Source organism: Rheinheimera sp. D18, from assembly GCF_004345025.1.
Taxonomy (GTDB): domain Bacteria; phylum Pseudomonadota; class Gammaproteobacteria; order Enterobacterales; family Alteromonadaceae; genus Alishewanella; species Alishewanella metallidurans.
On sequence record NZ_CP037745.1, the window covers coordinates 1325240 to 1382910 of the forward strand.

Consider the following 57671-nt stretch of genomic DNA (forward strand, 5'->3'; position numbering starts at 1 on the left):
AATGGCTAATTCTTTAAACTGACTCATAGCGTTACCTTATTGCTTTGGGCAATTAGCGGGTTGGGTTGCCAGCTCTGGGTGTTGCTGAATAAATAGCGTGGCTTTTCGCACCGCATTTATTACTGCTCGTGGTGTAATAGTGGCACCTGTGAACTGGTCAAAATCACCACCGTCTTTACGCACTGCCCATTTACTGGCGTTATTATCGGTTACGGTTTTATCGTTAAAACTAAAAATCCACGGCGAGCGGCGCGCTTCTATTTTGTCGCCAAGCCCGGGGGTTTCTTGATGATTTAATATTCGCGTGCCTAGTATAGTACCCTCTGGTGTAACGGCGACGATAAGATCGATATTGCCGCTATAACCATCAGGTGCTGTGGTTTCAATAAGATAAGCGGCGAGCTGGCCATCTTTGCGCCAACGATATAACGCTTGCGGGCTCGAGCGGCCTAGTAAGGCTTGATCGGTTACTTGAATGCAGTCTTGCAATAAGGCTTGATTAGCTTCTACGCTGGGCAGAACTTCGGATAAAATGGCTATTTTACTGGCTTGACGTTGTTGTTCAATCCGCGGCTCGGTTTGAATATGTACTAGGCTAAGAATAGCAACACATAATACCGCGACAACGCCAAGCGCCAGTGCATTTTTGCTGATTGCTCTAATCATTTAGTCTGGCTCCGAGCGCGATGGCCATAGGTTCTTGGTCTGGTGTAGTGATCAATTAGCGGCACCGCCATATTAGCGAGCAAAATAGCAAAGGCATAGGCATCGGGGTAGCCACCGAAATTACGAATTAAAAATACCAGTAAGCCAATTAATGCGCCATAGACTAAGCGGCCTGTCGCTGTGGTTGCCGCAGATACCGGGTCGGTAGCAATAAAAAATGCTGCCAACATAGTGCCACCGCTAAATAGGTGAAATAATGGGCCAGCTAAGGTGTCGGGTGCGGCTAAAGCCGCAATAGCTGATAAGACAAACAGGCTAGCGAGTACGGCAACGGGAATACGCCAGCTAATAACCTGCTGTTTAATTAACACTAAACCGCCGGCTAAATAAGCCAAGTTAACCCATAGCCAACCACTGCCAGCAAAGGCAAAAAATACCGGGCTTTGCCAGCTTTCATCTAGCGTTAGGCCTCGGCTTAAATCGGTGCGTAAGGTATCAAGAGGCGTCGCCATAGTGATGCCATCTACGCTAGTTTGTAGTTGCGCTAGGCTAAAACCGCTGCAACTAAACTGAGTAAATACACTGCATATCGCGTCTAATGGCGTTAGCGTAACACTGTGTAATGAAAGCGGCGGTAGCCATTGTGTCATCTGCACCGGAAATGAGATAAGTAGCAACACATAGGCAGCCATCGCAGGGTTAAATAAATTATTACCCAACCCACCGTAGAGTTGTTTTACCATAATAATGGCAAAGGCTGTACCAATAACAATAATCCACCATGGCGCGTAAGGCGGAATGGCAATAGCAAGTAAAACGGCCGTCAGCATAGCGCTATTGTCTTTAAGCCTAGGCAATACAGGTTTATTGCGTAGCCGTAACACAAAAGCTTCGCTAAACCATGCCGTGATAATCGCTAGCAGTAATTGTATTAACACCCCATAACCAAATAATGCCGCTTGCACGGCGATACCGGGTAGACAGGCCATGATAACCATAAGCATAATTTGCGACGTGCTTTTTTGGTTATGTTGGTGCGGCGAACTAGCTATTTTAAAACTCATAAGGTGTCATCGTCCGCTTGTTTACGCGCTTTAACCCGAGCAATAGCCGCGGCAATAGCGGCCTTGCGTGGATCTGGCTCTGTATTTTGACTACTTACTTCAGTAGAAGGTGATACCGGAGCCTCTTGTGTCACTGTGCGCTCGGCTGTCACGGAATTTTGTTGTTTGGCTTTAGCCCGAGCAATAGCTGCGGCAATGGCAGCTTTGCGCGGGTCAAGCTCAGCCGTACTGTTGTCGGTTGCACTGGTTTGTTGCTGCTTGTTTTTTGCTCTGGCGATAGCAGCGGCAATAGCGGCTTTGCGCGCATCAGCAGGCTCTGCTTGGGTTTCTGGCGTTGTTTTTTCTACCTCGGGTGCGGCTGTTTCTGCTAGGGCTTTTTGTTGTTGATACTCACGCGCCTGTTGCTTTTTTTGCTCCCGCTCAGCATGTAGCTGTGCGGAGCTAGTGTCGCTATTGTCGGCTACGGCTGCCTGCGCTTGTTTGGCTTTAATGCGAGCTAATGCTTCGGCTACGGTATTATTGGCACCACTTGCCAGCTGTTGCTGTTGGCGTGTGGCCGCCAGTTGCTGATTTCGTGCTAAGCGTTCTTGTTTCTCATGTTCAAGCCTTGCGTTACGAGCTTCAAAACGTGCTTTGGCTTGTTCTGCTTTTACCGCTTCGCGTTGTTGTTCGCGAATATCGGCTTTGGCAACGCGATAATACTGCACTAGCGGAATTTCGCTGGGACAAACATAAGCACAAGCACCACACTCAATACAGTCGGCAAGGTTATATTCGTTTAACTTGTCGCTATCTTTGGCTTTGCTGTACCACAGCAACTGTTGGGGTAACAAGCTGGCAGGGCAGGCATCGGCGCAAGCGCTGCAACGTATACAGTCCATTTCAACTGTCGCCGCCGGCAGCTCTTCAGCGGTTGGCGCGAGAATACAGTTCGTGGTTTTTACTACAGGTACATTTAAATCTGACAGGGTAAAGCCCATCATGGGGCCACCCATAATTACGCGTTGCATTGGTTCGGGTTGAAAGCCGCATAATTGCAATAGGCTAGATACCGGAGTACCTAATAAGGCGATCACGTTTTGTGGTTGGTTAAGTGTATTGCCGGTAACGGTAACCACGCGTGATATTAGCGGGTGATCGTCCAGTACGGCTTTAGCAATAGCAAAGGCGGTACCTACGTTATGCATAACGATACCAATATCGAGCGGCCGTCGGCCATTTGGTACTTCTTTATTAGTAAGTAGCTGAATAAGTTGTTTTTCACCGCCAGAGGGATACTTAACTGGTACAGCCCGGACATAGTAGTTTTCACGCTGGCTGCAAGCGGCCATCATTGCAGCACAAGCAATAGCCTTATCGTCTTCAATACCAATGAGCACGGCTTTGGGGTTAAGCAGATGGCAAAGAATATCAATACCTTTGACGATAGTGGTTGCCGCCTCCTGCATTAATAAATCATCAGCAGTAATATAAGGCTCGCACTCTACAGCGTTAATAATCAGATAATCAATCGGTTGTGACGCACCAGATTTTAAGTGCGTAGGAAAGCCTGCGCCACCCATGCCAGCGATGCCGCTATTTTGGATCCGTGTTAATAATTGCGCTTTGTCACAACTGGCAAAGTTTAATGGTTCGCGCTCACGCCATTGGTCTAAACCATCTGGCGCTAAGATGAGTGTAAGCTCGGGCAGTGCTGATGGATGCGCGCCGGTATGCGGAGCTATCTGTACCACTGTGCCTGACGTTGGTGCATGCACTGGCACTACCATCGAGTTGTCTGCACTGGTTAGCTGCTGGCCTTTTAATACGCGTTCACCTGCACGTACAAGTAACTGTCCGGCCACGCCAATATGCTGACGCAATGGAATATACAAACGATCAGGCAGCGGCATAACCGCAATCGGTTTTTGGTTACTTAGCTGTTTGCGTGTGGGCGGATGAATGCCTCCGTGAAAATCCCAGAGCACACCCGCTTGAATTTGTTTAAATAAACTGGGCATGGTTTTACTCCACGATCTTCACAGGAATAGCTGATAAATCCCACTTCCAACGCTCAGTGGTGTTGGCCAGTGGCACCATATCAATACAATCAACCGGGCAGGGCTCGACACACAGATCACAGCCGGTGCATTCGTCGACAATGACGGTATGCATTAATTTTGACGCACCAACGATGGCATCAACAGGGCAAGCTTGAATACATTTAGTGCAGCCAATACACTCGTCTTCGCGAATATACGCAACGCGTTTGATATTTTCTGTTTGGGCAGCGTTTAATGGTTTAGCTTCAACCCCTAATAAATCGGCAAGTTTGCGAATAGTGGCTTCACCGCCAGGGGGACATTTATTAATGTCGTCACCATTAGCAATGGCTTCAGCATAGGGCTTACAACCAGGATAGCCACACTGGCCACATTGGGTTTGTGGCAAAATATCGTCTATTTGATCAACCAGCGGATCGCTTTCTACTTTAAAACGAACCGCCGCATAGCCCAGCACAGCACCAAAAATTAGCGCTAACACACCTAAAGAAATAAGCGCGGTAACTAACGTCATTACACTTTCACCAAGCCAGTAAAGCCCATAAAGGCCAGCGACATTAAGCCGGCAGTAATCATGGCAATAGCGGCGCCTTTAAACGGCACCGGCACATCAGCGGCGGCTAAGCGCTCACGCATTGCGGCAAATAAAATTAACACTAACGAAAAGCCAACGGCTGCGCCAAAGCCATATACCACTGAATTAATAAAATTATGTCTAGCGTTTACGTTAAGTAGCGCTACGCCTAATACCGCACAGTTAGTGGTAATTAATGGCAAGAAGATACCCAGTAGGCGATATAGGGTAGGGCTGGTTTTGTGCACCACCATTTCAGTAAATTGCACTACCACCGCGATAACTAAAATAAAGGTTAGTGTACGCAGATAAAGCAGGTCTAGAGGCGCAAGCAGATAGTGATCAACCAGATAGCTGCATAACGATGCCAGTGTTAGCACAAAGGTAGTTGCTAATGACATGCCTATAGCCGTTTCTAGTTTGCTAGAAACGCCCATAAAAGGACAGAGACCTAAAAACTTTACTAGCACAAAATTGTTCACCAGTACGGTACTGATCAACAACAGCAGAAATTCAGTCATCGTATCGCTCGGGTAAAAATAAGGGCTGTATTATGCAATTAAGCGGCAATAGACACAACCGGATAAAGCGTAGGGGTATTGCGGCGGTATTGATAATACCGCCGCGGTGTTAGCTTATAATGGCGCCGGTTTTCCAACATAGTAGCCTTGGTTACCGTCAATAAATAACGATTCAAGCATGTGTTTTTCTTCCTGTGTTTCTACGCTTTCGGCAAAAACACCTACGCCGATGCGGTGTGCTAAATCGATCATTAAGCGCATAAAGTATTGATTATTTTTATCTTCGTTTATATGTCGCGTGTAGCTACCATCCATTTTTACGTAATCTGGTTTTAAATCACGGAAAAACTTAAATGAGGTAATGCCGACACCAAACTTTTCCACTGTAACTCGTGAACCGGCGCGGTGTGCCATATCAATAAAGCGTTTACTGGTTTTTAAATTTTGCTGCATACCAAATTCGGTAACTTCAAATACTAATTTAGCGGCAATATGTGCATCTTTTAATAAGCGACGTTCTAACCAAATTATAAATTGATCATCATGTACACAACGAGCGGATAAATTTATACCAAAATATTGATCTTGTAAGTTTTTATTCTTTATCGTGGTAAGCGCTGTTTCAATAATTAATCGATCAACAGCGACAATACGATCTAGTTTTTCTGCCATGGCCAAAAATGAAGCAGTAGGCAAAATTTGACCTTCTTGGGTTTTAAAGCGTACTAATATTTCCGAGTAGGCTTTGGCTGAACGGCTTGAAGGCTGAATAAGTTGTGCCAACAAACTAATACGATTATTAGTTAATACGTCGTCAATAACGTTGCGCCAGTTCTGGTTGCCGTAGCCACCGCTAGCCATTTCAAGCCCAGATGACTCTTTTTGTAAGTGCCATGCGTTAGGTTGTTTCGTTTGTGCCAAGCTGATAGAGGTATCAGCAATGGCGAGTAACTCACCTAAAGCTTTACCCGATTCATAGCAGACTAAACCGGTGTAGGCGACAGAGTCTAACTCTGAGCTTTTTTGATATTCGTTAAAACGGCTTTGCAATTGCAAGGCAAAGTTTTCTGCTTCTTTTGGCGTGATCCTAGGTAATAAAATACCAAAATCAGAGCTGTTTAAGCGATATACACGATGATCTTTATAGCCGCCGCACAATTTTTTAATTAACTCAGCAATTTCTCGTATATAACCATCGCCTTCCTGAAAACCTCGCGTCTGGTTTAGCGTTTGTAGTTCAGTACAGCGCGTAATAGCAAACACACCAAAATCGTTGCTTTCATTATTACGAATAGTATCTTCGTAATACTGTACGAAACGATTACGGTTCGGTAAGCCGGTAACTGAATCTTTATAGGCTTCTTCAGCTATTTGATTAGCATTGGAGGCCATCTCGTTGTATTGGCTGCGAGTATAATTAGCTAACTTTTGTAAAGCCGTATTAATTTCGGAAAATTCAATCGGTATTTTTTGCCAGTTTGGTTCGGCTTTTTGTGGGTCTTGGATAAAGCGATCGATTAAATCATTTACCGCACTAGTGGTGCGCCGATAACTGCGGGTAATGCTACGCTTACTTAACAACACCGGGAACCAGCCTAGTACAAACGGCAATAGCATCAGCATTAACAACATTAACTGGAACTGTTCTAAGCGGGCACTAAAGTCGAGTTGGTAATTAAGCTGAATATTGTGCTCTTGGTTACGCAACATTTGTGGTTTAAATTCACTACCAAATAATTGTAAAAGCCAAGCTCCTAGCGGAGCTTTATTACCGTTTACATTTTGTTCGTGTAATACAGTGCCGTCTAACTGACTAACGCGTAAGCTTTTAAGGTTAAAACTGCGGTCCAGCTGTCGGCTTAATACTTTGCCATCGCCGGTAATATGGTTAGCTAAAATTTGTTCAATAGCCGTTTTGGCATTGTCTTCGGATGTATTCAGTTGTTGCTGGGTATACATAGTCAATATAACCATGGCAGCACCTGCCAACACAACGGCTGACAGTAACTGACTGATAAGCAAAGTACGCAATATTCTCATAAGCTGTGATCACCAGACATAACTGATTTCCTTGTCCAAACCTTTAATATAGGTTTTGGAGCCTGCAATAGAAAGCTAATTAAATCAAAAAAATAGGAATAAATACACTAATTACGATAGAAAGGCATAAATACAGGTAGTAAAGGTGGCTCCCCAGACTGGACTCGAACCAGTGACCTACGGATTAACAGTCCGCCGCTCTAACCAACTGAGCTACTAGGGAATTGAAAAGATATAAAGTTTTGGCTCCCCAGACTGGACTCGAACCAGTGACCTACGGATTAACAGTCCGCCGCTCTAACCAACTGAGCTACTAGGGAAGGGTATAAATAGTGTTTATGCTGTTGGCTCCCCAGACTGGACTCGAACCAGTGACCTACGGATTAACAGTCCGCCGCTCTAACCAACTGAGCTACTAGGGAACAGCATTCAACGGGGCGCAATACTAATGCCAGCTATACCCCCTGTCAACACTTTGAATCACTGATTTTCACTAACTTGAGCTACTTGCATAATGTTTGAACAAAGCGCTGTTTGTAGCAGCAACTTTTTCTGAAAAAAATTAAATTTTTTATATAGCACTAAAAAAACTGAGCTATGCCTAGTGTCTATGCGCACTGCACAGAGTTACCCACAGAATCTGTGGATAACTCTGTGAGTTGTCAGCGTGTTAGTTGGGGAAACACCGGTGTCTATTGGCTTGGCTGCAGGTCAAGCAACTTGCGACGAATATTTTATTTGTTTTATAACAATGAGTTACGTTGGCGTGTCTGCTGTGGCTATGCTTTGCGAGCCGAATTGGCTTTCCTCGGTGGATTTGTGAACTGTTTTACTACAAATGGGGTATTTAGATAAATACCATCATTGAGTAGAAAATCAGGATGAAACGGCATAGCTTGCACTCAGGCTTTTCTTTACAATGGCGCTACGTCGGATCCAATTTGTAATTATGACCAGAAAAAAAAGCACCTATTCATTAACTAAAGACGATATTCAAGCCACGCTTGTCGCTATGACATTGCCAATGTTAGTAGGCATGATTACGTTAATGACGTTTTCTTTGGTCGATACGTTTTTTATTAGCATGCTCGGTACGGTTCAACTTGCCGCTATCAGTTTTACCTTTCCGGTATCTTTTGCCCTAATTAGCTTATCTATAGGCTTAAGCATTGGAACCTCTGCAGTTATTGCTAAAGCTCTGGGTGCAGGGCGTTTAGATGATGCCCGAAATGACGGTCAAGTTGCGTTAGCGTTGTCGTCAGCGTTAGTTGCAATATTGGCGGTGTTGGGGTTTTGTTTTAGTGCACCGCTATTTTCCTTGCTGGGTGCTGATGCCGACACCCTCGTTTATATTCATCAATATATGGACATCTGGTTTTGTGGCGCGGTGTTATTAGTGCTACCCATGGTAGGAAATGCAGTGCTTCGTGCTGCCGGCGATACGAAAACGCCGAGCATTATTATGGTGTGTTCAGGTTTAGTGAATGCGGTGTTAGACCCGATACTTATTTTTGGTTTGGGGCCAATACCGGCGATGGGTATGCAAGGCGCGGCTATTGCAACCCTTGCTTCTTGGGTGTTGGGCGCGGTGCTTATTCTGCATTTATTAATCAAACGCCAACTGATTAGTACCCATTGGATTAACGCTGTTGAACTGCTTACTATTTGTCGTAAAATTTTGCGTATTGGTTTACCCGCTGCTGGTGCCAATATGTTAACGCCGTTAGCGATGGCTATTTTAACGGCCATGATGGCAAGCTATGGTGCGCAAGCGGTTGCTGCTTTTGGTGTTGGTGCAAGGCTAGAAAGCATCGCTTGCATAGTCGTGCTGGCATTATCGATGACCTTACCGCCTTTTATTAGCCAGAATTACGGCGCAGGCATTATGCAGCGGGTGCAACAAGCGTATCGTTTGTGTGGCCGTTTTGTGCTGTTTTGGCAGTTTGGCATCTATCTAGTGTTAGCCGTACTGGCGTATCCGCTAGCACGAGTATTTAGTGACGAGCCAGAAGTGGTACGTATTGTGTGTTTATTTATTTGGCTGGTACCGTTAGGGTATGGTTTACAGGGCATCACTATTTTAACGAATTCATCGTTTAATGCGCTACATAAGCCCGGTAGTGCGTTGGCACTGAGTTTAGTGCGCTTATTTATATTTTATGTGCCGATGGCATGGTTGGGCGGAAATTTATTTGGTATTACCGGCTTATTTATTGGCTGCGTTATCGCCAATCTGTGTACTGCAGTGCTAGCGTGGCGCTGGTTTAATTATGCGGTAACGCGCACGGTATCTGAGGTTACAGCATGACACGTCACTTTGAATTAGTTTCTCAATATCAACCGGCGGGCGATCAGCCTCAAGCCATAGATAAGTTAGTTGATGGTTTAGTCTCAGGTCTAGCGCATCAAACCTTGCTGGGTGTTACCGGTTCAGGCAAAACCTTTACTATGGCCAATGTGATTACGCGGGTTGATCGGCCAACGTTAATCATGGCGCATAATAAAACTTTAGCGGCGCAACTATACGGCGAAATGAAAGAGTTTTTTCCGCATAATTCGGTCGAGTATTTTGTTTCGTATTACGATTATTATCAGCCAGAAGCGTATGTGCCCTCTACCGATACCTTTATTGAAAAAGATGCGTCGATTAATGAGCATATAGAACAAATGCGTTTGTCAGCAACTAAAGCACTGATGGAGCGCCGTGACGTTATTATTATTGCCTCGGTTTCTGCGATCTATGGTTTGGGTGATCCAGAATCGTACATGAAAATGTTGCTGCATTTAAAAGTGGGTGACATTGTTGACCAGCGTTTTATTTTGCGCCGTTTGGCAGAACTGCAATATAGCCGCAATGATATTGAGTTTCAGCGCGCAACCTATCGTGTTCGTGGTGATGTTATTGACGTGTTTCCAGCTGAATCTGACGATATTGCGGTGCGAATCGAATTGTTTGATGAAGAAATTGAGCGGCTGAGTATTTTCGACCCGCTAACTGGCGCCGTAGAAAAAGTAGTAACCCGTTTTACCGTATATCCGAAAACGCACTATGTGACACCACGCGAGAAAATTTTGGCGGCGGTAGATGAAATAAAAATAGAATTAAAGCAGCGCCGTGAAGAGTTAATTACCAACAATAAACTGGTAGAAGAGCAACGCCTAAGCCAGCGTACCTTGTTTGATATTGAAATGATGGTAGAGCTGGGGTATTGCTCAGGTATCGAAAACTATTCACGCTATTTATCTGGCCGAGCCAATGGCGAGCCGCCACCAACCTTACTAGATTATTTTCCCGCTGACGGCTTGATGTTTATTGATGAGTCGCACGTTACGGTGTCGCAAATAGGCGCTATGTATAAAGGCGACCGCTCACGCAAAGAAAACTTGGTTAACTATGGTTTTCGCTTGCCGTCTGCGTTGGATAATCGGCCATTAAAATTTGATGAATTTGAAGCCATAGCGCCACAACGCATTTATGTATCGGCAACACCTGCCGTATACGAGCTTGAGCAGTCTGCTGGCGAGGTTGTTGAACAAGTAGTAAGACCAACCGGCTTGCTTGACCCAATCATTGAAATTAGGCCGGTAGCCAGTCAGGTAGACGATTTACTGTCTGAAGCTTTTATTCGTGCTGAGCGAAAAGAACGGGTTCTGGTAACCACGCTAACGAAAAAAATGGCCGAAAACTTAAGTGAATATCTGCATGATCATGGTGTTAAGGTGCGTTATTTACACTCAGATATCGACACTGTCGAGCGGATGGAGATTATCCGCGATTTACGCTTAGGCGTATTTGATGTTTTAGTGGGCATTAACCTATTGCGTGAAGGCTTAGATATTCCTGAAGTGTCATTAGTGGCTATTTTAGATGCGGACAAAGAAGGCTTTTTACGCTCAGAGCGCTCGCTGATCCAAACTATTGGCCGTGCCGCGCGTAACTTATCAGGCCGCGCTATTTTGTATGCAGATCGTATTACCGGTTCAATGCAACGGGCTATTGATGAAACCGATCGCCGCCGCGTAAAGCAGCAGCAATTCAACCTAGATCATGGTATTTCGCCAACCGCGATTAAAAAGAAAATATCTGATGTAATGGATTTGGGGCAAGACACTAACCAAGCGTTACCTATGGTGGCGGAGAAGCTGCGCTTAGTTAAAGGTAAAACACCGTACCAAGTTGAGGCTGAAATTAAGCAGCTTGAACAAAAAATGCTGCAACATGCGCGTGATCTTGAATTTGAGCAAGCGGCTGCGCTGCGAGACAAGGTGCATATGCTTAAACAAGCGTTATTAGAATTATAAATGCCTTGTAGAGTTAGCTAAATAGCCCGAATTCATTGATCGTTCAGACATAGCTGCTAACATGCGCCCGATCTGGCATACCTGCTCGATCACGTGCATTTATTTAGTAAGGGACAATTATGAGACGTACAATACTTGCAACCTTGGTTACGGTTTTTTCGGCTTCGACATTTGCTAGTACTTTTCAACATCAGACAGACGCTAACTTTGGCTGGCTTGATATAAATGGCGCCGAGCTGCAACAGTGGAATTTAGCGCATCAATTTTATCTTGCCCCAGTTAATTTAAATGGCAAAGCGCCTTTCGCCGAAGCCGGCTTTTTAAGCCGCATTGCTAGCGTTAACGGCACATATAGCTACACAGATATAGATTTAGGTGCTACTAGCCAAAGTAGCAGCAATTGGTCTATTGGTGGCGAATACAAAGATATAAGCCACAACTTTTATGCGAGCGCGCAATTATTAGAACTGAATGGCAGTAAAGACCGCGCCATCTTAGCCAGCGCTGGTTTGTTTATTAGCTCTGATTGGCTGGTTAAACTCGATGCACGTAATATCAGGCCAGACAGTGTTGGTAGCTATACTGAATATGGTATTAGCACGAAAAAACTGATGGCGTTAGATAATGGTAACTTTATTAATATTGAAGCCAGTTTTATGGACGTGCGCGGCGATAACGACTCGGAATACAGCGTAGCGGCAGATTACTATTTTGGCCGTAATATTGCGTTAGGTTTAGCCTATGATTGGACCTCAGATGACGTGGTTAACGCCAACAGCGATAGCATAACCGTGCGGGGTAGTTGGTATTTGCAGCCGAATATTGCACTGCGTGCTGCGGTTAGCTTTGACTATCTTGGCTCTGGTGAAGAGCAATATCAGTTAGGTGCTAGCTACCGTTTCTAGCACGATAGCAGCAGTTCGCTTCAACTTACCCGCCAACTTGGCGGGTTTTTCCTTTCTGAATTAAATTAACAGGTTTATACTTAGCCGGCACATACCCCTATGTTGCTGTTATTGCGCAAAATATCGCCAATAAGCTAGGCTATACCTGTTAATTTGATTGTTAGGAACCCTTACTATGCCAGCTAAGAACCTGCTGTGTTCTGCTTTTATACTCTCTGTTGTATTTTTTCTTAACGCGTGTGAGCACGCTACAGAGCAGGTAACAGAGCCTTTAATTCGGCCGGTTAAACTGTTTACCGTCAATGCCGGTGGTGCAGGGGTGATCCGGCAGTTTCCGGCGGTAGTCGAGCCTAGCGAAAATGTAAGATTAACCTTTAGGGTTGGCGGTAAGTTAACTAAGGTATTGGTGCGACCTGGGCATAGTGTTGTGGCTGGGCAACTTTTAGCCAAGCTGGACGACACTGACTTAGCCCTAAAAGTAGAGCAAGCTAATGCGCGTTTTGAGCTGGCCAAAACCCAATACGAGCGGGCAGAGCAATTGTTAGCGCAAAAACTGGTATCACAATCGGTATTTGATGAAGCTAAAGCCCAGTTTCAGGTAGCATCAGCAGATTTAAAAACCAGCACAACCGCGTTAAGTTATACCGAGCTACATGCGCCTTTTGCCGGCATTATTTCTCATCAGTTAATTGAAAATCATGAAAACGTGGCCGCGCAACAACCTATTTTAGAGCTGCAGTTACGTGGCAGTATCGATATTGTAATCCAAGTGCCAGAAGATGTTATTTCTAGCGTAAAAAAAGAGGTCGATTATAAGCCCGATGTGATTTTTGACACGCATCCAAAATATCGTTATCAAGCAAAAATTAAAGAATGGAATACTCGCCCAGACGCAGCAACGAATAGCTATAAAGTGGTGTTTAGTATGCCGAACCCAGAAGAGTTTAATGTGTTTTCTGGCATGACGGCTAACGTTATTGTGCAGATGGATAAAGTTAGCCGTCACGACAATTATATTAGTTATATTCCCGCCAGTGCGGTGTTTAGCCCTGCAGCGCAAAGTGTGGATGAGCAACAGAATTATGTTTGGGTGTATAACCCAGAATCACAGCAAGTTAACCAACGTTTAATTACTATTGGCGAACTAACGAGTGCCGGTTTAGCCGTAACCTCAGGTGTGAAAGTGGGCGAGCAGATTGTTAGTGCTGGCGTGCAGCAGCTTAGTGAAAAACAGCAAGTAAGGCCGTGGGTGCGTGAGCGGGGGCTGTAATCATGGATTTTGCCGCTTACTTTATTAAAAACCGTACCTCATCATGGCTGTTTGCCTTAATTTTATTATTTGGCGGCGCTATTGCTTATAGTGGTTTAGGCCGTTTAGAAGATCCGCAGTTTACGCTAAAACAAGCCATGATCATTACGCAGTATCCAGGTGCTTCACCGCAACAAGTGGAAGAAGAAGTTAGCTATTTGCTGGAAAATGCCATTCAACAACTGCCTTATGTCGATCATGTTACCTCGGTGTCTAGTGCTGGTATGTCGCAAATTATGGTTGATATGAAAGACACTTATCGAGCTAAAGAGCTAAAGCAAATTTGGGACGAACTACGGCATAAAGTCAGTGACTTACAAGGCCAACTGCCACCTGGTGTTGGTGCGCCCAGTGTCCGCGACGATTTTGGCGATGTCTATGGTATTTTATATGCGGTTACCGGTGATGGTTTTACTGATGATGAGCTGCGTGACTACGTTGATTTTCTGCGTCGTGAATTAGTTACCTTGTCGGTGGTAGGTAAAATAGTGGTTGGTGGTGCACAGCAGGAACAGGTAATTGTTGAAATTTCTCGCTCACGCTTAGCCGCAATTGGTATTTCACCCGCGCAGTTGGCTAACCTGTTTCAAAGCCAAAATGTGGTGTCAAATGCAGGTTCAATTAAAGTTGATGCCGAACGTATTAGAATTCACCCTACTGGCGAGTTTCAGCATGTATCTGAACTTGAAAGCCTAATTATAAGTAACCCCGCCGCAAGTGAGCTAATTTACCTTGGCGATATTGCCACCGTGTATCGCGCGCCAACCGAAACACCGATGCAGGTGATCCGCCAAGCCGGTAAAAATGCCCTTACTTTGGGCATTTCGTTTAGCTCTGGCGTAAACGTAGTAAAAGCTGGCGAGCAGGTTGCGCTGCGTTTACAACAGCTAAATTATAATCGGCCAATGGGTATAGAGCTGCACACCATATACAACCAGCCGGATGAAGTATCGCAATCGGTAACCGGGTTTATTATTAACTTGGCCGAAGCTGTGGCTATTGTGGTTATCGTGCTGCTGGTATTTATGGGGCTGCGCAGTGGCTTTTTAATTGGCCTGATCTTGCTACTTACGGTGCTTGGCACCTTTATATTTATGCGGCAAATGCAAATTGAACTGCAGCGCGTGTCGCTTGGGGCATTAATTATTGCTTTAGGTATGCTGGTTGATAATGCCATTGTGATAACCGAGGGCATATTAATTGGTATGCAGCGCCGTTTAAAATTAGCAGACGCGGCATCGTTAATTGTTAAGCAAACTCAGTGGCCACTGCTTGGCGCCACCGTTATTGCGATAACGGCATTTGCGCCTATAGGTTTATCTAGCGACGCTACTGGCGAGTTTGCGGGCAGTTTGTTTTGGGTATTGCTAGTGTCATTGTTACTCAGCTGGGTAACAGCCGTTACCTTAACGCCATTTTTTGCCAGTATGTTATTTAAAGATCGGTTGTCGCCAGCAAATTCTACAGAAAACAATACACAAACTAATGATGCGGACCTATACAAAGGTGTTATTTTTAACGTCTATCGCACGGCTCTGCGCTTAGCGCTGCGTTATCGCGCCCTAACTTATATCCTGACGGTAGCGTTGCTAGTTAGCAGTTTATTGGTCTTTACTAAGGTAAAGCAGGTGTTTTTTCCGCCCTCTAATACGCCTATTTTTCTCGTTGATTTGTGGCAGCCTGCTGGCACAGATATTCAGTATTCCACGGCGCAAGCAGAAGAAATTATGGCCTATTTGCAACAGCAAGAGGGTGTAATTAATATTACCTCAACCTCTGGCCGCGGCGCTGAGCGCTTTATGCTGACTTACCAGCCAGAAAAAATATATGCTGATTACAGTCAGCTCATTGTGCGCATGGCAGATAAAGCCATGTTGCCGGCAATAATGGCTCAGGTGCGCGAGCATATTTATCTGCATTATCCCAATATTGAATCTAAGCTAATGCGCTTGGAAGTAGGGCCATCAACCCCTGCTAAAGTTGAAGCGCGGTTTAGCGGCGCTGATCCTGATGTGTTACGGCAGTTATCTGAGCAAGCACAAGCGATATTACTCGCCGATGCCGGTGCGCATAATGTTCGCGACAACTGGCGTAATAGGCAAAAGCTGATCCGGCCAAGATTTAATGAAGCTATGGCGCGCCGTGCTGGGATCAGTAAACAAGATATTGATGATGTACTGTTAAGCAGTTTAACGGGTAAAACTTTTGGTGTGTATCGTGACGGTACGCATTTATTACCTATTGTTGTGCGCTCTCCGCTTAGCGAACGTGATAATGTTGATGCCTTATATGACTTACAGGTATACAGCAATAAACTTGGCCGCTATATCCCTATTACCCAAGTAGTGAATGGTTTTGATTTACAGTGGGAAGATGCACAAATACAGCGCCGTGATCGTAAGCGCACCATAACAGTAATGGCTGACCACGATATTCTTGGCGACGATACCGCAGCGAACTTGCTAGCGCGAGTAAAAGATAAGATTGAAGCCATACCCTTACCTGCGGGTTATTTTTTACACTGGGGTGGCGAATATGAAAAGCAGCAAAAAGCGCAAAAGGCGCTATTTGGTTCGCTACCTTTAGGTTATCTGGTGATGTTTATTATTACCGTGTTGTTGTTTAATTCATTACGCTCAGCGCTAGTGATCTGGGCCTGTGTGCCGTTAGCGGTTATTGGTGTCAGCTTTGGTTTAAGCTTAATGGGCGCCCCTTTTGGTTTTATGGCGCTATTGGGCTTTCTAAGTTTGTCTGGCATGCTGGTTAAAAACGGCATTGTACTGGTCGAGCAAATTAAGCTTGAATTAGAGCAAGGCAAAGAAGCCTATTTAGCTGTATTTGAAAGTGCGGTTAGTCGGGTACGGCCAGTTGCTATGGCCGCAATAACCACGATTCTTGGCATGGTACCCTTATTGGTAGACGATTTTTTTGCCAGTATGGCGGTGGTTATTATGTTTGGCTTAGGTTTTGCGACAGTACTCACCTTGTTATTCTTACCTGTGCTGTATTGCACAGTATTTAAAATAAAAACGAGAACAGAATAATGATCAGTAAGTTTTTATCTCCAGTATTCGTTAGTACCGTACTGTTAAGTGCGGGTGCTTATGCCGCAGCTGATTGGTTACCCCCATTACCGCAGTGGCAGGGGGCGAGTGAAGCCTTAATTAAAAATAAAAATCATCCTTGGGTTAGCCCAGCCGAGCTTACTGATTTAACTGATAGCCCCAATTATGCCGCTACCTTAGCGTATCTACGCAAACTGGTAGATAGCTCTGATTTACTTGAATTGGAGCAGCTAGGCGAAAGTGCGCAGGGTAGGCCGTTGTATTTGGTAAAGGCCAGCTCTGCACTGCATAAAATAGCGCAAAACCCGCAGCGACCCATGCTATTAGTACAAGCCGGTATTCATAGCGGCGAAATAGACGGTAAAGATGCCGGCTTAATGTTATTGCGTGATATTGCTCATGGCGATAAAGCTAACTTACTTGCTAACACCGATTTTTTATTTATCCCGGTATTCTCGCCAGATGGTCACGAACGTCGTTCGGTTACCAGTCGGATGAACCAGCGCGGTCCAATAACCCAAGGCTGGCGCGCAACTGCGCAAAATCTGAATTTAAACCGTGATTACGCTAAAGCCGACACGCCAGAAATGCGCGTATTAATTGATGTAATAAACCGGTATCAACCGGATTTATATATCGATATTCACGTTACTGATGGCGAAGATTATCAGTACGACATTACCTATGGCTTTAACGAACCCTTTGCTGCGATTAGCCCCAATGGTGCCAGTTGGTTAGCCAAATTATATCGGCCCGCGGTAAATGCTGCACTAACTCATGCTGGGCATATTCCCGGACCGTTAGTATTTGGTGTTGATAGCAAAGATTTCAGTAAAGGCATTAGCGGCTGGACAGCTAGCCCACGTTACTCTAATGGTTATGGTGATGTTAGGCATTTGCCAACGGTGTTGGTAGAAAACCATAGTCTCAAACCTTACCGGCAGCGGGTACTCGGTACCTATGTTTTGCTAGAGCAAACGTTAAAATTACTTAATGAGCAAGGCAAAGCGCTGATTTTAGCCCGACAAGCTGATTTACAAGCGCGGCCTAAACGCATGGTGTTAAGTTATAAAGCCAGTGAACAGCCTGAATTTGTCGATTTTGAAGGTATGGCTTATCAGCTTAAACCTTCAGCCGTTAGTGGCGATACCTATGTGTACTGGACCGGCGAGCCGAAGTTATACGAAAAACTGCCAATATTTTGGGATAAAGTAGCAGATAAAGAAACTGTTATTCCTAAAGCTTATTGGTTGCCACCTGAGCAGCACGAGGTGATCCAGCGTTTAAAAATACATGGTATTGAGTTAAGTGTATTAACCTCGCCACAAAAACTGACTGCACAGCAGTTAACAGTAACGCGTCATAGTTTTACTAATGCACCGATTGAAGGGCATTTTATGCCGCAAAATGTGCAATTTAGTAAGGAAAATGTCAGTCGTAACTTAACTGCGGGTTGGATAAAGGTGAGTACAGATCAGCCGCTGGGTCGGTTGGCAGTAGCGTTACTTGAGCCTAGCGCACCAGACTCGTTCTTTAGTTGGGGCTTCTTCCCAACCCTATTTGAGCGTACTGAATACTTTGAGCCCTATGCGATAGAGCCGCTAATTAACGCCATGCTAGAGCAACAGCCAGATTTAAAGCAGCAGTTTGAACAAGCACTGGCAAATGATGCAGCACTGCGTAGCAGCCCGCGTGAGCGTTATAACTGGTTTTATCGCCAGATGCCGTATTACGACCAAAATTACCTTAAATATCCGGTATTAATAGAGATGTAGGCTTGCGCTTGCATCTCTATCTCCACTTAGCCTAAAGCTATACTTTTAAACCCCAATCGTGCCAAGCCTGTTCAGCTAGGCTGGCCCGAAATTCGGGGGCGGCAATATCAATTAGCCCGCGCGCGCGTTCCGTTAAGCTTTTTGCTCTTAGATTAGCAATACCATATTCAGTCACAATATAGTGGGCATGAGCGCGAGTAGTAACTACACCAGCGCCAGGGCTTAATAACGAACTAATACGCGATACCGTGCCACCTGCAGCGGTAGCAGGCAGGGCGATAATAGCGCGACCACCTTCAGACAGCGATGCGCCACGAACAAAGTCCATTTGCCCGCCGACACCTGAATATACTTTAGTACCTAACGAATCGGCACAGACCTGACCGCTTAAATCGACTTGTAACGCACTATTAATCGCCACAACCTGTGGGTTTTGGCGTATTACTGCTGTGTCGTTGGTGTATTCCACATCAAGAAAGCTAACCAGTGGGTTATCGTCGATAAAGTCATATAACTTCTGGCTACCCATGGCAAAGGTGGTAACAATTTTACCGCGGTGTTTGCGTTTATTTTGGTTGGTAATAACGCCGCTTTCAATCAGTGGCAATACACCGTCAGAAAACATTTCGGTATGAATACCTAATTGCTGGCGATCAGTAAGATAACGCAATGTCGCATCAGGAATCGCGCCAATACCCATTTGTAAGCAATCACCATCGCGAATAAGGCTGGCTACATTGCTGCCTATTTTGTCGGTTATCGCATCTTGTGCTGCGGGTAAGTGCAGCGGAATAGCGGCGGCATGCTCAACATAGCGGTCAATTTGGCTAATATGAATAAACGAATCACCATGGGTGCGCGGCATCATTGGGTTAACCCAAGCAATTACCTTTTTTGCCATTTGTAATGCGGCACGGGTGGCTTCAACTGATACGCCAAGGCTGCAAAAACCATGATTATCCGGTGGCGACACCTGAATTAAGGCAACATCTAATTTTTGTTCGTGGCGACGAAATAGCTTAGGAATTTCTGATAAAAAAATCGGTACATAATCGGCTCGGCCACAGTTAACCGCATTGCGTGTGCTGCGGCCAACAAAAAAACAGCGCTGGCGCAAATGACCTTCAAGCTCTGGCGCACAGAGCATGTCGCTATTTTCAGTATGCAGTTGCAGCAAGGTTAGGTTGCGCTTGCTAAGTGCAACCTTGGCTAGCGCTTGTAATAGGTAGTAGGGGGTAGCCGCCATTGAATGGCACCAGATTGAATCATTATCGGATAAAATTTGTAGAGCTTGTTCTGCACTATCAACTCGCATTGGTGTGATCTCCTAGCGTTTCTAGATTAAGTAACATTTAGCCTAACCGTTTTCTGTGCGCACATTATGACAGGGATCAAAGAGTTACAGCCAGTGTTATAAAACTAAAGGATAATGAATAAGGTGTTAGTAATGCTACCGCTATTAATTTTTTAATCTGCTCGTTAGAGGTATTGTCGAAATGAAAAAGCCCCGCGGCGTGATGCCAGCGGGGCTTTTGCTTAAAGCAAACAGCTTAGTTGTTTTTAGCTGCTTTCTTTTCTTTTTCTTTAGCAATTACCGCTTCAGCTACGTTGTTAGGGCATGCAGCATAGTGAGCAAATTCCATAGAGAACTGACCACGACCTGATGTCATTGTACGCAGGCTGCTGATATAACCAAACATTTCTGATAATGGCACGTCAGCTTTGATCCGTACGCCAGAAACGCCAGCTTCTTGACCAGAGATCATGCCGCGACGACGGTTTAAGTCACCGATAACATCACCAACGTGATCTTCTGGGGTGAACACGTCAACCTTCATGATTGGCTCAAGTAATTGCGGGCCTGCTTTTGGCATACTTTGACGGAATGCACCTTTAGCTGCAATTTCAAACGCGATAGCTGATGAGTCAACGGCGTGGAAACCACCGTCTACCAGTTCAACTTCAACGTCTAATACTGGGAAACCGGCCAGAGGACCCGTAGTCATCATAGACTGGAAGCCTTTCTCAATGGCTGGGAAGAATTCTTTCGGAACACTACCACCAACTACTGAAGACTTAAATTTAAAGCCAGTGTTTTGCTCGCCTGGGCGAATAACGTAGTCAATTTTACCAAATTGACCAGAACCACCAGATTGCTTCTTGTGCGTGTAGCTATCTTCAATTTCACGAGTAATAGTTTCGCGGTAGGCAACCTGAGGTTGACCAACAACTAAATCAACACCGTAGGTACGTTTTAAAATATCTACTTTGATATCTAAGTGTAATTCACCCATACCACGTAAAATGGTTTCACCTGAATCGGTATCAGTTTCAACACGGAAAGTTGGATCTTCTGAAACCATTTTACCAATCGCAATACCCATTTTATCAACTGAGTTTTTGTCTTTTGGCGTTACAGAGATTGAAATTACTGGCTCTGGGAATACCATTGGCTCTAGCGTACATTCATGCTTAGGATCACATAATGTGTGGCCAGTTTGGGTATTATTTTTCATACCTACTAGCGCAATGATGTCACCAGCCTGAGCTGAGGTTAAATCGATACGGTCATTCGCGTACATTTCAACCATACGGCCGATACGTTCAGTTTTACCCGTGAATGAGTTAAGGATGGTATCGCCTTTGTTCAATACGCCAGAGTATACGCGTACGAAGGTTAGGGCGCCAAAACGGTCATCCATGATTTTGAACGCTAATGCGCGGAACGGCTCGTCAGCAGAAACAACGGCGAACTTGCCATTTGGGTTGCCTTCTTCATCAGTCAGAGGCTGTGGGTCAACTTCAGTTGGCGATGGTAAATAGTCAACAACCGCGTCTAATACTAATTGCATACCTTTGTTTTTAAAGGCAGAACCACAGTATGTAGGGAAGAATGCTAAATCACGTGTGCCTTTACGAATACAACGCTTTAAATCTTCAATTGAAGGCTGTTCGCCTTCCATGTACGCCATTAACAGGTCGTCGTCTTGCTCAACAGCCGTTTCTACTAACTGCTCGCGGTACATTTCAACGTCATCAGCCATATCAGCTGGTACGTCAGATACCGTGTAGTTATCTGGGTTACCTGAGTCATCCCAGATGTAAGCTTTACGAGTTACTAGATCAACTACACCACAGAATGTTTCTTCACGACCGATAGGTAAGGTCATGATAAGTGGCGTTGCGCCTAATACTTTTTTAACTTGTTCAGTTACGCGGATAAAATCTGAACCGATACGGTCAAGTTTGTTGATGAAGATTAGACGAGCTACTTCTGCATCGTTCGCATAACGCCAGTTGGTTTCTGACTGAGGTTCAACACCGCCAGAACCACAGAATACACCGATACCGCCATCCAGTACTTTTAATGAACGGTAAACTTCAACCGTAAAGTCAACGTGGCCCGGGGTATCAATAACGTTAAAACGGTAGCCTTTCCAAAAACAGGTTACTGCAGCTGACTGGATAGTAATACCACGCTCAGCTTCTTGTTCCATAAAGTCGGTAGTCGTTGAACCATCGTGCGTATCCCCGGCTTTATGTATTTTACCGGTCAGTTTCAGGATACGTTCCGTAGTGGTGGTTTTGCCGGCATCAACGTGGGCGAAGATACCAATGTTTCTGTATAAGGATAAATCTGCTGACATAGTAATCTCATTAAGCTAGGGTTTGAAAATAGTGCGACAATATACAGGATTTCAAATCGATTTACCCGAAAAAAAACAAGATAAAGCGATGGTTTTTTATTCGTGCTGCAATATTGTCTTGTAAAATTGTCGATCTACGCTGTTAAAGCTATGTAGTTTTACCACTGCTTACTAATGTGTAAGCCAACAGTACTAAGGCCCGCAGTAGGCGTGATCTGAAAACCGTAATAGGGTTTACTAAAATAATAACTGGCAGCAATACCAATTAATGCACCAGCGACAACATCGCCAGTATCATGATGATCATTTTTTACTCGGGTATAACCAACGTAGGTAGCTAGAGCATAAGCGGGCGCACCATACTGCCAACCATACCGGCGTTGTAAAAAGGCCGCACCTTGAAAGGCCATGGCACTGTGACCGGATGGAAAGGCATCGTTATCTGAGCCATCCGGGCGATTTTTATGAATAGTACTTTTTAAGGCATAGGTCGCGGCAATAGTGCTGGCAAAACTATAATAGAATTGCGTTGTACCCTCGTCATCGCCTAGATATTGGCTCATGCCCCAGGCTGCTGCTGGTATGGCAATACGCAGTACATCAGCAGCTTTATCTTCGCTATTAGCCTGCGCGTTTTGCAACGGCATAAGGCTTAGTAGTGCGCTAATGGCCCAGTAATAAATGCGCGGTTTCATGCTTACTCCGTAAATTTTTGCTTAGATAGCGATAATATTTAAAGCCCAAGTTGTTACAACGCGCATTATTAAAACTCAATATACTGCGGCCAACCCAGTAAAGGATTGGTTAAGCCTTGTTTACCTTCCAATGCGTCAAGCCGTTCTGGCGTGGCGTCGGTTAAGGCTAATGCTTGATAGTCTTTCGCAAAGGATAAAGTACGCAACAGCGCGGGAATAAAGTGCTGGCCTAAATCTTGGCGGATAGCCTCGGCGTTAGCCGCTGGCAATTGCGCTAAGGTTGCTTCGGTTTGCAGTTCAATAAAGGTCGGGTTAAACCAATGCTCTTGCAGTGTAATAGTGCGTAGCCGTTGTTTTAAATCTTGGCGTACTTTATCGCTGCCAGTTAGAGCGCGATATAACACCACTTCGGCCAGTACTTCTTCCAAACTAAAATGATCAAACTCATCAAAGTGCGTGCGTACGTAAAACTGTTGTTGTAATAGCTGCATTGACTGGCTGCGGCGATGCTCGGTTAAGGCGGTTTGATAGTGTGCCCAACCGTACCAATCTTCTGCATCTGGTGGGCTAGATATATTTTGCACTAACTGTTCTTCTACATCACCGTACAGCGAGGTTTTACCCGTTTTTTTACTTACCGTTGCCAGCATACTCCAGCCTTTTTGAAACGGCTTTACAATACCTTCTGGTGCAAGCAATAGCCCAAGTGCGCGTTCGGTATCGTTATCGCTTAGCTCTTGTAGCCCCAAGCTTACTATGCCGATGATGTCGCAGGCCGCTTGCTCTAATAAATGCATTTTATATTTATTATAAAATTTATCGGCAAATTTCAGGCTCATTAACACCGCTTTGCTTTTCAGCTGAGTTAGCTGTGCGCTGCTTAAGGTTTCTGCGGCCTGAGCTTTGCTGATCACTTGGGTTAAAAACGGGCCAAAACTGCCATCACGTAGTATTAACTGCATGAAATATACCCTTAATCGAGGAAGCTAAACATGTCGTCTACTTCGCTGTACTCGTTATCAACGGCTTGGTTTTTCTCTTTGGCTTGCATTACTAGCTCAGCAGCAAATTTATTAATAATGCCTTCCCAGCCTGAGTTTTCATTACGAATAAGTGCTTTTATTGCCTGCTCTACGTCAGGGGTTAACTGACGAATTAATGCCAGTAAACTGCGTGGATCATCCATGCTCAGGTTATGCACATCTTCTACTTGTTGCCGTTCGGTGTAGGCTTCAGCTTCTTCTAGATGCTCTTCATCTTCGTGTAGCTTGTCTTCCCAGTAGTTTTCATACTCCAACACTTCGCCACGGTATAGCTCAATAAAGGGAATGCTTAAATAAAATAAACCGGCCGGATCTTCGGCAATACAGTCTAAAATAGCCGCTTGTTTTTCTTCAGTTTCTTGGGTACGAATGAGGTAGGTTAAAAAATCAAAGGTGTGCTGTTTTAAATCTTCAGCATTATTTTTAATTTTCTCTTCCCAATACAGCGGTTGCTGACACACGATATCGCGAATACGCTCTGGACTCATTAGCTCGGAAATAATCGATGGGAACGAAATGTCATGTTCGCTGTTAATCTGGGTTAGCGTAACAATATCAATGCCTTCAATAACCTCTACCAGCTGCGCATCGCTCATCGTATTGGCAATGATTTCAAATCGTTTGCTGGCTTGCTTCGGTTCAATAACGGCTAATTCTTTAATTTCTGCGACAGCGATTTCAATTAAGTTGGTGCTCATTAAACTTACTCTCCCTTAAAGCGTATATCGTCGTATTGGTCGTTATAACCGTCTTCTTCGTCTTCATCGTCGTCGTTCGTGTAATCGTCGTTGTCGTAGTTATGCTCGGCATCAGCGTCATCATCATCGTCGTGCTCTGGCTCTGCAGCACTGCTACGACTAGTCGGTTTCACCTTGTCATTTTCTAATAAAAACAATACCGCGCACGCTTCAATTAATGCCGCTTCTGAGTATGAGCGAACTGCTTTTACGAGCTCTAAATCAGGGTTGCTAAAGGCGACTGAGGTTTTAAACTCATCCCAGCTTGGCACGCTAGCTTTACTGATCCATTGTTGCCATTGAGTTGTGTTAGCCGCTGAAAACTTAACTCGGCCATACAGTGCAATCGGTAAATATTCTGGTAATGACTCCAGTAGTTTTGGCTCGGCCAATAAAATGGTTTTTATCTTTGCCGTAAATTGTTCTAACGCATTTGGCGTTTCAGGATCCATGTACGAATGGATGTTTTCTAGTGCATCAGTTTGCAACGCATGCACGCGTGTCATATTCAATTTTGTCGTCATAGTAGTCTCACGAAAATCGGCTTACGAATAGTATTGATCCCACAACTCCTGCATGGCAGAGGCCGGATCGTTAACGATGACATTGTTAAAATCTTTAATAAATGCCGCTTTTTGCTTTGCATCTGATAACACATTATAGGCAGCGGTTATGCGTTGCAGCTGCTCGTTGGCGTGTTCTTTTTCATCGTCGCTAGCACTATGCAGTTTATCTGGATGGTATTTGTTAGCTAAGCGACGATAGGCTTTTTTAATATCGTCATCGCTGGCATTGGTTTTTACGCCAAGAACGCGAAAGTGGTTAATCATAAGTTATCCTGAAACACGAAGACCTAAATAACAAGACCGGAAACACCAAGAAAAAGCGTGTTTGCCTGCTGTGCTAATGGGTAAATAGCAAACAGCAGGCAATAATAACAGATCGCGTGCGCCAGTTCACCTGATGCCGTAATTGTGCTTACTTTAGATTATGAATAAACCAAATTGGGTCAACGCTGACACGAAATAATAACGGTGCAAATTTATTAAAGTTGTTGGCGTTAGCTGGGCATTGAATGTTGTCGGGGTAATGCTTTTTCCAGGCATCATTTACCAGATACAAGCTATCTTTATATACCGCAACGCCTTCTACTGCGGTTTGTACCATTTTTTCGTAAGCGGGGCAGTTACTGTTACTGCCCGTGGGCGCGTAGTAGCTCATTTGCATGACAAAAGGTGGTTGTTGTTGGCTAATGTCGATGATCCATAATTGGTCGTCATTTCGTGCTACGGCAACTAAATAACCCGGATGGTTTGCTTTGGGGCTGGGTAAGTAATCCAGATCGTTAATCGGGTGGTCTTTATCGTCTGGCACCGGCAGGACAAAGGCACTATCTTGCACTTTTACATAATCATCGTGCAGCCAAAACTCTGTGTTATAAGGTGTTTTGAATATCATTGGTGCATTAGCGGCATTTTGCTCTAAGGCTAAATACAGATTACCACTGTTATCAAAGGCTAAACCTTCAATGCCATCGTTAGGCGCATTGCCTACCAATGCCGCTTTAGGAAACTGCACTGGCCGCACTGCGGTAATTTGCGCTTGTGTTAAGGCTTTATCGGCTTCAATTTTCACTAATAGCGTAGGGTAGTCGGTTGAGTTGGTTTCACCATAACGTGCTTTACATTCTGGGCTTAGGCTCACAAAGCGCGAGTCTTCGGTAACGGTAATTAGTACGGTATCGTCGTGGCGATCCCAAGTTAATGCTTCAAAATCGGGATATTGGCGAAACAGCTCACCAAAGCAGCCGTTTAGTACCTGGTCTGATACTGTAATGGCAATTGGCGGCGCATTAAGCTGTGCGGTTTGTGGGTTAACTTTCAGTAATTTATTGCGCATCGCTTCAATCGCGCTATTGTCACCTAAATGAATAATTTCGTTATGGCGCCAGGTAAATCCTGAACTTTGCGGATCAGTTAAGGTTTCACCTTGTAAATCGGTAAGCCAGATACCGGCGGCGTTACCGAGTTTTACTTCATTGGCGGCGCTGGGCAGTGCAGTGCAAGCTAAGCCCATTAAGGCAACAGTGGTGACAAAAATAGAGCGCTGTATAAACATATAAATACCAAGATAACGATTAGTGTTTTAACTAGTGTGCCAGCGAAATGTGACAAACAAAACTCTTAGGGTAGATTTAACGCTCTGCCACCATCTAATTCAATTATTTTCCCGGTCAGATACCGGCTTTGTAGTAAATAGAGCACAGTGTTGCCTAGTTCGCTGGCGCCTGGCTCTATTTGCAGTAATGACTTGTTCAACGCCTTGGCTTTATAGGCATCATCATCGTGCTGGTTAAACATCAGTAGCGCCGGAGCGATGGCATTTACCTTTACCTTGGGCGCTAACGCACGAGCAAAACTTAAGGTTAAGTTAGTCAGTGCTGCTTTAGATGCCGCATAGGCCATATGTTTTGCGCTACCCACGCTGGCAACAAAATCGGTTAGATGAATAATATCACCCGCGAGGGCACTTTTGGCCAGCAGTGGTGCCAGTGCGCGATTAAGAATATAGGGTGCTTTTGCATGTACGGCGTGCATAGCATCAAATATTGCGCTATCGGCGGCAATATCCAAATCGGGATTGTTTTGGCTTGACGCATCGGCATGCCAGTCAGAGGCATTGTGGATCAGTGCACGTAGTTCGTTAGTCTGGGTAAAAATATGTCTAATAAAATCTGCCAGCGCAACACTATTGGTAACATCAAGCTGAAAGCATTCAATGCCGGCTTGGCGTAGTCGAGACAGCCCTGGTTTTTCACTGCGATAAGTGGCGATAACGCGATAACCAGCTTGGTTAAGCGTTAAAGCACAGTGCAAACCGAGGCGCTGTGCGGCGCCGGTAATAATAATGACATTAGACATTCAGAGTTCCTGTGAACCAAAGGTAAAGTGCAGTATGATGTAACCGATACGTTACATCGCCGCTTTGGTTTAGTTTTTTGCTTTGTGCTGGCAATTAATCCAATCAGCAACTAAAACTGTATCTGTTACACCCACAATAATAACAACATCCTACGCAAAACAGTAACCACATAAATGAGGATCCATTATGACGACCAGCAGAAGACGTTTTTTAAAATTATCAGCCGGAGGCATTGTCGGATTGAGCATGGGCGGAGTGAGTTTAAAGGCGTTCGCCAATGAGCATCTCGATCCAGAAAACCCGCAAGCTAAAGCATTACAGTACGTGCATAAGTCTGAAAAAGAAGGCGCTACATGTAATAATTGTGCCTTAGTTCAAGGTGCTGATGGCGAAGAGTGGCGTCCGTGTGCCATTTTCCCAGGTAAACTGGTAAATAAAGACGGCTGGTGTGCCGCTTATGCGAAAAAGCCAGCGTAACTGAGTAAGATTTATTAGTAATATCAACGAACTGGCTTAGAGCAAGTCAGTTCTCGTTTAACTTGTAAGTACGATAATTAACGGGCTTAAATTTAGCCTTACTTTAAGCTAATTGCAGGCACAGCCGATGCAAAATAGCCGCTGTTGCACCCCAAATAAATTTATCTTGATACGGCATTGCATGCAGCTGTTGCACTTTACCCCGCAGCGGTAGGTTAAATTGATGTCGGTTTTCTTGTTGTAAAAAATGCGTTAGTGGCACTTCAAAAATACCCGCTACTTCAGCCGGTTGCAGTAACCAGCGTGGTTGCGGCGCTAATAAACCTACCCAAGGTACGATATTAAAGCCTGTGCTAGTCGGTTGCAGCGGCAAGCGGCCAAGTAAAGTAACCGCATTAGGCGTTAAACCGATTTCTTCTTCAGCCTCACGCAGTGCCGCCTCAGCGCTTTGCTCACCCGGCTCAATACGGCCGCCGGGAAAGCTAATTTGCCCAGGATGATGGCGCAAATGCAGCGCGCGCTGAGTAAACAATACTTGCAGCCTGTCGCCATAATCAATTACTGGCACCAATACTGCAGCTTGGTGTTGATCGCTGCTAGGTACCGCATCACCGGCAGCAGTAGGGTGTAACAAAAACCGTTGGCGAAACTCACTAGCAAGCATAGGTTTTATTCTGTGTTGGCTAAAACCGGCAAAATTTTATTTACCTTATCTAGCGTCTCTTGATATTCGCTGTCTACTTCTGAGTCGGCCACTATACCGCCGCCAGCTTGACAATATATGTTGCCATCACAGCAAATTAGGGTGCGAATAGCAATGTTAGTATCCATGTTGCCAGCGCTATTAATATAGCCAATAGCACCGCAATATACCGAGCGACGCTGCGGCTCAAGTTGCTCGATAATTTCCATGGCGCGCACTTTAGGCGCACCAGTAATAGAGCCACCAGGAAAGGCACCACGCAACAAATCACTAGCGCTATATTCTGCCGCTAAAGTGCCGGTAACGGTGCTGACTAAATGATGTACTGCCGGAAAACTTTCTATGGCAAATAAACTGGGCACCTCAACACTGCCTGATACACAGACTTTGCCTAAATCGTTACGCAGTAAATCAACAATCATAACGTTTTCAGCGCGATCTTTCGCCGAGTGCCTAAGGTTGTCGGCTTCTACTGCATCGGTCATGGGGCAAAAGCCGCGAGGCCGAGTGCCTTTTATCGGTTTAGTTTCTACCTTACGCTCGTGTAGCTGCAAAAAACGTTCAGGCGAGATGCTTAATACCGCGCCCTCAGGTAAGCGAATAAACGCTGAAAACGGCGCGGCATTTTTATCACGTAGTTGTAAATACGCCTGCCATGCATCACCTTGATAACGGGCACTAAAGCGCTGAGTTAGGTTAATTTGATAACAGTCGCCACTAAGCAAATATTGCTGCACCTTATTAAAGCGTGCGCTATAGCCGGCTTTATCCATATTGGCTTGCCAAAGGCTAGTTAAGGTAAACGAGGTAGGCGGCAGGGTGTGTTGTAAACGCTGAACCAGTTTTTGCCAACCCGGTTCGGCTTGGCCTTGATAGTCGACATACCATAAGCATTGCTGCTGTTTATCTAAAATAAGCGCCCACTGATAAAAACCGATCGCCATATCGGGCAGGGTAATATCTTGCTCGGCTATACTGGGTAGCTGTTCAACATAGCGGCCTAAGTCGTAGCCAAAGTAGCCCAATGCGCCGCCGACAAACGGCAGTGAGCTGCTTGGTTTATCTGGGAAATAGCGTTTTAGTGCACCATCCAATACAGTAAAAGGGTCGTGTTGGTATTCGTGCACGCCTTGGCTATCGCGTAAAATGCACACACCTTGCTTAGCTTCTAAGGTGGCAATAGGTTCGGCCACTAAAATATCATAGCGGCTATTGATATGCGCCTGCGCCGCTGAGTCAAGCAGCATGGCCCAAGGCTGCCCAGCAAAATAGCTGAACAGGTTTAGTAAGTTTTCTGGTGTATCACCAAAAGTTTCAGACGGAATAAGGTACTGCTGCATGAATGGGGCTAGCCGCTGTTTCTGATGCGCGCTATCATAACAGCACCGACACTAATAGTTAAATAAGGCGCTGTTAGAAGCGTTTGAGGACAAGTAAACATGACGGTTATTCGCCAGCAAGATTTTATCGACAGCATTGAAGATGCGCTGCAGTATATTTCGTATTATCACCCGCTAGACTTTATTCAAGCCTTAGAAGTTGCTTATCACAAAGAGCAAAACCCAGCGGCAAAAGATGCGATTGCACAAATTCTCATTAACTCACGCATGTCGGCTGAAGGCCATCGGCCAATTTGTCAGGATACCGGCATTGTTACCTGCTTTGTTAAAATAGGTATGGATGTTAAGTGGGATAAAACTAATTTAACCGTGCAAGAAATGGTAAACGAAGGCACCCGTCGTGCGTATTTAAACCCAGATAACCCGTTACGTGCGTCTATTGTTGCCGACCCTGCTGGCGCGCGTAAAAACACCAAAGATAATACCCCTGCGGTAGTGCATATAGATTTAGTAGCCGGTAATCAGGTAGAAGTAATGATTGCCGCTAAAGGCGGTGGTTCAGAAAATAAAACTAAAATGGCAATGTTAAATCCGTCAGACTCTATTGTTGACTGGGTATTAGAAACCTTACCGAAAATGGGTGCCGGTTGGTGTCCGCCAGGTATGTTAGGTATAGGCATTGGCGGTACGGCAGAAAAAGCCGCAGTATTGGCTAAAGAATCATTAATGGAGCCGGTGAATATTCAGCAACTTATTGATAAAGGCGCAGAAACCGCCGAAGAAAAACTGCGTTTAGAGCTATACGAAAAAGTGAATAAACTGGGTATCGGTGCCCAAGGTTTAGGGGGTTTAACTACCGTGGTGGATGTGAAAATTAATAGCGTACCCACCCATGCCGCTAGCTTACCCGTGGTTATGATCCCAAACTGTGCCGCAACTCGGCATCTACACTTTCATTTAGACGGCAGCGGCCCGGCCGAAATTACGCCACCAAAATTAGAAGACTGGCCGCAAGTTACTTGGGAGCTAGGCAGTAATGTACGCCGGGTTAATTTAGATACCTTAACACCTGCCGAGGTGCAAACCTGGCAAGCCGGTGAAACGGTATTATTAAGCGGCAAAATGCTAACTGGGCGCGATGCCGCACATAAACGCATTGCCGATATGTTAGGCCGTGGCGAAGCTTTGCCGGATGGCGTAGATTTTAAAAACCGGTTTATTTATTACGTTGGCCCAGTAGATGCTGTAGGTGATGAAGTGGTTGGCCCAGCAGGCCCAACTACGGCAACGCGAATGGATAAATTTACCGATATGATGCTCGGCCAAGCCGGCTTATTAGGCATGATTGGTAAATCAGAACGTGGCGATAAAACCGTTGCCAGCATTAAACAGCACAAAGCCGTGTACTTAATGGCAGTGGGTGGTGCGGCTTACTTAGTGTCTAAAGCGATTAAAAAATCACGTGTTGTTGCTTTTGCCGATCTTGGTATGGAAGCCATTTACGAATTTGATGTGCAGGATATGCCGGTAACCGTTGCAGTTGATTCAAATGGTAATAACGTGCACCAGCAGGGGCCGGCTATTTGGAAGGTGAATATTCAGCAAATGGACCAAGCATAACGCTTGCTCTTAAAAGGCTGTAGCAATGCTACGGCCTTATTTTTTCAGCCTATAACAACAAAAAATAGGGATACGCATGAAGAAGACGTTAATAACATTATCGCTACTGCCAGCATTGTCGCTATTAGCGGCAGGTGCAGTGAGCGCCAATGCGCCGCTAAGTGTCGAACATTTAAATCAGCTTAATAAGTTACACGACGTGGTGTTATCACCTGATGGTAGGTTTTTAGCTTATGGCCAAACTAATGGCGGTTTTAGCCCAGCAGATACGTCATCTGATTTATATTTAATGGATTTGTCTAACCTCAACAAGGTTACACGCTTAACACAAAATGCCAGTCGCGAAAGCCAAGTGCAATGGGCAGCTGACGGACAAAGCCTGTATTTTATTGCTAATCGTACGGGCTCAAGCCAAGTGTGGCAATTACCGTTATATGGTGGCGAAGCATTACAAGTAACCGATTTACCGGTGCCGGTAGAAGGGTTTAAAGTTTCAGCTGATGCTAAGCAGTTGGCTTTGGCACTGTCGGTTAAACCGGGTTGTCAAACTTTGCAATGTACACTTGATGCTAAAGCTGCTGAGGCAAATAAAAAAGACAGTGCCATGGCGTACGACCAACTGATGGTAAGGCACTGGGATAGCTGGTTAACGCCATATCGTAGCCAGTTACACGTTGCAGCCTTAGGTAAGGGCGTAGTTAAAGATGCGACTAACCTGATGAGCGAGTGGAATACCGACATTGCCGGCATCAGTGAAGTTGCTTTTACTCCCGACAATAGCCGCTTAGTGTTTAGTGCAAAAATTCCGGCAGCGGATCAAGCTTGGCATACCAACTTTGATATTTTTATGGTGTCGATAAACGGTGGTGAAAAGCAAAACCTGACCTCGTCTAATCCGGCATGGGATGCCCAGCCGTCGTTTTCAGCGGATGGCCGTTTTATGGCCTATAAAGCCATGAGCAAACCGGCATCAGAGGCAGACAAATTTAGCCTGATGTTACTCGATATGGTAACTGGGCAACGTAAAGAGCTGGCACCAGAATTCGACAGCTCAATTGGTGAATACCAATTTGGTGCCGACAATCGTACCGTTTACGTTACTACGCAAGACGTTGGTCAATATAGTATTTACGCTATTAACACTAGCTTTGGTGATGTGCGTAAAGTGTACGGTGATGGCACTGCTGGCGCGTTAAATATTGCTAGCGATAAAATTGTATTTACCAACCATAAACTTGATATGCCAGCTGAAATATTTCAGCTTAATGTTGATGGTACAGGTTTAAGCCAGTTAACCGATATTAATGCCCAGTGGCGTAAACAGGTTAAGTTTGGCGACTATGAACAATTTAGCTTTAAAGGCGCCAATGACGATACCGTTTATGGCTACTTGGTAAAGCCGTGGAATTTTGACGCTAAGAAAAAATACCCAATGGCATTTTTAGTGCACGGTGGGCCACAGGGTAGCTTTGGCAATATGTTTAATGAGCGCTGGAACGCGCAAATGTATGCCGCCAAAGGCTACGCGGTAGTGATGATAGACTTTCATGGTTCTACCGGTTACGGCCAAGCTTTTACCGACTCGATTAGCCGTGACTGGGGTGTTAAACCGCTTGAAGATTTAAAGAAAGGCTTTAACTATATTGTGCAAGCACAGCCGTGGATTGATGGTGACCGTGCTTGTGCGCTTGGCGCATCTTACGGTGGCTACATGATGAACTGGATTGCCGGTAACTGGCCAACCGGTTTTAAATGTTTAGTTAACCATGCGGGTTTATACGATATGCCAAGCTTTTACGGTAGTACCGAAGAGCTGTGGTTTGCTGAATACGATTTAGGCGGCCCAGCATGGCAAGAAGGCTCTGACTATCAGAAATTTAACCCAGCTGCATTAGCCGATAAATGGCAAACACCTATGCTGGTGTTGCACGGTTTAAAAGACTATCGCGTACCGTATGCACAAGGTTTAGGTGCCTTTACTAATTTACAGCGTAAAGGCATTGACTCACGCTTGGTTATTTTCCCCGATGAAAATCATTGGATCTTAAATAAAGATAACCGTGTACGTTGGTATAACGAAGTGTTTCAGTGGTTAGATAAATACACTAAAGCTAATTAAATTAAACCGAATTAAGCTAAACCAAAGAAAAGGACAGCGTCGCTGATGAATATGCCAGAGGTAGTTATTGTTGGTAGTGCGCGCACTGCTATTGGTAGCTTTGCTGGCAGTTTGTCAGCACTCAGCCCGGCAGAGCTTGGCACTGCAGCCGCAATAGCGGCTATTGAGCGGGCCAATATTACGCCAAGCGATATCGACCATGCTGTATTTGGCCATATTATTACTACCTCGGCAGCCGATGCATATTTGGCGCGGCATATTGCGCTTAATAGCGGTATGCTAACAACATCAGTGGCGTTTAACGTAAACCGATTGTGCGGCTCTGCAGTGCAATCGGTTATTTCTGCGACACAATTAATTCAGCTAGGCCAAAGTAACATTGCGCTAGCCGGTGGTGCAGAAAGTATGAGTAATGGTGCTTATATTCTGCCTAAACTGCGCCAAGGTTTACGCATGGGCCATGGCAATATAACTGATTTAACTTTAGGCATTTTAACTGATCCTTTTGCTAGTGGTCATATGGGCCTTACTGCAGAAACTATCGCTAAACACTATGGTTTTAGTCGCGCTGATTTAGATGCTTATGCCGCGCAAAGCCACTATCGAGCTGCCTATGCGCAGCAGCAAGGTTATTTTGCTGAGCAAATTGTACCGGTATCAATAGCTGATCCGCGCAATAAGCAGAATACGCTGGTATTTGCGCATGATGAACATATTAGACCTGATACCACGATACAAAGCTTAGCGAAATTAAAACCCGCATTTAAACAAGATGGTGTCGTTAGCGCAGGTAATGCCTCAGGATTAAATGATGCTGGCGCCGCCATAGTATTAACCAGCCGTGCTGAAGCTAATAAACGCGGGTTAACCGCACAAGCCCGTATTGTCGGCTATAGCTTTGCCGGTGTTGAGCCCGGTGTAATGGGGCTTGGACCAATACCTGCGGTGCAAAAACTATTAAAGCAAACGGGATTAACGCTGGCTGATATTGCGCTAATTGAATCAAATGAAGCTTTTGCTGCTCAGGCAATGGCGGTTACACAAAGCTTGGGCTTAGACCTTGCTAAGGTTAACCCCAACGGCGGCGCGATAGCTATGGGACATCCAGTAGGTGCTACGGGGTCAATTTTAATTATTAAGTTATTAGCTGAGCTGCAGCGCATTAATGGCCGTTTTGGTGTAGTAACTATGTGTATTGGTGGCGGCCAAGGTATCGCTCTGTTGCTTGAGGCGCTTTAAGTCATTTCGCTGGCTATTTGCAGTAATGCCGTAGCAAGTTGTTTAGGCTCTTGTGCGCCAGAGATTAAATACTGATTATTAATAATAAAGGCTGGTACTGATGAAATACCCGCTTGCTTATATTTTGCAATATCGTCATTTACCTCATCGATATAATCGTTGCTGGCTAATATACGCGCCGCTTTGGTTTTATCTAACCCCGCTTGCTCGGCACATTCTGCTAATACCTGATGATCGGCCACATTTTTTGCCTCACCAAAATAAGCGTTAAATAACGCCAGTTTCATCTCGTCGGCTTTTTGCTGGCTTGCGGCCCATTTTACTAAACGATGGCCATCAAAGGTATTACAGGTATAACGCTGTTGTAGCTTAGTAAAGTTAAGCCCTAAATCAGCAGCAATTTTCATCATTTGTGCCTGATTTTCGGCCATTTCTTGCTCGCTACGGCCATATTTTCTGCTAAGAGCCGGTAATATTGGTTCTTGCGGCGCGTTTTTATCAGGGTTTAACTCAAAAGCATGCCATTCTAGCTCAACCGGAATTTGCGGTAGTGTGCTTAATGCTTGTTGTAGCCTTGCATAACCTATTGCACACCATGGGCAGGCAATATCCGACACTAAATCTATTTTTATGGTTTGCATTTACGTCATCCTGTAACTGAAGTGTAAATAACTATAACGAATAGCATAGGTGTTTTATAACGCTGACTCAATAGTTTTACTTATCAGCATATCCCACGGTTCAGTGTAATTGTCCCAATCAGCTAACGCATGCATCGCCGATAGGGTAAAAATAGCAATTGGGTTATAGTTAGTAGTATTATTTTGCCTCTGCGCTTTATTTTTTAAGGAGTTACCCATGAACATGATTACAACTCGCGCCGCTGTGGCTTGGGGCCCGGGCCAGCCATTGTCTATTGAAGAAGTAGATTTAATGCCACCACAAAAAGGTGAAGTGTTAGTAAAAATTATCGCTACAGGTGTTTGTCATACTGATGCTTTTACCTTATCAGGCGATGATCCTGAAGGTATTTTCCCGGCTATTTTAGGCCATGAAGGTGGCGGCATTGTTGAAGCCATAGGCGAGGGCGTTACCTCGGTTGCGGTGGGCGACCACGTTATTCCGTTATATACGCCAGAATGTGGCAAGTGTAAGTTTTGTTTATCGGGCAAAACCAATTTATGCCAAGCTATTCGTGCGACTCAAGGCAAAGGCTTAATGCCTGATGGTACAACCCGCTTTTCGAAAAACGGCAAACCTATTTATCACTACATGGGCACCTCAACATTCTCAGAATACACGGTACTACCGGAGATATCTTTAGCCAAAATTAATAAAGCTGCACCACTAGAAAAGGTGTGTTTATTAGGTTGCGGCGTTACCACCGGTATGGGCGCGGTCATTAATACCGCTAAAGTACAGCCGGGTGATACGGTTGCCGTATTTGGTTTAGGTGGTATAGGTTTATCTGCGATTATTGGTGCAGTAATGGCCAAAGCCGGACGTATTATTGCTATTGATATTAACGAAGATAAATTTGAAATAGCCAAGCAACTTGGCGCAACGGACGTTATTAACCCGAAAAAGTACGATAAACCTATTCAAGACGTTATTGTTGAGATGACCGACGGTGGTGTCGATTTTTCTTTTGAATGTATTGGTAACGTTAACGTGATGCGCTCAGCCCTAGAGTGCTGCCATAAAGGGTGGGGTGAGTCGATTATTATTGGTGTTGCCGGTGCAGGCCAAGAAATTTCTACTCGTCCGTTTCAGCTAGTAACAGGTCGGGTTTGGCGTGGTACTGCTTTTGGTGGCGTAAAAGGCCGCAGCGAATTACCAGAATACGTTGAGCGTTATTTAAATGGTGAGTTCGAGCTAGATACCTTTATTACTCATACCATGGGGCTTGAAGATATTAATAAAGCCTTTGATTTAATGCATGAAGGTAAATCAATACGTACGGTGATTCATTTTTAACTTGAAATTGTAACAGTACGATAGGGGTAGGTTGGGATCCCGTTAGCGCAGCCACAGAGTGTCTGAGCCCTGCCGTAGGCATTAGGGCGAGTTGCTGTGGTGAGCATAGCGGGAATCGCAACCGACAATATTGAGACTTACGTGATGGATAGCCAATGACAAATTCGACATTAATTAAACTAAGCGAACAACTTACCTTTGGTGGTAAACAAATCCGCTTTAAGCACAGCTCGAAAACCTTAAATTGTGAAATGCAGTTTTCGGTGTTTTTACCAGAGCAAGCGCAAACAGAGAAAGTGCCGGCGCTGTATTGGTTATCGGGTTTAACCTGCACTGATGAAAACTTTTCCAGTAAAGCCGGGGCGCAGCGTGTTGCTGCCCAATTAGGTATCGCATTAATCATGCCCGATACTAGCCCGCGCGGTGACGGCGTAGCCGATGACGAAAACGCTGCCTACGATTTTGGTTTAGGTGCGGGTTTTTATGTTAATGCCACAGCCGAACCTTATGCTAAGCACTATCAAATGTATGATTATATTGTAACCGAGCTACCCCAGTTACTCGAGGCGCAATTACCGCTATCAAACAAGCGGGCTATTAGCGGTCATTCTATGGGCGGCCATGGTGCCTTAGTTATTGGTTTACGTAATCCAGAACGCTATAGCAGCATTTCTGCGTTTTCACCCATTTGCAACCCGATTAATTGCGCTTGGGGTATTAAGGCTTTTACCGGCTATTTAGGCGACAATAAGCAACAATGGCAGCAATATGATGCCTCTTTGCTATTAGCCGCTACTGAAAAACCCTTACCAATTTTGGTTGATCAGGGCACAGCAGATACTTTTTGGCCGGATCAGTTAAACACTGATAGCTTAATCACTGCGGCCAAACAACATAATACTGATATAGAAATACGTTATCAGCAGGGCTATGATCATAGCTACTATTTTATTGCCAGCTTTATTGAACAACATTTACGCTTTCATGCCAAATACTTAACCTAAACCGATGCGTTGGCGTTACCTGCCAGCGCTTGCTAATTGGATGATGCAATGAATTACGATACCAACAATATTTTTGCCAAAATTTTACGCGGTGAAATACCTAGTTTTAAAGTGTATGAAGATGCATATACCCTGGCATTTATGGATATTATGCCGCAGGCCGATGGCCATACCTTGGTTATTCCCAAATTTGCCGCTGAAACCTTATTAGATATTCCTGCTGATATGCTGGCGCATACAATGACGACGGTACAAAAAGTGATGTCGGCATTAAAGTCAACTTTAGGCGTAGAAGGCGTAGTGCTAATGCAACTCAATGGCAGTGCTGCAGGGCAAACAGTGCCGCATTTGCATTTTCATTTAATACCCGAGCACTTATCGAAATTAAAGGGCCATGGCTCGGCAATGGGCGATATGGACAAAATTAAAGCGTTAGCGGTAAAAATTAGCGCCGCACTCTAAGCTGTGCTTTAAAAAATTCGGCAAAGAGTATTTCAAAAATTGATTCAGTAATTATTTAGGCAAGGGTTTATGCGCGCTATCTCGGTATTTATTTCGCTGGTGTTACTTGTTAGTTGCACTGTAACACCACCTGCAAACGTGGCGCTGCGCTTAAGTATTATTCATATTAATGACACCCACTCGCATTTTGACCCTAGCCCAGCCACCGTTACCGATGCCGATAATCAGGCGCTGTACACTTATATTGGCGGCCATCCACGCATACTTACGCAGGCGAATAAATTACGCCAACAAGCTGCAAAGCAGGGCACGCCAACCCTGTTTTTACATGGCGGCGATGCGTTTAAAGGTAGCGCGTATTTTGAGTTATTTGAGCAAAAAATTAATATCGATATGCTCAATCGTTTTGGGCTCGATGCCATGGCAATGGGCAACCATGAGTTTGATGTGGGTTTAAGCAAGCTTGCTGATTTTATTGCTAACGTTAACTTTCCGCTGTTAGCCGCAAATATTGATAGCCAAGCGGAACCCTTGTTAAGTAACGCCGTTAATTTACTTCCCTATCAGTTATTTATCTTGCAGCATAATCAGCTTAAGCCAGTGGCGAATATTAACCCCGCAAATACCGAGCAGGTAGTGGCGGTATTAGGCTTAGCACTAGAGGATATGCGAGCCATAGCAACTAATACTGGCAAGCTGGTATTTAACAATGAAATTATCACCGCACAGCGCACCGTAGATGCTTTAAGCGACATGGGTGTTAAACATATTGTTGCGCTAACGCACTTGGGTAATCAGCGTGACTTAGCCTTAGCCGCTGCGGTAAACGGCCTTGATGCCATTGTTGGTGGCCACTCGCATAGCCTTTTAGGCGACTTTAGCCATTGGCATTTAGGTACGCAGCGCCGTTATGCCCAGCTGATAACTAATGCCGATGGGCAGGGCCAAACCTGTGTAGTACAGGCGGGCGAATTTGCCCAAGCAATAGGGCAGGTAAACCTTGAATTTAACCGCGCTGGCCAGTTACTTAGCTGTACGGGTAATAATACCATCTTAGCCAGCAATGATTATTATCGAGCCGCAAAGCGTGATAACGCAAACCGAATAGCAACAGATAAACAAGCTCAAACCGAGCGTTATATTGCTGCGTTACCCCGCACTGCACTAGTGGCTGAAGATGCCCGTATGCGAGAGGTGTTAAATACCCAGTACTTACCTGCGGTGCAAAAAGCTTATGGCGCAACCGTTAGCTATACCGATAGGTTAATTGGTCATGTACGTTTACCCGGCTCCGATGGCAGTAATCAACACGGCTCTGAACTGGCGGGTTATATTGCCGATGGCATTACCTTTTGGCTAAACCAACCACAGCTACAAGCGAAAACTGGCCGACAGGTTGATTTTGCCCTAATTGGTGCCGGTAATATTCGGGCATCGTTACAAGCAGGCGCGATATATGAAGGGCATATTCGCCTAGAAGTACTGCCGTTTGATACGCCTTTATCTGTTATCAGTATTAGAGGCGCTGATATTAATGCACTACTTACCGATGTTATTAGTGCCAGCCTAGTGCCGGGTGCACATACCGGAAAGTATCCTTATAGCGGTAATTTGCGCTATATCGCCAAACAAACTGCGTTAGGCCAAGCTAGCTTAACTCAGCTACAAGTATGGCGAGATGGCAAGTGGCAAGACATACAGCCTGATACTACATACACCATGGCTACCACCAGTTACTTAGCCGATGGTAACGATGGTTGGCAACACCTACAGCAGATACAACAGCAGCATAGCGACCGGCTAGATATTATTTTACAACAGCAGCAACCCAGTGTATTTGCTGTAATACGGGTTAATGCCACACAAGATAGCAGCGGCAGCACATCATATAAAGCGCAATACAAAACGGTAGAAAACTTGCCCTGCAAAGCTGAGGGCACCGATTGCAAAGCCGCTGCCAAAGCCTTTATTGATTACTTAACCGCCAAGCCAGAGCTTTGGCAAAAACCGAGGCAAGCGACAGTGACACTAGAGCGATAAAGCGGCATTGCCACACAGGCCAAACTTAACAATTACACCGCTGTGCGAAGTTAAAAACTTAACCTGCCAACAGTGATACTGCGCGCTGGCCTGAACCTGTTGTTAGGCCTGTTGGCCAAGGCACCACCATTGAACAGTTGTCTCGTCATCCGGTTGTGTAACATCGTGGCCATGTTCGATAAGGCTTTGTGGTAGCAGCAACCCTAGTTTTTCAGATATACGCTCTGGTGCGAGTGAATTCTGCTCCCCAAGAAAACCTTTGTAGTAATCCTGGCTGTAGAAAATGGTTACTTCGCTCCGGTGTAACCAAGGCCATGTAAGCAAGCAGGCTACCCGATAATAGCCTTTTGGATTGTCAGGAGCTGCGTCAGCTAAATATTTCGCCGCTCTCAAAAGTTGCATAACGCAAAATGCTTGGATTTCAATGGTTGTTTGGTTGTCTTCCACAAGTGCTGAGTGGATTGGAATTTTCCAATTGAAATACTTTTATTTTGATGTCGATTGAGGGCGAGAGAATCCTTCAAAGCGTGAAGCCCATTTCTCCAGAGACCGGAGGCGACGAGGTATACCTCTTAATTTTTTATTGCTGACAGCGATCTGTCTCATAAAGGCCTAACGATGCTGTAGAAAAAGCCATTCCTGACCATTCAACGCATCGCTTTTTTATCCTTTTAATAATGGCCATAACTTTGCCCTGAGCTATAGATTTTTGCAACATTTATTAATCAATGCATTAACCTTGTCAGTTTTGATTTTCAGTGCTGTGATGAAGCGTTATTAATGGTTTAACAGGGCTTTTTTGGGCTAGGTGTGGGGTAACTACGCCGTTAATTGGCCGTAGTTTTTAAGCTTTTCGATGTTATGAATTAAACAAAACAATTGCCATTGGCCTTGTACTTTAGCTTTGCCGCGCAAGCTAAAGCGTTTCAGCTTTTTATTAGTGGTAATGTTACCAAATACCGGCTCAACTACCGACATTCTGTGGCTGTAAATCTGTTTACCCAAAGGGCTATCCACCCGATGTTTCATCCAGTCTGTATAATTTGGCGGTCGATTGTCATTCATGGCAAAGCTAACTTGTCTGCCTTTACCTTTACGGTGGTTCGCTGCATCAGGGTTATGCATGCACTGCTGCTTCCTATCGCAGTTACGACATTGCAATAACTTACCTTCGAAGTACGCCATCGGTATACCGCGCTCGTTCGCTCTGACGCCGCGTAAACTTAGTTGTTGCCCCGACGGGCAAATACAGGTTTTACTCACCGGATTAAAATTAAACTCACTGCCACTAAACACCGTTTTCTTGCGTATTTTAGTGTCTTGGTGTCGTTTGCCATATTTTTGCTTTTGTTCACTAAACTTTGGATCACGGCTTCTGAATTGGTTATCAGGGACATAAGCGTTGATATGATTATCGTGCAAATACTGCATATTTTGCTCATTAGCAAAGCCGGTATCGGCAGTGATTATCGTTTGGGCCTTAAGTATGTTGTCACTGATGGCTAAACGTTGAAATCGGCTTTGAATATTCTCTAATACCGGTTGTAATGTGTGATGCTCTTGGCCTTCACCAAACACCTGCGCGTCGACAATAATTTGGTGTTTTTTATCCACCGCGGCCACACCGTTATACCCTTGAATTGTCCCCTTACTGGGTAAGCGTCTAGCAAAGTGCACCTACCAGTAACTCATCAAATCTCTTAGTCTAATTTCCTCGTTTCAATGAGGAGATAACCATGAGGAAATCACGTAGCCTTGAGCAGTGGCGCAACATTATCGAAGAGCAACAAGCTAGCGATTTAACGATTGCTGAGTATTGCCAACAACATGCTTTATCAAAAACCACGTTTTATGCCACAAAAAACAAACTGAGTGCGTCATCGGGTCATTTTATTCGTGCCAAAATCACCAAACAAATCGACGTTATCGAGCAGCAAAAGCCGTTCACTCTTGCGATTGGCAATGTAACGCTCAGCTTGCCGACAACAACCTCCGCCACCTTCCTAAGTCAATTATTACGCGACCTTGCTGGATGAAAATGTTCGTTAAACCCGACAGTATTTACTTGCACCGCGATGTTGTGGACTTTCGAAAGTCTATTGATGGCCTTGTTGCTATCGTTGAAAGCGAGTTAAAGCGCGATGCCTATACTGGCGCATTATTTTTATTTTGCAATAAAGCCAAAGACAAGCTCAAGTTAGTGTACTGGGATAAAACGGGTTTTGCTTTGTGGTACAAACGATTAGAAAAGGATAAGTTCAAATGGCCCAGCCAGTTAGATAAGCTGGAATGTGAGCTCACCGAGCAACAACTTGTTTGGTTATTATCGGGGTATAATGTGCTTGGTCATCAAGCATTGCGCTATCAGTCTGATCTAGAAGAGATCGAATGACGAGTCAACGATCATTGCCACCACGCCAATCATTATCTGCTCTGCCAGCAAGAAAATACGAGTAAACTCTGCTAGATTGTGGCCATGAAAATTGATGCCCACTCATTACCAGACGACCCAGAGCAACTCAAGCGTATGCTGCTTGAATTGCGCCTTGTTGTGGCAAAAAAAGACGAAGAATTGGCTAAGTAAGACGCACAAATTCATGAATTACTTGCAGCCTACAACGCCAAGCTTGCCAAAGAATACGCCAAGAAATCAGAAAAAATGCCAGGCGCGGGTGAAGTGTTCAATGAAGCGGAAGAAACGCTAGATGAACATGATAAAGCGCTATTAGCGGCGTCTCCCGCCGTAAAGAAAGACAAAGCCAAGCCTAAACGCACCCCACTGCCAAAGCAGTTGCCCAGAGTTAACGTGGTTGTTGACCTAGATGATGAGGACAAAATCTGTGATTGCTGTCAAAGCCCCTTGCACAAAATAGGTGAAAGCAGCAGTGAGGCCTTAGAGCTTGTGCCGGCGCATATCAAAGTGATTAAAACCATTCGCCCTAAATATACCTGCCGCTACTGTGAGCGTGAAGGTATTGAAAGTGTGATAAAAACCGCCCCGATGCCCGCAACGGCCATAGCAAAAAGTATCGCGACCCCCAGTTTGCTGAGTCAAATAATCACCTGTAAATACCAGTTTGGCTTACCACTTTATCGCCAAGAAACACTGTTTGCTAACATCGAAATTGAATTGAGTAGACAAACCATGTCGAGCTGGATGTTACGTTGTGCACAACTGTTGTCCCCCCTGTATCAACGCTTAAAAGAGGTGTTGTTATCTCAAGCGGTTATTCATGGTGATGAAACCCCGTTACAGGTGATTAACGCAGATAAAGCAACAAGCTATATGTGGGTGTATTGTTGTGGTGATGATAAGGCAGTTAAAGGCCGTAATATTGTATTATTTGACTATAACAATAGCCGAGCCGGCCAATGTGCTGTTGATTTTCTTGCAGGTTACCAAGGGTATCTGCAGGTTGATGGTTATAAAGCTTACGAGCAAACGCAGGCAACACTGGTTGCGTGTCTTGCGCATATACGCCGGAAATTCATCGAAGCCAAAGGAGATAATACAAAAACGGGTAAAGCAGACGTGGTACTGAATCTCATTGGTAAGCTGTACGGCATAGAGCAAGCCATTAAAGATAAGACGGCTGAAGAAAAATTCAAGGTTAGGCAGCAAAAAGCCAAACCGATAGTGGATGAGTTATATCAGTGGCTGATAAAGCATCAAGACAAAATGCCACCGAAAATACCGCTGAGTAAAGCCATTAGCTATGGGATAAATCAGTTTGAAAAGTTCCGGCGTTATCTAGAGGATGGCAGGCTCAGTATTGATAACAACCGCGCCGAGCGAGCAATAAAGCCGTTCGTAATAGGTCGAAAAAACTGGCTGTTCTCAAACACCAGCAAGGGCGCACATGCCAGTGTCATACTGTATAGTCTTGTTGAAACCGCAAAGGCCAACGATATTATGGTGCATGACTATATCTCAATGTGCTTGCAACACCTTGCTAAGAAGCCTGACAATATTGACAGGCTTCTACCATGGAATATTAAACACAACTAGGTGCCGTTAGCTAGACGCTTACAAACGTTTTTACGTCAGGTCGTAAAAGATAAACATGAAATCGACAAGGGCTATGCCAGTATGGTACTTCAAAAAATTAAGGAGGTTTGTCAATAGGATTGTGGGTCATATACCTGGCAATAACACACTGCTCTAAGCTTCGGCAGTGTGTTCAGCACCTTAAAACAAAATGTATTTTAAGAGTATTATTAGTTAGGAAGTATAATTGCACCTTCTACTTTCAATCCAAATCGATTACTGCTGTAACCAGGCTCTAAAATATCAAGACAATTATCTGTAGACCATAGTGCAAACTTGCAGCTTGTAGCAGATAGTACTTCAAACTCGAATTTTGTAAACTCATAACCTTTAATTGGTTGTTCTTCATTAAAAATTGTAGATTCTAAACTATGACTTGCGGGGACATTTCTGAAAACCTTTGTAGTTTGACTCAACAATTTGCGTACACCTTTTTCATTAATACCGTAAAGGTGACCTTTTATTGTTATCTCGTCTAGTATTAATTTCGACCAGTTGTTAACCACTCTCAAGTTTACTTTGTCGTATAAACTATAGCCTATGTAATGCGTAGAGTTTCTTAATTCAACTTCAACAGTAGGTTTAAAGCTTTCATTTTTAGCGTATAATAAACTAACCTTACAATCACTAATAAAATTTGATACTTTAATAAAAATTGAGTCTTTATCTTCAGTGATTAAATCACAACCATCAGTTTTAACTGTAACTCTTTTAGAGTTGTAATTATGTAGAGCAAGAATTTCTACAATACCATCTTTTGAATAAACTGAAGAATTACTAATGAAATCACTTCTACCATCACCAATATTGACAGTACTAACGTCATAACGGACTTGTGAAATATTAAAAGAAACTACGCAATTGTCAGTCGGGTTTTTAATAGTAAAATATCCATTTCCTTGATTAATAGTTTCACAGTTGTCACCATTTATATTTATAACTTTATATTTATCATCATCTGTAAATTTATATTGTAATTCTCTAGCTTTATTACTCATTAAATTAAATTCTTCAGGACCTTCAATTAATAAATGTTTTGGTGTTTTTATTGAAATTTGTCTTTCTGTGCTAAAAATATCACAACCACTGAGGAGTAATAATAAAAAAAAAGTTAATAGAACGGTGAATTTCAATTTCATATTTAATTCCATTTAATTATTTAATTATTTAATTATTTAATTATTTAATTATTTAATTATTTAATTATTTATTTAATTATTGTATATGTTAACATTTTTCTAAATTTACTCAACGAGGACGGAGTTTTTCAAGGTGGTTTTCCGATTTTCCCGTTTTATGCTGCTGCCTGAACCTACACGACTTCCCTGTTCTGGTCAACTCCAGCCGGACCCTTTCGCCTCGCGTCTTTCTGCTTTTTTCTTTTATGTTTTCGCTCTTTTTCTTTTTGACGCTTCGTGCCGTCATCACCGCTTGTTTTTTCTACCGGATATTGATATTGCCTCCTTTTTTCTTCTCTAACATTCCCTTCTTTGAAGAGACTAAGCTTTTCACGCACATCTTGGGCTTCCGCGTAGTCGTCTTCAGACCAACTAGCTGTATCAATGTATATCATATCTTCACTGCCCCCATTTGAACCGGGGGGATCGGTGCCAACCCCAACCACGATCCTTCTTTCGGGCTTTAGAAGCTTTGCAGACTGACAGTAAGCGAATAAAAGCCCGGCTCGAAATTCCCGATATTTTTGGTAGGATTCGAAGCGCACGGAGACTGGTACTATCAACCAAACATACATAGTTTCGGGGTTGGTGGGCGATAGTAGGAGGCGCACGCCCCTCTGATGTGGTTTTAGTGACTTTAGTTTCTCAAGTATTGCATCTGCTAGGACTCTACGCCCAACCCTTGATTCGGAGGCAAATTCGCGAATCCCTAGAGTAACTGAGTCAAAATCTTCAGCGTTGCTAAAGTGCCAAGTGTTGTCCCGTGCGTGATTGCCGAAATACTCAATAAATCGATCGATAAAATAAGAGGAAGCGTCGAGTTCCTTGCCCCTCTTGTATTGTGGTAAAGATCTTATACTGTCGTAGATGCCTTCTTGCACAACAATAAGGTCGACATCTTGAGCGTAGAAGCCAGGGTCGCGATCCTTGTTTGATTCAGACAAGTAATACCCTAGAAGGTCTTCCTCACCTGCTGATATACCTAAACGCCCAGATGAAATAAGTGCTTCCTTATCGGAAAGATAGGTAGTGAAATCATGAACTGTATCAAGCTCTCTCATCAAAGTGTCGAGTGCGACATCGTCAAGAACATGGACGAAGCCTTTCTGAGGATTGACTGTCCCTACTTGGAAAGGAGTTTTCTCCATTTCCTTTCCAACTACTGTTGGGTTCAACATCAATGAGCCCGAACCTGAGGTATGTTTTCGGAATCTCTCTGTAGCGTTTCTTGCGACCAATACCCGATGAATCTTAATTTCATCGTTAGGAGGAAATGCAATAGGGAAAGGTTGGGTACACTTACGATCTAAAAATATTCGCTCAGCATGCTCTCTAATAAATTTTTCGGCGCCGAAAACTTGCGGAGCTGATCTTAATACTGCCTTTCTTACCCATCGGCTCCAATCCAATTCCAAGTTCCCAGTATCTTTAAACGCTATATCCTTATCGGAAAAGATAATTACGTGCTCTTTAAATACTACAAACAGATCGCATAGCTCTTTGCCATCACCATTCTCAGTTTTCTTTCCTTCATCAGTATATAGATTGGCAAAGCACCAAGGGCTTAGAAATGTATTTCTACCTAACCAAGCAAGGTAACGCTCTGATGCTGTCACTCCCTGTTCATTTCCCTGATCGTTACTCATTGCTACCTTTTCGATTTAACGCCCGCAACACACGCGAGCAACTTGTTGCGAGTCGAGGGCCGAAGGCCCGTTGTGATTGCGCTTGTTATGTACCATTACTAATGATGGATGCCACTGCCGAAAAACTTATTTTGGCAATCATTGCACTCCATTTTAATTGGTAACGGTTGCGCCCCTGTAATAGCTAACAAAGCTAACCCAAATGGATAAAGTATGAAGTTTGGAAGATAGCTCCGAATTACATGGATATTTTCAGAATTGCATTGACTGCAATGACAGTACAAATGCTCTTCAATGTATTTTTGTGGCATATAGCCTCCATTTCATTTAAGCCCGACCAAAGAATGATGAGCAGAACTATCTTGGTACATAACGCCAGCCTCAAGCGCGCGGCTTTGCCGCGTCGGCTTGCAGGCTTTTGTTAGGCCGCTGGTCTAGGGCCTGTCATACACGCTCTTGGCGAATTCGTCGCTCGCAACCTTGCTTGAAGCCATTAACATTCCCTTTGTATCGTAAAGGCAAGAGCCGTCAGTTTTAACACCACCTTTACCCGAGTATGTGATTTCCACATTGGCTCCGCTGTGGTCGTCGTACTCTTTACTCTCAACTACAGCTATATTCTGGGCGTCTACGCGATCCGAAAACAACTTTTTACACTCTGCCTCTAAGGACTCTAAAGTCACGTTAAGCGGGGGATGATCTTTGTTCCAGGAGAACGGTATTCCCTCTTTCGATCTACCCCACAATACGAGCTCATCCTCAAAATTTTCGAAAACCCGCAATGCAATGCCGTTTTCCCACGTCGCCGCATATGGTTGGAAATATGAGTACTTGCCTGGTAGCGGAGCGGTCAGTTTAACAACCGTACACTTTTCCTGGTAAACAAACCGCTTCTCGGTCTCTGTGAAACTTTCCTTGGCTAACATACGTGCTGTTTGACATACACTAATTGCATCCCAATTTTCGCTCACTGCAACTCCGCCGTAGGAGTCAGAGAAGTCGGGCTCACTACATGCCGTGATGGCTAAGCACAGCGCGATCACGAATGTTTTCTCTTTCATACTTTACTCACTTTTTTGATGTCTACGGATATTCGCTTAGGCCTGCCGACAGCCTAACGCTTATTGGGCGGAAAGATCCGTATTTAAACACGGAGGTTTCCGCCTTTGTAAATATAGTGTGATGACATTACATCGGTTATTGTTTAAGTACAATAGGTTATAGGTACAGCAGGTTTTGTGGTGGCGACAAATGCGGAAAGGTCAGTCTAACAACACTCACTCGGCAGTAGTGGTTTAATGCAGTGGCTTAATAAAGCCGCACTGCATTTAGCGCTTAAATTTAGTTTCTAAAATAACCGATGAATTAGTGCGTTCTACGCCATCTAAATTACCAATGTCGTCAAGAATATGGCTTAACTGCTCGGTACTTTGCGCTTGCACTATAGCAATGAGGTCGTATTCGCCGCTGATGGCATATAGTGCGGCGACTTGTGATATTTGCTTTAACTCGATATTGGTTTTAGCGGTTAGCTTTTGTTTTACCTTAATACTTACGTGGGCTGATACCAAAGAGGCTAAATAGTCTTCACCGTAATCGACAGAATAGCCTTTAATTATGCCGCTTTGCTCTAGCTTGGCAATGCGGGTTTGCACGGTAGAGCGGGATAAATCGAGCATGCGGGCTAAATCTGAAATGCTGGCACGGGCTTGGTGTTTTAATACGGCTAATAGTTTTTCATCTTCCTTGCTTATCATTTTGAGTAATCCTTACGTTAAATTGACGTACATGCTAGCTAAATTGCCGATAATGATACTGCAATATGACAGTGCTGAGCAATATAATAGGGCACGTTTTTCGCGCCTGCCACTTATATAGATTGATAAAGGCTGGGCTCTTCCTACTGTAACAGTGAGGTATTTATGCAAGTTTCAAGAAGCTTATTCGACGAAGTAATGGTGCCAAATTATGCACCTTCAAAAATTATTCCAGTAAAAGGCCAAGGCTCACGCGTGTGGGATCAAAATGGCACTGAGTTTATCGACTTCGCCGGCGGCATCGCTGTTAACTGTTTAGGTCATTGTCACCCTGCATTAGTTGGCGCGTTAAAAGATCAGGCTGATAAAATTTGGCACTTATCTAACGTAATGACAAACGAACCGGCACTGTTATTAGCTAAAGCGTTAGTAGACGCTACCTTTGCGGAAAAAGTGTACTTTGCTAACTCTGGCGCGGAAGCCAACGAAGCAGCGTTAAAGCTAGCTCGTCGTTATGCTAAAGACAAATACGGTGAGCAAAAAGATCAGATTATTTCGTTTAAGCAAGGTTTTCACGGTCGTACCTTCTTTACTGTAACCGTAGGCGGTCAGTCTGCTTATTCTGATGGTTTTGGCCCTAAGCCTGAAGCTATAGTACACGCCGAGTTTAATAATCTGGCTAGCTTAAAAGCCATTATTAATGACAATACCTGTGCGGTAATGGTAGAGCCAATTCAAGGCGAGGGCGGGGTATTAGCCGCTACTGCCGAATTTATTAAAGGCGTGCGTGAGCTGTGTGATGCACACAATGCCTTACTTATTTTTGATGAAGTGCAAACGGGTGTTGGCCGTACTGGCGATTTGTACGCTTACATGGGTTATGGCGTAACGCCCGACATTTTAACTACCGCTAAAGCCTTAGGTGGCGGTTTCCCAATTGGTGCCATGTTAACCACTACTGACATTGCTAAGCATTTAGTGGTTGGTACGCACGGTTCTACCTATGGTGGTAACCCGTTAGCCTGTGCGGTTGGACTGGCTGCAGTAAATACCGTAAATACGCCTGAAGTATTAAATGGCGTAAAAGCTAAAGCGCAATTATTCCGCGACGGTTTAGAAAAAATTAATGCAAAGCATAATGTGTTTGCTGAAGTGCGTTGCTACGGCTTGTTAATTGGTGCGGTATTAAAACCAGAATACAGCGGTAAAGCCCGCGATTTTATGGTTGCCGCGGCAGATCAAGGTTTAATGGCCTTAGTGGCGGGTACTAGCGTGGTGCGTTTTGCACCGTCGTTAGTTATACCCGATGCCGACATTGTTGAAGGCTTAGCCCGTTTTGAAACAGCGGTAGCTAACGTAGTAAAAGGTTAAACCATGTTAGTTATTCGGCCGATAAACGCCGCTGATTTTACCGCGCTTAAAACTATCGCTATTGAGTCAGGCGCGGGTTTTACCTCATTGCCGGTAAATGATGAGCGACTAAAGCAAAAAATTCAGCATGCTGAACATAGCTTTGCGGCCAAGGTGGAGCAACCTGGTGATCAAGGTTATCTGTTTGTGTTGGAAGATACACAAACAGGTGAAATTGTTGGTACCACAGGTATTGAAGCCGCGGTGGGCACTGGCACGCCGCTGTACCATTTTCAGCAGAATACGGTTATTCACCACAGCGCTGAGCTAAATGTGTTTAATCAGCTAAAAACACTAACGCTATGTAACGATTACACCGGTGCATCAGAAATTTGTACGCTGTTTTTACGCGAAGATTACCGCCGTAACCATGCTGGACGCTTTTTATCTAAAGTGCGATTTTTGTTTATGGCAGAGTATCCAGAGCGTTTTAGTGAGCGGGTTATTGCTGAAATGCGCGGTGTTGCTGATAAAGACGGCCAGCCGCCATTTTGGCACTGGTTACAAAAGCTATTTTTAACTATCGATTTTACTACTGCCGATCATCTAATTGGCATTGGTAAAAAAGCCTTTATTGCTGAGCTAATGCCACGCCACCCAATTTATGTGGGGTTGCTGCCAGAAAGTGCACAAGAGGTTATTGGCCAAGTGCATCAAAACACTAAGCCGGCGCTTAACTTATTAGAAAATGAAGGTTTTACTCATAAAGGCTATATCGATTTATTTGACGCTGGGCCAACGGTTGAAGCGCAACTTAAGCAAATTAAATCGGTAGCTGAAAGCAAAAAAGTGCCAGTGAAAATTGCCGCCGTGCAAGGCGAGCAAACTTTGGCGGTTGCCAATACCTCATTGCAGCAGTTTCGTGCCAGCTTTAGCACCGAAGCGCAGTACGACGCTGAGCAGGGGCTACTGTTGTTAAGTGCAGAATTTGCCGCTGCACTGCAGCTGCGCGATGGCGATATGGCAAGATTTATAGTTTTAGACAAGGCCTAACGGCCCAACAAGTAACAACTGATAAACGTAAAGGCGGATTTTAAATGCATACTGATGTAAAAGTGTTGTTTGCCAACTTATGGCAAGACTATGTAGCGGTAACTCCATCTGCCAAAAACGTGCACCGTTTATTAGGCAGTTCGCAGCAACAAGATATTATTAATGATCATATTGCGCTGCGCACGTTTAATTTAGAAAAAGTGGGCTTAGAAAAGTTAGCTGCGCATTTTAAAGCGCTGGGTTATGAAGAGTGCGGTGAATATCATTTTGAAGCAAAAAAGTTATATGCCAAGCATTATGAACATCCCGATCGCAGCTTACCTAAGGTGTTTATTTCTGAGTTATTGCTAGATAAATGTTCTGATTATTTGCGTGAAATTATCACGGCATTAGTAGAGCAAATTCCAGCAGAAGCCGTAACGGCAGATAATTTTTTATATAGCGGCACGCATTGGCAAGTAAGCCAAGCCACTTATGAAAAATTATTAGCAGAAAGCGAATACGCAGCTTGGGTATCAGCTTGGGGCTATCGCGCGAATCACTTTACCGTAAGCGTGAATGATTTAGAAAGCTATGACAGCTTAGAGCAAGTAAATAGTGCGCTAAAACAAGCGGGCTTCTTACTTAATACCTCAGGTGGCGAAATTAAAGGCACACCAGAGGTGTACCTTGAGCAAACCTCTACCTTGGCCGATTTGCACAGTGTGCAATTTAGCGATTGCAGCGCAACTATTCCAAGTTGTTTTTATGAGTTTGCCCGTCGTTACCCCATGAGCAATGGTATGTTGTATACCGGCTTTGTTGCCGCATCAGCCGACAAAATTTTTGAAAGCACTAACGCGCGTTAATTGTTCAGCGGTTAATTAATGCAAAAGCCAGCAAGATATTGCTGGCTTTTTTGTTGTACTAGTAAAAACATTGACGTCATGTTATTAGTTCTACACTGTATTTTACTGAGTTACTCATAATAATGCGTGCAGGTTTCGCTGTTGGTTTCGTTTTTGTTGCTATGCATAGTGTTGCGGCAGAGCAGGTACGTTTTGATAAAGTAGACATACCCTTAGCGCACCCGGCCAATGGCAGTCTATTAGTTTTGCCGAAAAAACAACAATTGTTGGTATCAGGTTTTAACCAGTTTGAGCGTTGGTTAAGCCAGGTATCGCTTGCTGATTTTAGCGTGACGCCTATTGATATACCCAATAACGCACAATTTTTTTCTAGTGCCATTTTAGCGAATATTTCTGCTGAGCAGTTGGTGTTTCTTACAACCGATGGCGTAAGCTTGCGGGCGGAAAATGGAGCCATTAAACCTCTAGTAACCAGCAGTTCGTTATACCGAGTTTTAGACCCAAGCCGTTTGCGTGAGCATAATTTTGTTATTCATTTGGGCTCTGAATTAAGTGATTTTTTAATACCCGATTTTAATCATTTACAGTTATATCGGCAGCAGCCCGATGGCCAGTTTGTGCACTATGCGCTTAAAACGCCAGCCTTACTGGAAAGCTGGAATAAAGGCCTAAATTATCAAGCCCGTCCTTACTATCTGCTAGATACCAATATGGACGGCTTACTCGATATCGTCGTAGTGCAACAAGGCCAGTTTTATGCTTTTTTGCAACAGTCTGATGGGGCGTTTTTAACCGACGCCCAGGCCTTGGCTTGGCCGGTAAGTTTATCGACAGAGCAGCAAAGCGATCAACGTAACGATGCAGGTAGTACCTATGCTGGTAAGCACATTGATAGCTTAAATAAAATTACTGATATTGATGGCGATGGCGTGTTGGATATTGTGGTTAATCGTGAGCAGTTTATTGATGCGTTAGAGCGCAAGAATAGCTTTCGCGTACATTTTGGCGAAAAAACTGCAACAGGCCTTAGGTTTTCAGCACAACCTGACACCACTATTAATACGGATTCATCACCATTAGAGGTAAGAATTGGTGATATTAATGGTGACGGTAAACAAGATTTTTATATTACCAGCACCCATTTTGGCGTAGGCACTATTATTCGAGTGCTACTGCGCGGCAGCGCGAATTTAGATGTCGATTTTTATTTATTAGATGAACAGCGCCGTTACAAAACTAAAGCTGACTTTCGCCAACGCGCAACTATAGACGTTAGTATTGGTAACTTTCGTTTTGATATGCCATTGCTGCAACTGACAGATTTACATAATGACGGAAAAAGCAGTTTGCTCATTGGTGATGGCTTAACTAAATTGAAATTTTATTTACCTGATAATAAACGTTTATTTCAACGCAGCAGCGTCGAGCTAAGTGTTGATTTGCCGCGTGATGCTAAGCAAGTAAAGGTTGTTGATGTAAACAATGATAATAAACAAGATATTATTTTACCCTTCTCAGGCCAAGATAATGAGCAACAAGGCAATCGGCTTATATTATTGTTAAATTGCACCTCTGACAAAAGCTAATACCCATAATAAAAAAAGCTAACCGCAGGTGGTTAGCTTTTTTGTTAGGAAATGCCGTTAGTTATTTTTCAAAGAAAAATGTTTGGCGTTTTTTGTTACGAAGGCCTATTTCATCTAAGGTGTTGGCGTCAAATAACCGACCATTGACCATAGTATGGCTTACCTTATCACTAACCCTAATATCAGTTAGTGGGTTGCCATCAATAACAATTAAATCGGCGAGTTTACCGGCCTCAAGGCTGCCTAGCTGATGGTCCATACCAAAGGTTTTTGCGGGGTTGATAGTGGCGGTTTTAAGCGCTTCTAGTGGGCTCATGCCACCTTGAGCAAACATCCATATTTCCCAATGCACACCTAAACCGTCACGCTGACCGTGGGCACCAATATTAGTTACTACGCCTAAGTCCGACAATTCCTTGGCTACTTTAGCGACCGAGAAATGATTGTAATGATTATCTGGCGCCTTAGGTCGGCGCATACTACGAGCGGCGAGCTGATCACGAGGTACTAGATTTTGTAACTTAGGGTGCTTCCACACTTCAGTTTTATCATACCAGTAGTTTTCGCCCCAAATACCGCCATAGGCGACAATTAATGTTGGCGTATACGCAGTTTTACTGGCTTGCCACAGCTGCTTTATATCATCATAAATTGCTGCTGCCGGTAATGAATGTTCAACGGTAGTGTGGCCATCAACAACCATGCTCAGGTTATGTTGCATTAATGAACCGCCTTCTGGCACCACCATCATATCCAGCTCACGCGCGGCTTGAATCACTTGTTGACGCTGGTTTCGTCGTGGCTGGTTATAGCTTTTTACACTAAATGCGCCAACTTTCTTTAAACGTTCTAAATGAAATTTAGCGTCATCTAGGCTATCAATATGCGAGGTATAACCGGCACCTTCGGCGCCATATAATATTGTGCCGGTAGAGAAAAGACGTGGTCCGGCAATAATGCCGGCCTTTTGCATTTCGCTAGCGGTAAATATTTCACGGCTATCATTAGACGGATCATGCGATGCGGTAACACCAAATGCTAACGCAACGTAGTTTTGCCAGTTTTGTTGTGGTATTAACTGGTTGCTACCTTGCGAGCCATGTGCGTGAGCATCAAAAAAGCCTGGCATAATGGTTTTGCCACTTATATCCATTACTTTTGCATTGCTTGGCACCACAACGTCGCCACGCTTTCCTACAGCTTTAATTTTATTGTTTTCTACTATGACTACACCATCTTGAATAACGTCGTCGCCATTCATGGTGATGACCTGACCGCCAACAAAAGCAACTACGCCATTTGGTATATCGGCAGGCACACTAAAGCCTAAATTAACGCCATTTTTTACGGTAAAATCGGTTTTGTCAGTAAAGTCGAATAAGCCTTCAATACTAGTATGGTATAGCTCAGGGCCAAGGCTCCAGTATAGATTGCGACTATTGCTGCTCCAGCTAAGATATTCACCAGCGCGCACTGACAGTTGTTTAACCGGAAATTGCTTATCGTTACCGCTAATATCAATGGCGCTGCCACGCTCAGTAAAAGGCGTAACAAACACTTTAAACCGATCGGCAAAGGCTAAATATTTGCCATCAGGTGATAGTTTAAATTCAGTACCAAATTTGGCGGTGTATAAAGTTTGTTGTGTTAGCTTGGTAAGGTCAATGCGAATTAAACTCGGTGCTGAGCCGTAATTCATGGCATAAACGGCATTGCTTTGCGCACCAAACATTGGGTTATAGCCATTACGGCTAATCAGCTCTGGTGTACCACCATTACTACTGATTTTATATAAACCGGTATTTAACGACCATTGTTTTGCTAATAAACCACCTGGCCCGGTTTTACGATAAACCACGGTTTTTCCATCAGGGCTAAATACCGGCTCAACGTATTTGCCTGGCTCGCTGGTTAGCTTAGTGATGCGGCCATTGCGTAAGTTAAGTAGATTTACCGCACCTTGTTCATTGTCATTCCAACTAACGAAAACCAATTGTTTGCCATCGCGCGAAAACTGCGGATAAAACTCAAAAGCGTTACTTTGTTTGGTTAAGCGTCTAGGTTTAGGATTGTCGATATCGGTAATATATAACTGGCCTAGTGCGCTAAACACCGCTTGTTTGCCATCGGGCGACACCTGAACAAAGCGCAGCATTTTGCTATCAACTTGGGTTTTATCTAGGTCTTGCTTAACGCGTACCGCTGTTTGAATTTGCTTATCAGTATTAACGCTAAACGGAATGGTCGTAACCTTTTTATCCGCTAGTTTTAGCTGCTTAATTTCGCCGCCAGCCCAAAATAATAAGGCCTTATTGTCTTTGGTCCAGCTTAGGCTAGGGTACACACCATGAATAGCCCAGGTTTCTTGCATGTCACGGTCTAAACCGTCATACAGCTTAATATGTTCGCCATTGGTTAAGTCATATAAAAACAGTGTGCTTTGAAAATCTACCCGACGAATATAAGCGAGGTATTTACCATCGGGTGAGGGAGTTGGGCGAATTGCACCACCTTCGCCATCTAGTATTACATCCCACTTTCCGGTTTCACGCTCAAAACGTTTTATTTTATAAATACCGCTTTCTGAGTCTTTGCTGTAATGAAAGGTTTTACCCGGTGTGTCGTCTTGTGAAAAGTAAACATATTTACCATCTGGCGAAAACGCTGGTTCGCCTAAATCTTTCTGATCATTATCTCGACTGGTAAGCATAATGCCTGTGCCACCGGTTTTGTGATATTGCCAAATTTCGCCGGCACCGAGTGAACGACTCGCAGTAAAGTGCTTACGCGCGACCAAAAACTCACCATCTGGGCTCCAAGCTGGGCTATTTAATAAACGAAAGGTTTCGTTAGTGACAGCTCGAGGCGATGAACCATCAGCATTCATTAGCCAAATGTTATCGCCATCACCTTCATCATTGGTATAGGCAATGTGTTTGCCATCAGGGCTAAAGGTCGGCTGCATTTGCCAACCAATATCCGAGGTTAACCGTGTTGCGCTACCGCCGGTAATTGGCATGGTATAAATATCACCTAATAGATCAAAGGCAATGGTTTTGCCATCAGGGCTAACGGCAATATTCATCCAACTACCTTGAGATACGTTGATGTTTACCGTTTCAAATTGCCCTTGGGGCGCATTAACATCCCAAGCTGGTGCTTTATCTGTTTCTGCGTGTAGAAAAAAACTGCTAATAGCCAATGCCAGCAGTGACGGCGCAAATGGTTTCATAGATCTATTCCCGTATGTTCTAATATTATTTTAGTTATCATTTATATGCAGCTAACTCAGAGTGACATAAACTGACAACAGAGTTAAGTTATTCAAAGCGGCTTGCGTTAGAAGCATAGTAATAGTCGATAAGTTTAGGAGAGCGCTGTGATTGAGTCACCTTGTGTCGCTTGTTGTCGGCTTAACAGCGATAAATTTTGTGTCGGCTGTTATCGGCATATTACGGAAATCGTCGGCTGGGGTAGGCGGCCTGATGACGAAAACCTACTGATTTTAGAAAAAATTATTGAGAGAAAACAAGACCCTATGTTACAAAATATACCTGATGCGAAAACCAGCCCAATTACGCAAGCTGAATGGCAAGCCGCTAAATTGCAAATCAGTTTATTAAAAGGATAGTGTATGTTGGACTGGCAGTTAATTTTTAGTATTCATCCTTTTAGTTGGACGGCTCTTGGTGCAGCATTAGTCAGTGGTTTTATTATCGGAATTGAGCGGCAACTGCGCGGTAAACCGGCCGGCATTCGTACCTCTATTCTTATTGTTATGGGCACTTATGTGTTTATTGCTGCTTCTATGTCTATTAACAGTGAGATGACTGATCCGTCACGTATTATTGGTCAGGTTATAACCGGCGTTGGCTTTTTAGGCGCAGGGGTAATGTTAGCCAGAGACGGCATGGTGC

Annotated in this window: 48 protein-coding genes, 3 tRNA genes and 2 pseudogenes (2 of these 53 running past the window's edge); 23 read left to right on the forward strand and 30 right to left on the reverse strand. The window is 44.3% G+C overall.

Features of this window, described 5'->3' with window-relative positions:
• From E0Z06_RS06290 to E0Z06_RS06335, 10 genes are all read right to left on the reverse strand, one after another.
• Positions 1 to 27: the start of an electron transport complex subunit E gene (locus tag E0Z06_RS06290; RefSeq protein WP_132582937.1), read on the reverse strand. It extends 669 nt beyond the left edge of the window; only the first 27 of its 696 coding nucleotides appear in the window; its start codon is at positions 25 to 27; its stop codon lies off the left edge, out of view.
• A 9-nt stretch (positions 28 to 36) separates the two neighbouring features.
• Entirely contained in the window at positions 37 to 666 is a 630-nt protein-coding gene (rsxG, locus tag E0Z06_RS06295) for an electron transport complex subunit RsxG (RefSeq protein ID WP_132582939.1), read from the reverse strand.
• Positions 663 to 1730 (reverse strand): electron transport complex subunit RsxD, encoded by a 1068-nt coding sequence (gene rsxD, locus E0Z06_RS06300; RefSeq protein WP_132582941.1) that lies wholly within the window; start codon positions 1728 to 1730, stop codon positions 663 to 665. Before rsxD ends, rsxG begins: the two co-directional genes overlap by 4 nt.
• The gene (gene rsxC, locus E0Z06_RS06305; RefSeq protein ID WP_132582943.1) at positions 1727 to 3730 is read right to left on the reverse strand and encodes an electron transport complex subunit RsxC; all 2004 of its coding nucleotides are present in this window, start codon (positions 3728 to 3730) and stop codon (positions 1727 to 1729) included. Before rsxC ends, rsxD begins: the two co-directional genes overlap by 4 nt.
• Positions 3731 to 3734: 4 nt before the next feature.
• Positions 3735 to 4286: an electron transport complex subunit RsxB gene (gene rsxB, locus E0Z06_RS06310; protein WP_132582945.1), complete on the reverse strand. Its 552-nt coding sequence runs from the start codon at positions 4284 to 4286 to the stop codon at positions 3735 to 3737.
• Positions 4286 to 4867, reverse strand: coding sequence for an electron transport complex subunit RsxA (gene rsxA / locus E0Z06_RS06315; protein WP_132582947.1), 582 nt, complete (start codon positions 4865 to 4867; stop codon positions 4286 to 4288). Before rsxA ends, rsxB begins: the two co-directional genes overlap by 1 nt.
• Before the next feature lie 114 nt (positions 4868 to 4981).
• Complete coding sequence (locus E0Z06_RS06320) at positions 4982 to 6907, reverse strand: GGDEF domain-containing protein (RefSeq protein ID WP_132582949.1); 1926 nt, start codon at positions 6905 to 6907, stop codon at positions 4982 to 4984.
• Positions 6908 to 7053: 146 nt separating this feature from the next.
• Positions 7054 to 7130 (reverse strand) — tRNA-Asn (locus tag E0Z06_RS06325).
• 20 nt (positions 7131 to 7150) lie between these two features.
• A tRNA-Asn gene (locus E0Z06_RS06330) sits at positions 7151 to 7227 on the reverse strand.
• Positions 7228 to 7252: 25 nt separating this feature from the next.
• Positions 7253 to 7329 (reverse strand) — tRNA-Asn (locus E0Z06_RS06335).
• A 527-nt stretch (positions 7330 to 7856) separates the two neighbouring features.
• On the opposite strand from E0Z06_RS06335, the gene E0Z06_RS06340 reads away from it, so the two are divergent.
• The 6 genes from E0Z06_RS06340 to E0Z06_RS06365 all read left to right on the forward strand — a co-directional run bounded on the left by E0Z06_RS06340 (position 7857) and on the right by E0Z06_RS06365 (position 18263).
• Positions 7857 to 9215 carry an MATE family efflux transporter gene (locus E0Z06_RS06340; RefSeq protein ID WP_132582951.1) on the forward strand — a complete coding sequence of 453 codons (1359 nt, stop codon included), beginning with the start codon at positions 7857 to 7859 and terminating at the stop codon, positions 9213 to 9215.
• A complete protein-coding gene (gene uvrB, locus E0Z06_RS06345) occupies positions 9212 to 11209 on the forward strand; it encodes an excinuclease ABC subunit UvrB (protein ID WP_132582953.1) in 1998 nt (665 codons plus the stop codon). Before E0Z06_RS06340 ends, uvrB begins: the two co-directional genes overlap by 4 nt.
• A 119-nt stretch (positions 11210 to 11328) precedes the next feature.
• Positions 11329 to 12114 (forward strand): putative porin, encoded by a 786-nt coding sequence (locus E0Z06_RS06350; protein WP_132582955.1) that lies wholly within the window; start codon positions 11329 to 11331, stop codon positions 12112 to 12114.
• 175 nt (positions 12115 to 12289) lie between these two features.
• Complete coding sequence (locus tag E0Z06_RS06355; RefSeq protein WP_132582957.1) at positions 12290 to 13384, forward strand: efflux RND transporter periplasmic adaptor subunit; 1095 nt, start codon at positions 12290 to 12292, stop codon at positions 13382 to 13384.
• A gap of 2 nt (positions 13385 to 13386) precedes the next feature.
• Positions 13387 to 16467, forward strand: a complete 3081-nt coding sequence (locus tag E0Z06_RS06360; RefSeq protein WP_132582959.1) for an efflux RND transporter permease subunit — start codon at positions 13387 to 13389, stop codon at positions 16465 to 16467.
• The gene (locus E0Z06_RS06365; RefSeq protein ID WP_132582961.1) at positions 16467 to 18263 is read left to right on the forward strand and encodes a M14 family metallopeptidase; all 1797 of its coding nucleotides are present in this window, start codon (positions 16467 to 16469) and stop codon (positions 18261 to 18263) included. The genes E0Z06_RS06360 and E0Z06_RS06365 overlap by 1 nt, the downstream gene beginning before the upstream one ends.
• A gap of 37 nt (positions 18264 to 18300) precedes the next feature.
• On the opposite strand, the gene E0Z06_RS06370 is transcribed toward E0Z06_RS06365, so the two are convergent.
• From E0Z06_RS06370 to folM, 9 genes are all read right to left on the reverse strand, one after another.
• Complete coding sequence (locus E0Z06_RS06370; RefSeq protein ID WP_132582963.1) at positions 18301 to 19578, reverse strand: acetyl-CoA hydrolase/transferase C-terminal domain-containing protein; 1278 nt, start codon at positions 19576 to 19578, stop codon at positions 18301 to 18303.
• Between the two features lie 235 nt (positions 19579 to 19813).
• Positions 19814 to 21910 carry an elongation factor G gene (gene fusA, locus E0Z06_RS06375; RefSeq protein ID WP_132582965.1) on the reverse strand — a complete coding sequence of 699 codons (2097 nt, stop codon included), beginning with the start codon at positions 21908 to 21910 and terminating at the stop codon, positions 19814 to 19816.
• 158 nt (positions 21911 to 22068) lie between these two features.
• Positions 22069 to 22605, reverse strand: a complete 537-nt coding sequence (locus tag E0Z06_RS06380) for a phosphatase PAP2 family protein (protein WP_132582967.1) — start codon at positions 22603 to 22605, stop codon at positions 22069 to 22071.
• Positions 22606 to 22673: 68 nt separating this feature from the next.
• On the reverse strand, positions 22674 to 23567 hold the full coding sequence (locus tag E0Z06_RS06385; RefSeq protein WP_132582969.1) for a hypothetical protein: 894 nt from the start codon (positions 23565 to 23567) through the stop codon (positions 22674 to 22676).
• 11 nt (positions 23568 to 23578) lie between these two features.
• Entirely contained in the window at positions 23579 to 24346 is a 768-nt protein-coding gene (locus E0Z06_RS06390; protein WP_132582971.1) for a hypothetical protein, read from the reverse strand.
• Between the two features lie 5 nt (positions 24347 to 24351).
• Entirely contained in the window at positions 24352 to 24909 is a 558-nt protein-coding gene (locus E0Z06_RS06395) for a hypothetical protein (protein ID WP_132582973.1), read from the reverse strand.
• Between the two features lie 21 nt (positions 24910 to 24930).
• Positions 24931 to 25215 (reverse strand): DnaJ domain-containing protein, encoded by a 285-nt coding sequence (locus E0Z06_RS06400; protein WP_132582975.1) that lies wholly within the window; start codon positions 25213 to 25215, stop codon positions 24931 to 24933.
• 148 nt (positions 25216 to 25363) lie between these two features.
• Positions 25364 to 26503 carry a hypothetical protein gene (locus E0Z06_RS06405; RefSeq protein WP_132582977.1) on the reverse strand — a complete coding sequence of 380 codons (1140 nt, stop codon included), beginning with the start codon at positions 26501 to 26503 and terminating at the stop codon, positions 25364 to 25366.
• Between the two features lie 65 nt (positions 26504 to 26568).
• On the reverse strand, positions 26569 to 27306 hold the full coding sequence (folM, locus tag E0Z06_RS06410; protein ID WP_132582979.1) for a dihydromonapterin reductase: 738 nt from the start codon (positions 27304 to 27306) through the stop codon (positions 26569 to 26571).
• Between the two features lie 187 nt (positions 27307 to 27493).
• Here folM and E0Z06_RS06415 point away from each other — a divergent pair, with 187 nt between their 5' ends.
• Positions 27494 to 27784, forward strand: a complete 291-nt coding sequence (locus tag E0Z06_RS06415) for a high-potential iron-sulfur protein (RefSeq protein WP_207903153.1) — start codon at positions 27494 to 27496, stop codon at positions 27782 to 27784.
• A 103-nt stretch (positions 27785 to 27887) separates the two neighbouring features.
• On the opposite strand, the gene E0Z06_RS06420 is transcribed toward E0Z06_RS06415, so the two are convergent.
• A complete protein-coding gene (locus E0Z06_RS06420; RefSeq protein ID WP_132582983.1) occupies positions 27888 to 28448 on the reverse strand; it encodes a CoA pyrophosphatase in 561 nt (186 codons plus the stop codon).
• A 5-nt stretch (positions 28449 to 28453) separates the two neighbouring features.
• A complete protein-coding gene (gene pabB / locus E0Z06_RS06425) occupies positions 28454 to 29827 on the reverse strand; it encodes an aminodeoxychorismate synthase component I (protein ID WP_132582985.1) in 1374 nt (457 codons plus the stop codon).
• Positions 29828 to 29926: 99 nt separating this feature from the next.
• Here pabB and E0Z06_RS06430 point away from each other — a divergent pair, with 99 nt between their 5' ends.
• From E0Z06_RS06430 to E0Z06_RS06440, 3 genes are all read left to right on the forward strand, one after another.
• Positions 29927 to 31447 carry a fumarate hydratase gene (locus E0Z06_RS06430; protein WP_132582987.1) on the forward strand — a complete coding sequence of 507 codons (1521 nt, stop codon included), beginning with the start codon at positions 29927 to 29929 and terminating at the stop codon, positions 31445 to 31447.
• Between the two features lie 76 nt (positions 31448 to 31523).
• Positions 31524 to 33566, forward strand: coding sequence for a S9 family peptidase (locus E0Z06_RS06435; RefSeq protein ID WP_132582989.1), 2043 nt, complete (start codon positions 31524 to 31526; stop codon positions 33564 to 33566).
• 45 nt (positions 33567 to 33611) lie between these two features.
• Entirely contained in the window at positions 33612 to 34805 is a 1194-nt protein-coding gene (locus E0Z06_RS06440; RefSeq protein ID WP_132582991.1) for an acetyl-CoA C-acyltransferase, read from the forward strand.
• Here the strand turns inward: E0Z06_RS06440 and E0Z06_RS06445 are convergent.
• Entirely contained in the window at positions 34802 to 35446 is a 645-nt protein-coding gene (locus tag E0Z06_RS06445; RefSeq protein WP_132582993.1) for a DsbA family oxidoreductase, read from the reverse strand. The two genes, E0Z06_RS06440 and E0Z06_RS06445, sit on opposite strands and share 4 nt — an antisense overlap.
• Positions 35447 to 35500: 54 nt before the next feature.
• Entirely contained in the window at positions 35501 to 35665 is a 165-nt protein-coding gene (locus tag E0Z06_RS15570) for a hypothetical protein (protein WP_165907376.1), read from the reverse strand.
• A gap of 4 nt (positions 35666 to 35669) precedes the next feature.
• On the opposite strand from E0Z06_RS15570, the gene E0Z06_RS06450 reads away from it, so the two are divergent.
• The 4 genes from E0Z06_RS06450 to E0Z06_RS06465 all read left to right on the forward strand — a co-directional run bounded on the left by E0Z06_RS06450 (position 35670) and on the right by E0Z06_RS06465 (position 40288).
• Positions 35670 to 36782, forward strand: coding sequence for an S-(hydroxymethyl)glutathione dehydrogenase/class III alcohol dehydrogenase (locus E0Z06_RS06450; RefSeq protein WP_207903184.1), 1113 nt, complete (start codon positions 35670 to 35672; stop codon positions 36780 to 36782).
• A gap of 155 nt (positions 36783 to 36937) precedes the next feature.
• Positions 36938 to 37786 (forward strand): S-formylglutathione hydrolase, encoded by an 849-nt coding sequence (gene fghA / locus E0Z06_RS06455; RefSeq protein ID WP_132582997.1) that lies wholly within the window; start codon positions 36938 to 36940, stop codon positions 37784 to 37786.
• Between the two features lie 48 nt (positions 37787 to 37834).
• Entirely contained in the window at positions 37835 to 38248 is a 414-nt protein-coding gene (locus E0Z06_RS06460; protein WP_132582999.1) for an HIT family protein, read from the forward strand.
• Between the two features lie 69 nt (positions 38249 to 38317).
• Positions 38318 to 40288 carry a bifunctional metallophosphatase/5'-nucleotidase gene (locus E0Z06_RS06465; RefSeq protein ID WP_132583001.1) on the forward strand — a complete coding sequence of 657 codons (1971 nt, stop codon included), beginning with the start codon at positions 38318 to 38320 and terminating at the stop codon, positions 40286 to 40288.
• A 102-nt stretch (positions 40289 to 40390) separates the two neighbouring features.
• On the opposite strand, the pseudogene E0Z06_RS06470 reads toward E0Z06_RS06465, so the two are convergent.
• Positions 40391 to 40759, reverse strand: a pseudogene (locus E0Z06_RS06470) (DUF3916 domain-containing protein); the annotation flags it as partial.
• A 348-nt stretch (positions 40760 to 41107) separates the two neighbouring features.
• Positions 41108 to 41965, reverse strand: coding sequence for a transposase (locus E0Z06_RS06475; protein ID WP_279432809.1), 858 nt, complete (start codon positions 41963 to 41965; stop codon positions 41108 to 41110).
• 59 nt (positions 41966 to 42024) lie between these two features.
• Here E0Z06_RS06475 and E0Z06_RS06480 point away from each other — a divergent pair, with 59 nt between their 5' ends.
• The 3 genes and pseudogenes from E0Z06_RS06480 to E0Z06_RS06490 all read left to right on the forward strand — a co-directional run bounded on the left by E0Z06_RS06480 (position 42025) and on the right by E0Z06_RS06490 (position 44297).
• Entirely contained in the window at positions 42025 to 42324 is a 300-nt protein-coding gene (locus E0Z06_RS06480; protein WP_132583003.1) for an IS66 family insertion sequence element accessory protein TnpB, read from the forward strand.
• Entirely contained in the window at positions 42321 to 42680 is a 360-nt protein-coding gene (gene tnpB, locus E0Z06_RS06485) for an IS66 family insertion sequence element accessory protein TnpB (protein ID WP_132583005.1), read from the forward strand. Before E0Z06_RS06480 ends, tnpB begins: the two co-directional genes overlap by 4 nt.
• An 84-nt stretch (positions 42681 to 42764) precedes the next feature.
• Positions 42765 to 44297, forward strand: a pseudogene (locus E0Z06_RS06490) (IS66 family transposase).
• A 209-nt stretch (positions 44298 to 44506) separates the two neighbouring features.
• Here the strand turns inward: E0Z06_RS06490 and E0Z06_RS06495 are convergent.
• From E0Z06_RS06495 to E0Z06_RS06510, 4 genes are all read right to left on the reverse strand, one after another.
• Entirely contained in the window at positions 44507 to 45475 is a 969-nt protein-coding gene (locus E0Z06_RS06495; protein WP_132583007.1) for a hypothetical protein, read from the reverse strand.
• 173 nt (positions 45476 to 45648) lie between these two features.
• On the reverse strand, positions 45649 to 47160 hold the full coding sequence (locus E0Z06_RS06500) for a hypothetical protein (protein ID WP_132583009.1): 1512 nt from the start codon (positions 47158 to 47160) through the stop codon (positions 45649 to 45651).
• A gap of 434 nt (positions 47161 to 47594) precedes the next feature.
• Positions 47595 to 48221 (reverse strand): hypothetical protein, encoded by a 627-nt coding sequence (locus E0Z06_RS06505; RefSeq protein ID WP_132583011.1) that lies wholly within the window; start codon positions 48219 to 48221, stop codon positions 47595 to 47597.
• Between the two features lie 267 nt (positions 48222 to 48488).
• Positions 48489 to 48917 carry an Lrp/AsnC family transcriptional regulator gene (locus E0Z06_RS06510; protein ID WP_132583013.1) on the reverse strand — a complete coding sequence of 143 codons (429 nt, stop codon included), beginning with the start codon at positions 48915 to 48917 and terminating at the stop codon, positions 48489 to 48491.
• A 165-nt stretch (positions 48918 to 49082) separates the two neighbouring features.
• Between E0Z06_RS06510 and E0Z06_RS06515 the strand changes: the two genes are divergently transcribed.
• From E0Z06_RS06515 to E0Z06_RS06530, 4 genes are all read left to right on the forward strand, one after another.
• Positions 49083 to 50288, forward strand: coding sequence for an aspartate aminotransferase family protein (locus E0Z06_RS06515; RefSeq protein WP_132583015.1), 1206 nt, complete (start codon positions 49083 to 49085; stop codon positions 50286 to 50288).
• A gap of 3 nt (positions 50289 to 50291) precedes the next feature.
• Positions 50292 to 51320, forward strand: coding sequence for an arginine N-succinyltransferase (gene astA, locus E0Z06_RS06520; RefSeq protein ID WP_132583017.1), 1029 nt, complete (start codon positions 50292 to 50294; stop codon positions 51318 to 51320).
• Between the two features lie 44 nt (positions 51321 to 51364).
• The gene (locus E0Z06_RS06525) at positions 51365 to 52168 is read left to right on the forward strand and encodes a DUF1338 domain-containing protein (RefSeq protein ID WP_132583019.1); all 804 of its coding nucleotides are present in this window, start codon (positions 51365 to 51367) and stop codon (positions 52166 to 52168) included.
• A gap of 122 nt (positions 52169 to 52290) precedes the next feature.
• Positions 52291 to 53754: a VCBS repeat-containing protein gene (locus E0Z06_RS06530; protein ID WP_243695572.1), complete on the forward strand. Its 1464-nt coding sequence runs from the start codon at positions 52291 to 52293 to the stop codon at positions 53752 to 53754.
• A gap of 61 nt (positions 53755 to 53815) precedes the next feature.
• Here the strand turns inward: E0Z06_RS06530 and E0Z06_RS06535 are convergent, their stop codons facing one another.
• Positions 53816 to 56986: an amidohydrolase family protein gene (locus E0Z06_RS06535; protein WP_132583021.1), complete on the reverse strand. Its 3171-nt coding sequence runs from the start codon at positions 56984 to 56986 to the stop codon at positions 53816 to 53818.
• A gap of 147 nt (positions 56987 to 57133) precedes the next feature.
• Between E0Z06_RS06535 and E0Z06_RS06540 the strand changes: the two genes are divergently transcribed.
• Entirely contained in the window at positions 57134 to 57385 is a 252-nt protein-coding gene (locus E0Z06_RS06540) for a DUF1289 domain-containing protein (RefSeq protein WP_132583023.1), read from the forward strand.
• A 3-nt stretch (positions 57386 to 57388) separates the two neighbouring features.
• Positions 57389 to 57671, forward strand: partial view of an MgtC/SapB family protein gene (locus tag E0Z06_RS06545; RefSeq protein WP_132583025.1) — the 5' portion only. It continues 266 nt past the right edge of the window; 283 of the gene's 549 nt are visible here — the first part of the coding sequence; its start codon is at positions 57389 to 57391; its stop codon lies beyond the right edge, outside the window.

Excerpts from the sequence above, each read along its gene's own strand:
- uvrB (WP_132582953.1), top strand. The coding sequence starts at position 9,212 with ATGACACGTCACTTTGAATTAGTTTCTCAATATCAACCGGCGGGCGAT.
- rsxG (WP_132582939.1), bottom strand. The coding sequence starts at position 666 with ATGATTAGAGCAATCAGCAAAAATGCACTGGCGCTTGGCGTTGTCGCG.
- E0Z06_RS06365 (WP_132582961.1), top strand. The coding sequence starts at position 16,467 with ATGATCAGTAAGTTTTTATCTCCAGTATTCGTTAGTACCGTACTGTTA.
- E0Z06_RS06430 (WP_132582987.1), top strand. The coding sequence starts at position 29,927 with ATGACGGTTATTCGCCAGCAAGATTTTATCGACAGCATTGAAGATGCG.
- E0Z06_RS06400 (WP_132582975.1), bottom strand. The coding sequence starts at position 25,215 with ATGATTAACCACTTTCGCGTTCTTGGCGTAAAAACCAATGCCAGCGAT.
- E0Z06_RS06500 (WP_132583009.1), bottom strand. The coding sequence starts at position 47,160 with ATGAGTAACGATCAGGGAAATGAACAGGGAGTGACAGCATCAGAGCGT.
- E0Z06_RS06420 (WP_132582983.1), bottom strand. The coding sequence starts at position 28,448 with ATGCTTGCTAGTGAGTTTCGCCAACGGTTTTTGTTACACCCTACTGCT.
- E0Z06_RS06435 (WP_132582989.1), top strand. The coding sequence starts at position 31,524 with ATGAAGAAGACGTTAATAACATTATCGCTACTGCCAGCATTGTCGCTA.
- E0Z06_RS06360 (WP_132582959.1), top strand. The coding sequence starts at position 13,387 with ATGGATTTTGCCGCTTACTTTATTAAAAACCGTACCTCATCATGGCTG.
- rsxC (WP_132582943.1), bottom strand. The coding sequence starts at position 3,730 with ATGCCCAGTTTATTTAAACAAATTCAAGCGGGTGTGCTCTGGGATTTT.
- pabB (WP_132582985.1), bottom strand. The coding sequence starts at position 29,827 with ATGCAGCAGTACCTTATTCCGTCTGAAACTTTTGGTGATACACCAGAA.
- E0Z06_RS06405 (WP_132582977.1), bottom strand. The coding sequence starts at position 26,503 with ATGTTTATACAGCGCTCTATTTTTGTCACCACTGTTGCCTTAATGGGC.
- E0Z06_RS06450 (WP_207903184.1), top strand. The coding sequence starts at position 35,670 with ATGATTACAACTCGCGCCGCTGTGGCTTGGGGCCCGGGCCAGCCATTG.
- E0Z06_RS06465 (WP_132583001.1), top strand. The coding sequence starts at position 38,318 with ATGCGCGCTATCTCGGTATTTATTTCGCTGGTGTTACTTGTTAGTTGC.
- tnpB (WP_132583005.1), top strand. The coding sequence starts at position 42,321 with ATGAAAATGTTCGTTAAACCCGACAGTATTTACTTGCACCGCGATGTT.
- E0Z06_RS06480 (WP_132583003.1), top strand. The coding sequence starts at position 42,025 with ATGAGGAAATCACGTAGCCTTGAGCAGTGGCGCAACATTATCGAAGAG.
- rsxA (WP_132582947.1), bottom strand. The coding sequence starts at position 4,867 with ATGACTGAATTTCTGCTGTTGTTGATCAGTACCGTACTGGTGAACAAT.
- E0Z06_RS06390 (WP_132582971.1), bottom strand. The coding sequence starts at position 24,346 with ATGAGCACCAACTTAATTGAAATCGCTGTCGCAGAAATTAAAGAATTA.
- E0Z06_RS06415 (WP_207903153.1), top strand. The coding sequence starts at position 27,494 with ATGACGACCAGCAGAAGACGTTTTTTAAAATTATCAGCCGGAGGCATT.
- E0Z06_RS06515 (WP_132583015.1), top strand. The coding sequence starts at position 49,083 with ATGCAAGTTTCAAGAAGCTTATTCGACGAAGTAATGGTGCCAAATTAT.
- E0Z06_RS06535 (WP_132583021.1), bottom strand. The coding sequence starts at position 56,986 with ATGAAACCATTTGCGCCGTCACTGCTGGCATTGGCTATTAGCAGTTTT.
- E0Z06_RS06460 (WP_132582999.1), top strand. The coding sequence starts at position 37,835 with ATGAATTACGATACCAACAATATTTTTGCCAAAATTTTACGCGGTGAA.
- E0Z06_RS06525 (WP_132583019.1), top strand. The coding sequence starts at position 51,365 with ATGCATACTGATGTAAAAGTGTTGTTTGCCAACTTATGGCAAGACTAT.
- fghA (WP_132582997.1), top strand. The coding sequence starts at position 36,938 with ATGACAAATTCGACATTAATTAAACTAAGCGAACAACTTACCTTTGGT.
- E0Z06_RS06355 (WP_132582957.1), top strand. The coding sequence starts at position 12,290 with ATGCCAGCTAAGAACCTGCTGTGTTCTGCTTTTATACTCTCTGTTGTA.
- E0Z06_RS06395 (WP_132582973.1), bottom strand. The coding sequence starts at position 24,909 with ATGACGACAAAATTGAATATGACACGCGTGCATGCGTTGCAAACTGAT.
- E0Z06_RS06340 (WP_132582951.1), top strand. The coding sequence starts at position 7,857 with ATGACCAGAAAAAAAAGCACCTATTCATTAACTAAAGACGATATTCAA.
- E0Z06_RS06530 (WP_243695572.1), top strand. The coding sequence starts at position 52,291 with ATGCGTGCAGGTTTCGCTGTTGGTTTCGTTTTTGTTGCTATGCATAGT.
- astA (WP_132583017.1), top strand. The coding sequence starts at position 50,292 with ATGTTAGTTATTCGGCCGATAAACGCCGCTGATTTTACCGCGCTTAAA.
- rsxB (WP_132582945.1), bottom strand. The coding sequence starts at position 4,286 with ATGACGTTAGTTACCGCGCTTATTTCTTTAGGTGTGTTAGCGCTAATT.
- E0Z06_RS06495 (WP_132583007.1), bottom strand. The coding sequence starts at position 45,475 with ATGAAATTGAAATTCACCGTTCTATTAACTTTTTTTTTATTATTACTC.
- rsxD (WP_132582941.1), bottom strand. The coding sequence starts at position 1,730 with ATGAGTTTTAAAATAGCTAGTTCGCCGCACCAACATAACCAAAAAAGC.
- E0Z06_RS06445 (WP_132582993.1), bottom strand. The coding sequence starts at position 35,446 with ATGCAAACCATAAAAATAGATTTAGTGTCGGATATTGCCTGCCCATGG.
- E0Z06_RS06440 (WP_132582991.1), top strand. The coding sequence starts at position 33,612 with ATGAATATGCCAGAGGTAGTTATTGTTGGTAGTGCGCGCACTGCTATT.
- E0Z06_RS06320 (WP_132582949.1), bottom strand. The coding sequence starts at position 6,907 with ATGAGAATATTGCGTACTTTGCTTATCAGTCAGTTACTGTCAGCCGTT.
- E0Z06_RS06350 (WP_132582955.1), top strand. The coding sequence starts at position 11,329 with ATGAGACGTACAATACTTGCAACCTTGGTTACGGTTTTTTCGGCTTCG.
- E0Z06_RS06505 (WP_132583011.1), bottom strand. The coding sequence starts at position 48,221 with ATGAAAGAGAAAACATTCGTGATCGCGCTGTGCTTAGCCATCACGGCA.
- E0Z06_RS06510 (WP_132583013.1), bottom strand. The coding sequence starts at position 48,917 with ATGATAAGCAAGGAAGATGAAAAACTATTAGCCGTATTAAAACACCAA.
- E0Z06_RS06380 (WP_132582967.1), bottom strand. The coding sequence starts at position 22,605 with ATGAAACCGCGCATTTATTACTGGGCCATTAGCGCACTACTAAGCCTT.
- folM (WP_132582979.1), bottom strand. The coding sequence starts at position 27,306 with ATGTCTAATGTCATTATTATTACCGGCGCCGCACAGCGCCTCGGTTTG.
- fusA (WP_132582965.1), bottom strand. The coding sequence starts at position 21,910 with ATGTCAGCAGATTTATCCTTATACAGAAACATTGGTATCTTCGCCCAC.
- E0Z06_RS06370 (WP_132582963.1), bottom strand. The coding sequence starts at position 19,578 with ATGCGAGTTGATAGTGCAGAACAAGCTCTACAAATTTTATCCGATAAT.
- E0Z06_RS15570 (WP_165907376.1), bottom strand. The coding sequence starts at position 35,665 with ATGGGTAACTCCTTAAAAAATAAAGCGCAGAGGCAAAATAATACTACT.
- E0Z06_RS06385 (WP_132582969.1), bottom strand. The coding sequence starts at position 23,567 with ATGCAGTTAATACTACGTGATGGCAGTTTTGGCCCGTTTTTAACCCAA.